The sequence below is a fragment of the Moraxella sp. TY6 genome (assembly GCF_048551375.1).
Classification (GTDB): Bacteria; Pseudomonadota; Gammaproteobacteria; order Pseudomonadales; family Moraxellaceae; genus Faucicola.
In genome coordinates, this window is record NZ_JBLYZJ010000015.1 from 1 (window position 1) to 54,174 (window position 54,174).

47 protein-coding genes and 3 pseudogenes are annotated in these 54,174 nt (G+C 41.8%); 20 read left to right on the top strand and 30 right to left on the bottom strand.

Going from position 1 to position 54,174, the window contains the following annotated elements; translation table 11 throughout:
• Positions 1-134 precede the first annotated feature (134 nt).
• A complete protein-coding gene (locus ACK1U4_RS10090; protein ID WP_419401610.1) occupies positions 135-986 on the top strand; it encodes a ParA family protein in 852 nt (283 codons plus the stop codon).
• Positions 987-1,198: 212 nt separating this feature from the next.
• Positions 1,199-1,456 (top strand): GlsB/YeaQ/YmgE family stress response membrane protein, encoded by a 258-nt coding sequence (locus tag ACK1U4_RS10095; RefSeq protein ID WP_419401613.1) that lies wholly within the window; start codon positions 1,199-1,201, stop codon positions 1,454-1,456.
• 174 nt (positions 1,457-1,630) lie between these two features.
• Here the strand turns inward: ACK1U4_RS10095 and thrC are convergent, their stop codons facing one another.
• From thrC to fmt, 4 genes are all read right to left on the bottom strand, one after another.
• The gene (thrC, locus tag ACK1U4_RS10100; protein ID WP_419401609.1) at positions 1,631-3,049 is read right to left on the bottom strand and encodes a threonine synthase; all 1,419 of its coding nucleotides are present in this window, start codon (positions 3,047-3,049) and stop codon (positions 1,631-1,633) included.
• A 52-nt stretch (positions 3,050-3,101) separates the two neighbouring features.
• Complete coding sequence (locus ACK1U4_RS10105; protein ID WP_419401608.1) at positions 3,102-3,587, bottom strand: hypothetical protein; 486 nt, start codon at positions 3,585-3,587, stop codon at positions 3,102-3,104.
• Positions 3,588-3,595: 8 nt separating this feature from the next.
• On the bottom strand, positions 3,596-4,924 hold the full coding sequence (gene rsmB / locus ACK1U4_RS10110; protein ID WP_419401607.1) for a 16S rRNA (cytosine(967)-C(5))-methyltransferase RsmB: 1,329 nt from the start codon (positions 4,922-4,924) through the stop codon (positions 3,596-3,598).
• 116 nt (positions 4,925-5,040) lie between these two features.
• On the bottom strand, positions 5,041-6,054 hold the full coding sequence (gene fmt / locus ACK1U4_RS10115) for a methionyl-tRNA formyltransferase (protein ID WP_419401606.1): 1,014 nt from the start codon (positions 6,052-6,054) through the stop codon (positions 5,041-5,043).
• Between the two features lie 309 nt (positions 6,055-6,363).
• Between fmt and ACK1U4_RS10120 the strand changes: the two genes are divergently transcribed.
• Entirely contained in the window at positions 6,364-8,976 is a 2,613-nt protein-coding gene (locus tag ACK1U4_RS10120; protein WP_419401605.1) for a response regulator, read from the top strand.
• Between the two features lie 88 nt (positions 8,977-9,064).
• On the opposite strand, the gene ACK1U4_RS10125 is transcribed toward ACK1U4_RS10120, so the two are convergent.
• The 9 genes from ACK1U4_RS10125 to rpmH form a co-directional block, all read right to left on the bottom strand.
• A complete protein-coding gene (locus ACK1U4_RS10125; protein ID WP_419401604.1) occupies positions 9,065-10,210 on the bottom strand; it encodes a CAP domain-containing protein in 1,146 nt (381 codons plus the stop codon).
• A 184-nt stretch (positions 10,211-10,394) separates the two neighbouring features.
• The gene (locus ACK1U4_RS10130; protein ID WP_419401603.1) at positions 10,395-11,084 is read right to left on the bottom strand and encodes a riboflavin synthase; all 690 of its coding nucleotides are present in this window, start codon (positions 11,082-11,084) and stop codon (positions 10,395-10,397) included.
• Between the two features lie 486 nt (positions 11,085-11,570).
• Positions 11,571-12,680, bottom strand: a complete 1,110-nt coding sequence (gene ribD / locus ACK1U4_RS10135) for a bifunctional diaminohydroxyphosphoribosylaminopyrimidine deaminase/5-amino-6-(5-phosphoribosylamino)uracil reductase RibD (protein ID WP_419401602.1) — start codon at positions 12,678-12,680, stop codon at positions 11,571-11,573.
• A 6-nt stretch (positions 12,681-12,686) separates the two neighbouring features.
• On the bottom strand, positions 12,687-13,208 hold the full coding sequence (nrdR, locus tag ACK1U4_RS10140; RefSeq protein ID WP_419401601.1) for a transcriptional regulator NrdR: 522 nt from the start codon (positions 13,206-13,208) through the stop codon (positions 12,687-12,689).
• 9 nt (positions 13,209-13,217) lie between these two features.
• Positions 13,218-14,624 (bottom strand): tRNA uridine-5-carboxymethylaminomethyl(34) synthesis GTPase MnmE, encoded by a 1,407-nt coding sequence (gene mnmE / locus ACK1U4_RS10145; RefSeq protein ID WP_419401600.1) that lies wholly within the window; start codon positions 14,622-14,624, stop codon positions 13,218-13,220.
• Between the two features lie 241 nt (positions 14,625-14,865).
• Positions 14,866-16,539, bottom strand: a complete 1,674-nt coding sequence (gene yidC / locus ACK1U4_RS10150; RefSeq protein ID WP_419401599.1) for a membrane protein insertase YidC — start codon at positions 16,537-16,539, stop codon at positions 14,866-14,868.
• Positions 16,540-16,698: 159 nt separating this feature from the next.
• Complete coding sequence (yidD, locus tag ACK1U4_RS10155) at positions 16,699-17,058, bottom strand: membrane protein insertion efficiency factor YidD (protein ID WP_419401598.1); 360 nt, start codon at positions 17,056-17,058, stop codon at positions 16,699-16,701.
• A gap of 9 nt (positions 17,059-17,067) precedes the next feature.
• Complete coding sequence (gene rnpA, locus ACK1U4_RS10160; protein WP_419401612.1) at positions 17,068-17,463, bottom strand: ribonuclease P protein component; 396 nt, start codon at positions 17,461-17,463, stop codon at positions 17,068-17,070.
• A gap of 186 nt (positions 17,464-17,649) precedes the next feature.
• Positions 17,650-17,784, bottom strand: a complete 135-nt coding sequence (gene rpmH, locus ACK1U4_RS10165; RefSeq protein WP_050326012.1) for a 50S ribosomal protein L34 — start codon at positions 17,782-17,784, stop codon at positions 17,650-17,652.
• Between the two features lie 578 nt (positions 17,785-18,362).
• On the opposite strand from rpmH, the gene dnaA reads away from it, so the two are divergent.
• The 8 genes from dnaA (at position 18,363) to ACK1U4_RS10205 (ending at position 26,704) form a co-directional block, all read left to right on the top strand.
• The gene (gene dnaA / locus ACK1U4_RS10170) at positions 18,363-19,712 is read left to right on the top strand and encodes a chromosomal replication initiator protein DnaA (RefSeq protein ID WP_419401597.1); all 1,350 of its coding nucleotides are present in this window, start codon (positions 18,363-18,365) and stop codon (positions 19,710-19,712) included.
• A gap of 56 nt (positions 19,713-19,768) precedes the next feature.
• On the top strand, positions 19,769-21,124 hold the full coding sequence (gene dnaN / locus ACK1U4_RS10175; RefSeq protein ID WP_419401596.1) for a DNA polymerase III subunit beta: 1,356 nt from the start codon (positions 19,769-19,771) through the stop codon (positions 21,122-21,124).
• A 14-nt stretch (positions 21,125-21,138) separates the two neighbouring features.
• The gene (recF, locus tag ACK1U4_RS10180) at positions 21,139-22,296 is read left to right on the top strand and encodes a DNA replication/repair protein RecF (protein WP_419401595.1); all 1,158 of its coding nucleotides are present in this window, start codon (positions 21,139-21,141) and stop codon (positions 22,294-22,296) included.
• The gene (locus ACK1U4_RS10185; protein ID WP_419401594.1) at positions 22,286-22,684 is read left to right on the top strand and encodes a hypothetical protein; all 399 of its coding nucleotides are present in this window, start codon (positions 22,286-22,288) and stop codon (positions 22,682-22,684) included. Before recF ends, ACK1U4_RS10185 begins: the two co-directional genes overlap by 11 nt.
• A 172-nt stretch (positions 22,685-22,856) precedes the next feature.
• Positions 22,857-25,346: a DNA topoisomerase (ATP-hydrolyzing) subunit B gene (gene gyrB, locus ACK1U4_RS10190; protein WP_419401593.1), complete on the top strand. Its 2,490-nt coding sequence runs from the start codon at positions 22,857-22,859 to the stop codon at positions 25,344-25,346.
• A gap of 159 nt (positions 25,347-25,505) precedes the next feature.
• Entirely contained in the window at positions 25,506-25,745 is a 240-nt protein-coding gene (locus ACK1U4_RS10195; RefSeq protein ID WP_419401592.1) for a type II toxin-antitoxin system RelB/DinJ family antitoxin, read from the top strand.
• Positions 25,735-26,061: a type II toxin-antitoxin system RelE family toxin gene (locus ACK1U4_RS10200; protein ID WP_419401591.1), complete on the top strand. Its 327-nt coding sequence runs from the start codon at positions 25,735-25,737 to the stop codon at positions 26,059-26,061. Before ACK1U4_RS10195 ends, ACK1U4_RS10200 begins: the two co-directional genes overlap by 11 nt.
• Positions 26,062-26,116: 55 nt before the next feature.
• Complete coding sequence (locus tag ACK1U4_RS10205) at positions 26,117-26,704, top strand: manganese efflux pump MntP family protein (RefSeq protein WP_419401590.1); 588 nt, start codon at positions 26,117-26,119, stop codon at positions 26,702-26,704.
• A 525-nt stretch (positions 26,705-27,229) separates the two neighbouring features.
• Here ACK1U4_RS10205 and ACK1U4_RS10210 read toward each other — a convergent pair.
• The 3 pseudogenes from ACK1U4_RS10210 to ACK1U4_RS10220 all read right to left on the bottom strand — a co-directional run.
• Positions 27,230-27,391, bottom strand: a pseudogene (locus tag ACK1U4_RS10210) (glycine zipper domain-containing protein); the annotation flags it as partial.
• A 51-nt stretch (positions 27,392-27,442) separates the two neighbouring features.
• A pseudogene (locus tag ACK1U4_RS10215) lies at positions 27,443-27,634 on the bottom strand (glycine zipper domain-containing protein); the annotation flags it as partial.
• 12 nt (positions 27,635-27,646) lie between these two features.
• Positions 27,647-28,111: pseudogene (locus ACK1U4_RS10220) on the bottom strand (hypothetical protein); the annotation flags it as partial.
• 433 nt (positions 28,112-28,544) lie between these two features.
• Between ACK1U4_RS10220 and guaA the strand changes: the two are divergent.
• Complete coding sequence (gene guaA, locus ACK1U4_RS10225; protein WP_419401589.1) at positions 28,545-30,158, top strand: glutamine-hydrolyzing GMP synthase; 1,614 nt, start codon at positions 28,545-28,547, stop codon at positions 30,156-30,158.
• Positions 30,159-30,240: 82 nt separating this feature from the next.
• Here the strand turns inward: guaA and ACK1U4_RS10230 are convergent, their stop codons facing one another.
• From ACK1U4_RS10230 to erpA, 11 genes are all read right to left on the bottom strand, one after another.
• The gene (locus ACK1U4_RS10230) at positions 30,241-30,687 is read right to left on the bottom strand and encodes a chemotaxis protein CheX (protein ID WP_419401588.1); all 447 of its coding nucleotides are present in this window, start codon (positions 30,685-30,687) and stop codon (positions 30,241-30,243) included.
• 156 nt (positions 30,688-30,843) lie between these two features.
• A complete protein-coding gene (locus ACK1U4_RS10235; RefSeq protein WP_419401587.1) occupies positions 30,844-31,299 on the bottom strand; it encodes a chemotaxis protein CheX in 456 nt (151 codons plus the stop codon).
• Complete coding sequence (locus ACK1U4_RS10240) at positions 31,296-31,661, bottom strand: response regulator (protein ID WP_419401586.1); 366 nt, start codon at positions 31,659-31,661, stop codon at positions 31,296-31,298. The genes ACK1U4_RS10235 and ACK1U4_RS10240 overlap by 4 nt, the downstream gene beginning before the upstream one ends.
• Positions 31,662-31,693: 32 nt before the next feature.
• Positions 31,694-33,928, bottom strand: a complete 2,235-nt coding sequence (locus ACK1U4_RS10245; protein WP_419401585.1) for an ATP-binding protein — start codon at positions 33,926-33,928, stop codon at positions 31,694-31,696.
• A gap of 289 nt (positions 33,929-34,217) precedes the next feature.
• Complete coding sequence (locus tag ACK1U4_RS10250; RefSeq protein ID WP_419401584.1) at positions 34,218-35,081, bottom strand: substrate-binding periplasmic protein; 864 nt, start codon at positions 35,079-35,081, stop codon at positions 34,218-34,220.
• A 384-nt stretch (positions 35,082-35,465) separates the two neighbouring features.
• Positions 35,466-36,359, bottom strand: coding sequence for a transporter substrate-binding domain-containing protein (locus ACK1U4_RS10255; protein WP_419401583.1), 894 nt, complete (start codon positions 36,357-36,359; stop codon positions 35,466-35,468).
• Positions 36,360-36,661: 302 nt separating this feature from the next.
• Positions 36,662-37,525, bottom strand: a complete 864-nt coding sequence (locus tag ACK1U4_RS10260; RefSeq protein WP_419401582.1) for a transporter substrate-binding domain-containing protein — start codon at positions 37,523-37,525, stop codon at positions 36,662-36,664.
• A gap of 378 nt (positions 37,526-37,903) precedes the next feature.
• The gene (locus ACK1U4_RS10265) at positions 37,904-38,422 is read right to left on the bottom strand and encodes a disulfide bond formation protein B (RefSeq protein ID WP_419401581.1); all 519 of its coding nucleotides are present in this window, start codon (positions 38,420-38,422) and stop codon (positions 37,904-37,906) included.
• Positions 38,423-38,492: 70 nt separating this feature from the next.
• The gene (gshA, locus tag ACK1U4_RS10270) at positions 38,493-40,076 is read right to left on the bottom strand and encodes a glutamate--cysteine ligase (RefSeq protein ID WP_419401580.1); all 1,584 of its coding nucleotides are present in this window, start codon (positions 40,074-40,076) and stop codon (positions 38,493-38,495) included.
• Between the two features lie 232 nt (positions 40,077-40,308).
• On the bottom strand, positions 40,309-40,665 hold the full coding sequence (locus tag ACK1U4_RS10275; protein WP_419401579.1) for a roadblock/LC7 domain-containing protein: 357 nt from the start codon (positions 40,663-40,665) through the stop codon (positions 40,309-40,311).
• 332 nt (positions 40,666-40,997) lie between these two features.
• Entirely contained in the window at positions 40,998-41,330 is a 333-nt protein-coding gene (gene erpA, locus ACK1U4_RS10280) for an iron-sulfur cluster insertion protein ErpA (protein WP_419401578.1), read from the bottom strand.
• Between the two features lie 205 nt (positions 41,331-41,535).
• Between erpA and ACK1U4_RS10285 the strand changes: the two genes are divergently transcribed.
• Positions 41,536-43,548, top strand: a complete 2,013-nt coding sequence (locus ACK1U4_RS10285) for an ATP-binding cassette domain-containing protein (RefSeq protein ID WP_419401577.1) — start codon at positions 41,536-41,538, stop codon at positions 43,546-43,548.
• Entirely contained in the window at positions 43,545-44,024 is a 480-nt protein-coding gene (locus tag ACK1U4_RS10290; protein ID WP_419401576.1) for a hypothetical protein, read from the top strand. Before ACK1U4_RS10285 ends, ACK1U4_RS10290 begins: the two co-directional genes overlap by 4 nt.
• Before the next feature lie 48 nt (positions 44,025-44,072).
• Here ACK1U4_RS10290 and ACK1U4_RS10295 read toward each other — a convergent pair whose 3' ends face one another.
• The gene (locus tag ACK1U4_RS10295) at positions 44,073-44,810 is read right to left on the bottom strand and encodes a glutathione peroxidase (protein WP_419401575.1); all 738 of its coding nucleotides are present in this window, start codon (positions 44,808-44,810) and stop codon (positions 44,073-44,075) included.
• Positions 44,811-45,204: 394 nt separating this feature from the next.
• On the opposite strand from ACK1U4_RS10295, the gene ACK1U4_RS10300 reads away from it, so the two are divergent.
• Entirely contained in the window at positions 45,205-45,693 is a 489-nt protein-coding gene (locus ACK1U4_RS10300) for a YajQ family cyclic di-GMP-binding protein (protein WP_419401574.1), read from the top strand.
• Positions 45,694-45,747: 54 nt separating this feature from the next.
• Here ACK1U4_RS10300 and hisB read toward each other — a convergent pair whose 3' ends face one another.
• Both hisB and def read right to left on the bottom strand, forming a co-directional pair.
• Positions 45,748-46,356, bottom strand: coding sequence for an imidazoleglycerol-phosphate dehydratase HisB (gene hisB, locus ACK1U4_RS10305; protein WP_419401573.1), 609 nt, complete (start codon positions 46,354-46,356; stop codon positions 45,748-45,750).
• A 298-nt stretch (positions 46,357-46,654) separates the two neighbouring features.
• Positions 46,655-47,185 (bottom strand): peptide deformylase, encoded by a 531-nt coding sequence (gene def, locus ACK1U4_RS10310; protein ID WP_419401572.1) that lies wholly within the window; start codon positions 47,183-47,185, stop codon positions 46,655-46,657.
• A 510-nt stretch (positions 47,186-47,695) separates the two neighbouring features.
• On the opposite strand from def, the gene ACK1U4_RS10315 reads away from it, so the two are divergent.
• The 5 genes from ACK1U4_RS10315 (at position 47,696) to dnaK (ending at position 53,832) form a co-directional block, all read left to right on the top strand.
• Positions 47,696-48,793 (top strand): LysM peptidoglycan-binding domain-containing protein, encoded by a 1,098-nt coding sequence (locus tag ACK1U4_RS10315; protein WP_419401611.1) that lies wholly within the window; start codon positions 47,696-47,698, stop codon positions 48,791-48,793.
• A 101-nt stretch (positions 48,794-48,894) separates the two neighbouring features.
• Positions 48,895-50,166: a DNA-processing protein DprA gene (dprA, locus tag ACK1U4_RS10320; protein WP_419401571.1), complete on the top strand. Its 1,272-nt coding sequence runs from the start codon at positions 48,895-48,897 to the stop codon at positions 50,164-50,166.
• Positions 50,163-50,795: an L-threonylcarbamoyladenylate synthase gene (locus ACK1U4_RS10325; protein WP_419401570.1), complete on the top strand. Its 633-nt coding sequence runs from the start codon at positions 50,163-50,165 to the stop codon at positions 50,793-50,795. The genes dprA and ACK1U4_RS10325 overlap by 4 nt, the downstream gene beginning before the upstream one ends.
• A 272-nt stretch (positions 50,796-51,067) precedes the next feature.
• Entirely contained in the window at positions 51,068-51,643 is a 576-nt protein-coding gene (grpE, locus tag ACK1U4_RS10330) for a nucleotide exchange factor GrpE (protein WP_419401569.1), read from the top strand.
• Positions 51,644-51,906: 263 nt separating this feature from the next.
• Positions 51,907-53,832, top strand: coding sequence for a molecular chaperone DnaK (gene dnaK, locus ACK1U4_RS10335; protein ID WP_419401568.1), 1,926 nt, complete (start codon positions 51,907-51,909; stop codon positions 53,830-53,832).
• Positions 53,833-54,174 lie beyond the last annotated feature (342 nt).

The following is a 54,174-nucleotide window of genomic DNA, read 5'->3' on the forward strand; positions in this document are numbered from 1 at the left end:
ATATCGGTTATTACTCTCAGCTTCTCAGTCGGCTTTTGCCGAATTAAAGCTGTTGAAGACTGCGTAACTTCAGTTATTATAAAAAATTTGCTACAGTTAGCTATGATTTACATTAAAAATAACAAAGGTAACTCATGCTAACTAGAGTAATTTTCAACCAAAAAGGCGGTGTTGGTAAATCCAGCATTGCCGTCAATCTCGCCAGTATCAGTGCCTCAAAAGGCTTTCGCACCCTACTGATTGACCTCGACCCCCAATGTAACGCCACCCAATACCTACTCGGCGAGCAAGTGGTCAATGACAGCACCCTCCAAAACCCCATCATCACCCCCAACATCGAAACCTTTTTTGCCCAAACCCTACAAACTGCCCCCTCGACCTCTGCCATGCTCTTTGCCATGCCATTTGGGGGAATCAGTGGCTCTGCCGATACCGCTTTGAGCGAGTGCATTCACGCCACACCATTTGACAATTTATCCATCATTCCTGCCAGCCCAGTGTTGGGCGAGATTTTGCACCAACTTGAAAGCAAACACAAAATCTACAAATTGCGAGAGGGGCTAAAACGCCTAAGCGAGCAGTTTGACCGTGTGTATATCGACACGCCTCCTGCATTTAATTTTTTTACCCTATCCGCTTTAATCAGTGCCAATTTTGTGGTTGTGCCGTTTGACTGCGATATTTTCTCGAAGCGAGCCTTGCAAGTGCTACTGCAAAACATCATCGAAACTCGCCAAGACCACAATAGCGAGCTGTTAATTGAAGGTATTATTGTCAATCAATACGACCCTCGTGCCAACCTGCCTAGAGAGGTGGTGCAGTCGTTGGTGGATGAGGGCTACCCTGTGCTAAACGCCAAGCTAAGTCCGTCCGTCATTATGAAAGAATCGCACCATGCCAACACGCCATTGGTATATTTTGATGCCAAACACAAGCTCACCCAACAGTTTGTGGCGGTATTTGATGAGTTGGAAGCGGACAATTAATCGCTTACCCAACTCCCCAAAAATCCTTTGCATATTGACATAGCCTTACAGCCTTTATAAAACATGGTTAAATTTACATAATAATGTTACACAATTAACAAAGTGACATTATTTTTTATGAGTAATCCGCTCTACAATGCACCCATTAACACAACAAGATGATTGCATTGAAAATTATCTCTTAACCAAAAATTTAAAGGATTGCTATTATGATGTCATTTTTATATATGTTATTTATTGGTCTAATCACAGGTGTGATTGCTCGTGCGATTAAACCAGGTGCGGATTCAATGGGCTGGATTTTGACCATTGTATTGGGTATTGTCGGTGCGATGGTTGGTGGTTTCATTGCAGGTATGCTTGGTATGAATGCCAACGGTGGTTTTACAGGTCTGATTCTATCCGTCATTGGTGCGATTATCGTACTGTTTGTTTATGAACTTGCCACAGGTAAGCGTAAAATTGGTTAAGTGAAAACTTAACATAACGCTGATAAAAACAACCCCAAATTGTAGGATTTGGGGTTGTTTTTTTGTCAAATATCCATTCAATTAACACCACACGCTTGATAAAAGGGCGTAAGCATTACGCCCCTACAACAGCTATCGTATTTCTACGATTAATGATGAAATGATGATAAGTGGTTAATTTTTTGGCGAAACATGATTTTCGATTTGCTCACGTACCAATTTAGCATCATTATCCAATACCGTGACAAACTGCGGTAATGCCTCAATACCTTGGGTACTGGCAGGGCGTGGGATGTCCACTGTACCGACCGCTTCGGTGATGGTTTCAGCGAATTTGGCAGGTAGGGCGGTTTCGGCACATACGATGGTTTCACCGTCTTTGCGTAGCGTGCGAGCGACTTTGATACCATCGGCGGTATGTGGGTCAATCAAGCCGTCACCTGCTTCATATACTGCTTTAATGGTGGCGAGACGGTCGGCATGGGTGGATTTGCCAGACACAAAGCCGTATTTGTCCTGTACATTGTCCAATAAATCCGCCAAGTCAAAGCCTTTGCCAGTATTCACATCTTGCCAAAGTTGGCTCAATTTTTGGCTGTCTTTACCGACCAATAGATATATAAAGCGTTCAAAGTTTGAGGCTTTAGAAATATCCATCGAAGGGCTAGAGGTAACGTAGGTTTTATCTGTTCCACGTGGAACATATTTCCCAATGTTAAAGAAGTCGTTCAAGACATCATTTTCGTTGGTAGCGACAATCAGGCGGTCTATCGGCAAGCCCATTTCACGTGCGATATGCCCTGCACACACGTTGCCAAAGTTACCAGACGGTACGCAAAAACTCACTTTTTCGCTATTGTCGGTGGTGCTGGCAAAGTAGCCTTTAAAATAATACACGATTTGGGCAAGAATACGTCCCCAGTTGATGGAATTGACCGTACCAAGGCTGTATTTGGCTTTAAAATCAGCGTCTTGTTGCAAGGCTTTGACGATATCTTGACAATCATCAAACATGCCTTTGATGGCGATATTATGGATGTTTTTATCGGCAAGGCTATACATTTGAGCCCGTTGGAATTCGCTCATTTTGCCGTGTGGCGACATCATAAACACTTCAATATTGTGCTTTCCACGCAACGCATATTCCGCCGCCGAGCCTGTGTCGCCACTGGTCGCACCGATGATAGTCAGGCGTTCGTTTTTATGCTCCAGCACATATTCAAAGGCATTGCCCAAAAACTGCATGGCAATATCTTTAAAGGCAAGCGTAGGGCCGTTGGATAATTCGAGGATTTTAATGCCGTCTTTGAGGGTACGCACAGGCGTGATATCGCTGTGACCGAATGCTTCTACGGTATAGGTTTTATCAACTAACGCTTTTAAGTCATCTTTTGGGATGTCGGTGGCGAATAATTGCATGATTTCAAAGGCAAGGGCTGGATAGCTTAATGCACGCCATTTGGTTAAGGTCGCATCGCCAATCTGTGGATAGGTTTCGGGTAGCATTAAGCCACCATCTGGGGCAAGTCCCATCAATAATACATCGCTAAATTGCATGGGGGCGGTGTTGCCACGAGTGCTGATATATTGCATATTTATTCCTTTACTCATCAAAATTAAAATCGTTTGGGTAACATAGCATTATTTAATCCACTTGTATATTACCATCGCCATTGATAAAAACACGCACAAGTCCAGACCAATCCACAGGTTTTGAAATGTCTTCAAAACTTATAATGGATAGACCAACTATTTGCAGAATCATGGGTGATAGTTGTCGTAATTTTTGCCAATGGTGATTGTAAAATTCGCTGATACTATAACAATCTGATTCATCCATTGCTTTTAATGTATCTATAAACTGCTGATAAATTTCTATCACACAGCCTTTTTCAACATCATATAATTCATCAAATTCTTCTATCCATACTTTTGAATAGCTGTCTAATGCTTCCTTAAACAAAAAAGCATTCGTGATATAAGGATGTGGTGAGAGTTTAGCATTTGGTAATCCACCGATAACTTCTACCTGCTGATTAATAGGAAAGGTTAAAATAGATAACAGTTCCCAAAAACTATCATACATATCATAATCTAATACCAGTGGTGGTACATGATAAACTTCTCTCAAGTTGTCACCTAAGCTTTTTTCAATAATGAATAAAAGAACCCATCGCCATCATTTTTATTTAATGGCAAACATTGATAACCAACTGGACGCTTTAATTGATTGGGTAAATCAAGGGTAAAATCTATCGTTTGAGCGTTTGAATGATTTGCCAAAAACCGCTCAATTTGCTGTTCATTTTCCGCCTTTAACAACGAACAAGTCACATACAATAAATACCCACCCTCTGCCAAATTCGCCCAACAATTTGCCAAAATCTTACCCTGTAACTCAACCGTTTGCACCACGTCATTTTCGCTACGCAATAACGCAATATCTGGGTGACGGCGAATCACGCCTGTAGCTGTACAGGGAGCATCAAGGACTATCACATCAAACGGCTTGTCGGCTTTAACGCTTGTCGCATCATCACAAATCAGCGTGACTTTATCCTGTACTTTATCACTCATCAACTGCAAGCGTTGCAAATTTTCGCTAACACGGCTCAAGCGTTTGGCATCATTATCCAAGGCGGTGACATGAGTCAGCTGTTCCACGTGAAACACTTCGAGAAAATGAGCAAGCTTTCCTCCTGGGGCAGTACAAGCATCGAGTAGATTGATGGGTTTATCGAGTGCCAAACTTGCCAAAATATGGGCGGATAGTTGGGCGTGGCGGTCTTGTACACTGACCCAACCATCAGCGAAGTGCGGTAACGCTGTGATTTTGACATTGTCAGTCAAGCGAATCGTTGCCTCATCACCCACGCCCAACGGCTCGATAGCATAGCCAACGCCTGTTTCATCCAGCAATTTGGTATACTCATTCAAGGTGCAGAACTTGGCATTCACTCGCAAAAAAATCGGTGCAGGCAGACGTAATGCTTGCCCCAATTTGGCATAGTGGTCGTTCCAGTCGGCTTTGAGTTGTTTGGCAAGCCAGTTGGGTAGGCTGTGGTTTTTTTCGATTTTTTTGATAAATTTGGCAGGGTTTTTTTGCACTTTTCGCAAGATGGCGTTTATCAAGCCTGCCCCATAGCCTTTATCCAGTTGTTTCACCGCTTCGACCGTTTCGCCAATACTGGCATAGTCTGGCGTGTCCATGTATAAGAGTTGGTAGAGTCCGATATTTAGCCCTGCCCATACGCCTTTGTCGGTGACTTCTCGCTCGATTAGGCTCTCGCCAATCCGAGATAACGCCCACCATTGACGCAATGTACCGAGTAGCAGTTCGTGGGTAAAGCCTTTGTCGGCTTCATTCACACTATTTAGCAATGGGTCAAGTAGGCTTGAGAGCGACTCACCTTGTTGGATTCGCTCAAGCGTTGAGATGATTTTGGCTCGTGTACTTAATTGGGTCATGGGTTGCCTTTTTATAAAATTGGATTTTGGGCGTTTGCAAGATATTTTTACGATGTAGGGTCTGTTCCACGCACCTTTATCAATCTTCAACTGGTGCGTAAAACGCACCCTACGCATCAATAAAAATTATCACCATCATTGAGTTTATCCCCATTGGCAATCTGTTCAGCGGTGAGTGGTTTTCCCCCTGCCCATTGCATTTTGGTGATATTGATAAGGTGTTGAATGCCCCCTTCTTTTTCATTTAAGCCATTTTTACCACAAGCAACCAAAATTGCATTTTTGCCAACACTAACGACTTTACCTGCTGGTTCGCTTGTGATTTGATCAGTTTTGATGGGTTTGGCTTCTAATACTTTAATACGTTGATTCGGGTCTTTTTGGGCGGATAAATAGGTGAAGGCATTTAATGCTCGAATTTGACGTTGAATGGTAAAGGCATCATCTTTCCAGTTGATTTCACCTTCTGCTGTGGTGATTTTTTCAGCATAGTTTGCCAATGCGTCATCTTGTTTTTCAGCTTTAGATTGATAACCTGCTAAATCAGATAAAACAGTCACTATCGCTTCACCGCCCAATATCGCCAGTTTATCATGCAAAGTTTGGGTGGTGTCGGTTTCTTCAATCGGGCAAGCGATTTTATATAGCATATCACCTGTATCTAAGCCTTGAGCCATTTGCATGATGGTGATACCTGTTTCGCTATCGCCTGCCAAAATCGCTCGCTGAATCGGAGCAGCCCCACGCCAACGAGGGAGCAGTGAGCCATGCACATTGAGGCAACCAAAAGTCGGAGCATTTAAGATACCGAGTGGTAAAATCAAACCATACGCCACAACCACCATCACATCAGGGCGATAATTAGCAAATGTTTCACGTGAAACTTTTCCATTTTCCCACTTTAAGCTAAAACTTTCTGGTTGTTCGACAGGGATATTATGGGCTAGGGCAAGTTCTTTAACAGGGCTGGCAGAGAGTTTTTGCCCTCGCCCTGCTTTGCGGTCGGGTTGGGTATAGACGGCGACAATCTCAATATTGAGTTTTTCGGTATTATCAATAAGGGCTTGTAAGGCAATCTTGGCAAATTCGGGTGTACCTGCGAAGATAAGACGTAAAGGGGTGTTTGACATGGTAATTTTCGGCATTTTTTGTAGAATTTCTGCTATTATAGTATGGTTTGTGATAATACTAAACCATACTTTATAGGTTGGTTTGGGCAATTTGTGGATCATTGCTTGATAAGGTAGTCAACCATCGTGTCTAACTCACCGCCTTCCGTTTTCAATAAACCTGCCGCTCGTCATGCCTTACTGGTTTTAGTCATTGCAATGGGGAGCTTAATATTATCGGGTTATGGATTGTTGTGGTTTCACGCTACCCAAAAACAGCATGCAGCATCAAGTTTCTTTATTGATCAGGTGCTAAATGATGTTAATTTTATGATTGAAACCAATCAAACAAGTAACTTAAAACCTCATTATGCGAAGCCATTGGCTGTCCAAAACTATCAAATCTTTATTTTTGAGCCAAATGGTCGCACGATTAATTTAAGTGATAATCCAGAAAAATCCACTAATGATTTGCCCAGTTGGTCGATTGAAAGCCGATACCAACAAACGGTGTATAGTTTTACTGGAGTGGAAGTTTGGCAATCACTAAATAATAATTACCGTATTTATATAAAACTGACTTATACCCCACTGTGGCACGGCTTTGCCAATCCGCTATATGCATTACCGATTTTGATTGCGATTTGTATTTTTTTATTAAGTATTATCCAACTACGTAAACGCTATGAAATATGGCAACAAATCATTGATTATGGACAAAATATCCAGCAAATGATGTTGGCTGGCTATCACCCCATTCATATCAACCGTGGCTCAAGCCATGCCGAAGTACAACAATTGGCTCAAATTATCAATCGTCTTAGTTTTAAGATGTACCAATATTTTCAGCAATTACATGAGCTAAATCTTCGCCAAAACACCTTAATCGACAATTCACCAACCTTGTTATTTTTGATTAATCGTAAAGGACGGTTGGTATATTTTAACGAGCAATTTGCCCATACCTTTATCACCCCCTTTAATAAAGACGTGGTGTATATGCTCACGGATTTTATAACAGGAACGGATAAAGCGACCCAACAGTTAATTACCCAAATCGCTGATACCCATGCACTATCGACTTTTGCCGTTACTAATTTACAGCGTGATATGTATTTTGATATGCGTGTTAAACCTTATTATAATCGCTTTGGGCAGTTGCAAGGGTTTAGCGGTAGTTTGGAAATTGTGACCAACTATTATGAAAGACTACAAAACGCATGGCTAGAAGACAAGCAAATTACCGAGAAACTAGAAAGTTTTAATAAGCTTTGGGCGGTATTGGGACATGAGCTACGCACGCCCTTGAGTGGCATGATTGGCATGATTGACTTATTGGTAGAAGATACCAACCAATTAGATGAAGAACAACAAGACGTTTTATCCACCTTACAGCAATCCAGTAAGACCATGCTTCAACTGCTCAATGATATGCTAGATGTGGCAAAACTGGAAGCAGGGAAACTACAAACAAACCTATCCATGACCGACCTATCCCAAAGTATTCGCCAAGTGGCAGATTTAATGGCAGGAAATGCTCGCCGTCATGGAATTAGTTTGTATGTATTTACCGCCCCCAATGTCCCTCGCACCTTTGAAACCGATGATGGGCGATTGCGTCAAATTTTGATGAATTTGGTCAATAATGCAGTGAAATTTACCAAATCAGGCTATGTGGCAATTTTATTGGATAAACTCAATGACGAACATCCCATCATCCAACAAAAAGCCACCGAAACCTCACGAGCAAATAAAAACTGGTTACGTATCACTATCAAAGATACAGGTATTGGTATCGCTGAACAGGATAAAAAACGCCTATTTTCCTACTTTAACCAAGCCAATGATTCGATTAGCCGACAATTTGGCGGTACAGGACTGGGGCTTGCCATCTCTAATAACTTCTCCCAGTTATTGGGTGGGTTTATCCATTTAGAAAGTGAAGTCGGCAAAGGGAGTGAATTTCAGGTATATTTACCGATGTTAAAATTCGGTATTCAACCGATGTACCAATTTAATCTAGAAAACATCAAAATTTTTATTGTATTTATATCACCCTATGATGTCACGGAGCGTATTGGGACAATCTTTGATGCCATTGATATCCCGCATGCGGTCATCCATGATACCGATGAAAATTTAGTCAGCCGTGTCAACACCTTGAGTTTTGGGGAACGTACCCCTGTATTTTTGGTTGATGACGTGGCGTATATTGGCAAAGAGTCACTTTACGCACAAATACCAGCCTTTAATAACCATATCAAATTTTTGATGAGCTTAGAGTCTGAACGCACCCTTGATACGAGCTTGAGCCAAAGCTTTGATGGCATTATCCAAAAACCCGTGACGGTCAGCAATATCATTGCCGAAATCATCCACCAACAACAAACTCAACCTGTCAACGAACAATATACACCCAGCTTATCCGCACAAAAAGCCTTTGAAGCCTTCCTAAAAAAACACAATGACAATCAACATCTTACCATCATATCGCCCCTAAATTATTCCGCCACAATGGTGACACAAGATGGACTTACTCACACTGATTTTGTGCCAGTAAACCCAACCACCACCTATGAACAAAAAGGCATTTTGGTCGCTGAAGACAACCCTGTGAATCAAAAGATTGCCAAAAAACACCTATTAAATTTGGGTTATGATGTCATTATTGCCAATGATGGACAAGAAGCCTTGGCATTATTAAAGCAACACCGCTCAAAAATTGGCTTGATATTGATGGATTGCCGTATGCCAATCGTTGACGGCATCGAGGCAACTCGTCAGATTCGTGCCAATAAAGATAGCATTCCGATTGTTGCCCTCACCGCCAATGACACCGATGAAGACCGCAATATCTGTATCGAAGCAGGGATGGATAACTTCTTGACCAAACCTTTAAATAAAGAAAAACTGCAAAATTTAATTCGGCATTATTTTATTTAATTGAAAAAATGATACTGCATTAAAAGCCCTTTACCTCAAAGAGATAAAGGGCTTTGCTATGCTACGAATGACTAAAGATTTGAGATTTTTAAGATGCTGTTTTGGCTTGGGTGGTAAAACTAAACTGCCCTGTTTGCTGAGTCTTATCAGCAAATGTCAACGTATAATTCACTTTATAAGCGGTGCTAGGTGCAAGTGCCACATCAGGGATAAAAATCGCTTCATAAGGTTTTAAGCGACTATCAATATTCGGATGTGGGTCATTCGCTGTCAACAACGTATGCACCTTAGTCAATGGTAAATTGCTATTGGTCGCTTGATAACTTGCCTCTGCACTGACAATGGTTTTATCAGCAGGGGCAATCACATAAGTTGGTTGACCAATAGGAAAGGCTTTTAAATCTCGATTGGGTAGTGGATTTGGCTCTTCATGGTTGATGCTGTAGGCAGTACCTGTCACCCCATCACAAGGATAAGTCAGCACTTTATCAATACTGGCTAGCTCATAACTACTGGGTGAAGCAGACATCAGCTCAATAAAACTGGTGGTGTAATACCAAGACGAACTTGTCCATTTTGCCTCTTGATAAGCACCGCCCACTTCAGTCAAATAAGGTATCACCAAACCACGCATATGATAGGGGGCTGCTAATAATTTTCTTAATTGAGCTTGAGCTTGCGTGCTGGCATTTAATTTTGTATCACTCGCTGTAATGGCTTGTGCAACCCCCATATTCTCTGACAAAATCATTTTTTGGTAATTAACTGGTTGAGCCAACTGTAACTTGACACCCGTAGTATTAATGCGATCCGTATTCAATACGCCACTAAAATAAGGATTGGTTGTGCCTGTTGCGACTAACCCTGTTTTTACCGATTCCTCATGGTTAATAAACATGGTTTTATTTTGGCGACTAACCTCTGCCATATAATTGGCATGATTCATCGCAGATTTGCCCAGTTCAGCATTCGCTTTTAAAGAGCCAAAGCCACATTGACTACGTTGTTGATTGAGTAAATCCACCATCGCATTACTAGCTGTTTGCATCTCAGCCGTGGTTTGTGTAGTGGTCGCTGGTTGAGAGGTTGGTGTTGGTGTTGGTGTTGGTGTTGGTGTCGATGATGAACCACCACCGCCACCACCGCAAGCAGTTAACGTCATGGTTAATGCAGTCATGACTGCCATTGCCAAATGAGAGCGAGGGGATAGGGTAAAGCCAATAGATGCAGTCATAAATCATTCCTTTTGTAGTCAATAAAAGAAGATAGGTTGTTGATTGTATTATAGTTAGAATACACGCTCATAATATGACAAATTGTTACTAAAAATAAACACCTTCAGATAAATGGTATGTTTTTCACGCTATCAAATCAACAAAAATCGTATTCATCTGCTTGGCTTTTTACCCGGCCTCAACTTACCGCCCAAACCCGTTTTCGACCAAAAAATCCACGCTAATACCCTGCCCAGTTTGTCCACTTACATGGCTATCACGTATATTTGCTTGCCCTTGTGAACCCAGTAATAACCGCTCTAGATAACGTGCCAATACATCCACCTCAACATTCACCAAATGCCCAATTTTCCAGTGTTTGGCGATATTGGTCACTTGGGCGGTGTGAGGAATAATATTAAGGCTAATGACATTATCCTTGACCAAATTGGTAGTCAAACTAATACCATCCACCGTGACTGAGCCTTTGGTAGCGACATATTTGGCAAAATCACTAGGCATGCTGATTTCAATATAAATCGAGCGTGAATCTTGACGTATCAAACTCACCGTGCCTGTAGTATCAACATGACCTGACACGATATGCCCCCCAAAGCGAGTAGTAGGAAGCATGGCTTTTTCGAGATTTAGTGTGTCACCCACTTGCCAATGTTGAAGGGCGGTTTTACTTAATGTTTCACGTGAAACATCCACTGCATACCAATCACTACCTTGCTCCACCACAGTAAGGCAAATGCCATTACTGGCAATAGAATCACCGAGTTTCACATCCCCAAAATCTAGCTGATTAGACTGAATAGTTAAGCGAACATCGCCTTGTTTATGTTCAATGCGTTTGAGTTGCCCTGTGGCTTCGATAATACCTGTAAACATAATTTTTTTCCTAATGATATTTGATAATGTTGGATTTCACATGCTCAATTCAACCTACATGCCATGCAAATTGCGTCAATTTTATTATTAAAAACACCTAAATAATATAAGAATTTAATAACCCCTTAATCCTATTACTGGTTAAATCATTGTGATTATCACCAGTCGTACACTTTAACGGTGGATAACTTTTATTAAGCAAGGTAAAAACCACCCATTTTAAAAAGTTATCCACATCATTAAACTACTGGTCGTTTTTTAAACAGTCTAAAGTGTTTCATGTGGAACACACTATTTTAAAGGTATTCCACGTGAAAAATTTTTAAAACCACCTAAGAATGTTTCATGTGGAACTTTTATCCACAGTACAATTTTAAAATTTCCTAACGGTCAATCTTGTTAAATCAAGGCGGTGGATAACTTAATCACAACCTTTCTACATATAGCTTAACTCGTATTATTGCGTATTTTTATTATCAATCTAGCCTAATCAAAGCAAAAACGCAATTTGAGGTCATTATCCAATGTTTCATGTGAAACAAGGGTCATGCGTAATTGTTGTGACATTTGGCTAAAATCCAAGGTCGTCATGGCTTGGGCAGTCGCCCCCAATATACAAGGAGCTTGATACACTATCCATTCATCCACCAGTCCTGCCTGCAAAAATGCCGTGCTAACGCATGCCCCCGCTTCAATCAGCACATCTTGAATGTGATGTTCGATTACAAGCGTCTGTAATAAATTTGACAAATCAATCGTTGGCTGTTGCACCAATAAGATGGGTCGAGTAGCTAGTTGGTGTTGATACCATGCTGATTGCTTGTCAATTCTGCCACGTCTGTCCAAGACCACCAATAAAGGCTGTGGTATATCGGTAATTGGCACACCCAATCGCTCACTTCTGACATTAAGGCTAGGGTTATCCGCCAACACCGTCTGACTGCCTGTGATAATCGCCCCAGACATCGCTCGTAAGGCTTGTACGTCCTCACGAGCAGATTCACCTGTAATCCACTTGGACTCACCATTTGCCATGCTAATGCGACCATCTAGGCTACAGGCGGTTTTTAGTCGAACATACGGCAGACCGCCCAACATGGTGCGAAAAAATCCACGATTTAACGCATGGGCTTCATCGTGACAGATGTCTGTTATTACGTCAATGCCTGCTTGTTTGAGCTTGGCGATACCGCCACCTGCGACTTTGGGATTGGGGTCGGTGACAGCGATGACCACACGGCTGATATTGGCTTGAATTAAGGCATCAGCGCAAGGGGGCGTGCGTCCGTGATGGCTACACGGCTCAAGGGTGACATAAGCAGTCGCCCCTGCTAAGTCATCGCCTAGGCTGGCTTTGGCTTGGCGTAGGGCAAATACTTCGGCATGGGGTTGTCCTACTTGGTAATGATAGCCTTCGCCAATCACTCGCCCATCTTTGACAATCACACAGCCAACATGGGGGTTGGGTCGTGTGGTGAACAGCCCTCGTTTGGCAAGGGCGATGGCTTGCTTCATGTAGTAGCGGTGTTGCTGGTTGTCGGCTGATGCTGGTAGGTCGGATAATGGAGGGTTTTGACAAGTATAAGGGGCAGTCATGGCAGTCTAATCGCTTTTTTTACGTTTACGGCGTTGGGTCAAGTCGTGAATTTTTTCGCTAATTTCAGCTTTATTGGGGTTATCCGATAGGCTGGATAAGGCTTGCTGAAAGGCTTCAATGTCTTGAAAATCACGGTATACACTGGCAAAACGTACATACGCCACGTCATCAAGGGCTTTAAGCTCGTTCATTACCGTTTCTCCCACCACTTTACTCCCCACCTCACGCTCGCCCATTTGACGCAGGGCTTTTTCGATACGGCTGATTAGGGCTTCAATGCGGTCACTGTCGATGGGACGTTTTTGCAGGGGTAGTTGAATGGAACGGCGTAGTTTTTGGCTATCGTAGGGTTCGATACGTCCACTGGATTTGATGATACGAGGCATGACGGCTTCGACAATTTCAAAGGTGGTAAAGCGTTCTTGGCAAACGGTGCATTGACGGCGGCGGCGGACTTGTGAGCCTTCGGCAGCGAGGCGTGAGTCCATGACTTTAGTGTCTTCAGCATTACAAAAGGGGCAGTGCATAGTGATTCCTTATTTCCCAATACAAAAACTACCAAAAATCTTACCCAATAAATCATCGGCGGTAAATTCGCCTGTAATTTCGGATAAGCTTAACTGAGCTTGGCGTAAACTCTCCGCCACCAATTCCCCTGCATGGTAAGTATGCAATTGCTCATCCGCCTCGCTCAACGCCTCAGCAGTACGGCGTAGGGCATCCAAATGCCGAGTACGGGCAATCAAGCTATTTTCTGGGGGATGGAAACCAACTTTTTCACAGACTTTCGCTGTTAATGCGTCCAACCCTTGTCCAGATTTACAGGATACATAAATCGGTTGATAGTGTGCTTGCTGATGGGTAAAACTTGTGGACAACTTATCGGTAGCTTGAGATAAATCGGTTTTATTGCCAATCATCAGCATGGCATTGGGTGAGGGTAGTTCACCAAATAACGCTTGAGCAAGGGCTAATGGCTCAGTTTCACTATTGACATCGTACACCATCAACAATAAATCCGCCTGTTCAATGGCTTGTTTAGCTCGCTCAATACCGAATTTTTCCACCACATCTTCGGTGTGGCGTAGCCCTGCGGTGTCGGTCAAGTTTAGTGTCAGACCATTTAACACAATGGTTTCATGCAACACATCTCGGGTCGTACCTGCGATATCAGTGACGATGGCTCGCTCTTGCCCAGCCAAGCGGTTGAGTAGGCTCGATTTGCCTGCGTTGGGTCGCCCTGCAATCACCACAGATACGCCATCACGCAATAATTGCCCTTGTTTGGCGGTATCGAGTACCTCAGCGACTTTGGCACGAATGGCAGTGAGTTGGTCGGCAATTTGACGGTCTGCCAAAAAGTCCACATCTTCTTCATCAGGAAAGTCAATCGCCGCCTCAACGTGCAAACGCAGATGAATCAACTGTGACAATAACTGATGAATTTTGGCAGAAAACTCACCTGTCAATGAGCGTATGGCACTTTTGGCGGCCGCCACACTGGTGGCATCAATGGCATCAGCAATTGCTTCGGCTTGCACCAAATCCAATTTATCATTGTCAAATGCCCTTGCTGAAAACTCACCTGCCACCGCTTGTTTTGCCCCCAACGCATATAATCTAGCCAACAACTGCTGTTGCAAAATCATACCGCCATGCCCTTGAATTTCAACGACATCTTCACCTGTAAACGAGTGGGGGGCAGGAAAATACAACACCAAGCCCTCGTCAATCACGCTGTTATCCGTATCATAAAAACGGGCAAAATGGGCATAGCGTGGGCGAAAATGCTCTTTATGGGTCAAGGCTTGGGCGATGGCGTAGGCTTGGCTACCTGATAGCCGAATCACGCCAACACCACCTCGACCGATGGGGGTGGCAATCGCACAAATGGTGGGTAAGCTGTTATTATCAGCTTGAATAGACGAAAAATTATTTAACATAATATCTACAACGTAATTCTATTGCCAATTATTTTAACACCGCTATGGCAATTTCAATAAAGTTATTTTTGATAAATTAAACGTCATATTTTTCAATCGTAAAGATGTTTTAACCACCCCCAATAAATATTGTATTGTAGGGGCTTACAAAATTTGCGTAAGTCCTACAGTTAAAATTTCAAGCAATAAAAAACCCTTTAAACAGTCTGCTTAAAGGGTTTTGCAACAATCAAAATGTGAATTAAACCACGTTTCTCACAGCATCTTTCATAGCTTGATCTTTTTCAACTTTTTTATTGATAAGATATTGCTGTGCCATGCTAAACAAGTTATTCACTGTCCAATATAACACCAAACCTGCTGGGAAAAATAGCATAAATACGGTGAAAATAATTGGCATAAACTTCATCATTTTGGCTTGCATCGGGTCTTGTGGTTGTGGATTTAGATGTTGTTGGAAGAACATCGCCCCACCCATCAACAATGGCAAAATAAACAACGGATCCATGGATGACAAATCTTTAATCCACAAAATCCAAGGGGCATGACGTAGTTGCACCGATTCGACCAACACCCAATACAATGCCAAGAAAATCGGCATTTGTAGAATTACTGGCAAACAACCTGCCATTGGATTGACTTTCTCTTCTTTGTACAGCTTCATCATTTCTTGGCTCATACGCATACGGTCATCGCCAAACTCGTCTTTGAGGGCTTGCAAACGAGGAGCAACGGCACGCATTTTTGCCATTGAGTAATAGCTTTTGTTGGCAATTGGCATTAACGCAATTTTGACTAACAAGGTCAAAGCGATAATTGACCAACCCCAGTTACCCAAAATTTTATGCACGCTGTCCAATACCCAAAATAGGAATTTTGAAATCGGCCATAAAATCCCATAATCCACGGTTTTATCTAGCCCTTCAGCGATGGGTTTTAGCACATCGGGTTGTTTAGGGCCAGCATATAGCGTGGTATTTAGGGTCGCTTGTTTGGCAGGGGCAATCGCCACAGGGTTACTGGTAAAGCCAATGATATGGTCTTTGCCTGATTCACGGCTATAAAAATTCGCCGTATAGTCTTTTGGTGTTAAGGCAGAAACAAAGTAATGCTGAACAATTGCCACCCAACCTTTATCACTGCTGGCTTTAATAGCATCACTGTCAAAATTACCAAATTTAAGTTTATTGTATGAACTAGCAGGTGTACCCCATGCCCCACCCAAATAGGTCGACATACTCATCGCACCCTTGTTTTCTAATCCAGGGTCTTTGCTATTGTCACGCTTAATTTGGGCATACATTTGACCTTGCCAAGGCTGATTACTGGTGTTATTGATATTATAACTGATGTTAATCGGGTATTGCCCTTTGGTAAAGGTATAGGTCTTGGTGACGGTCACACCATCTTTTTGATACACCAACGGCACACTCAAAGTCTGCTGATTGGGTTGCATCACAAAATTCGTGCTAGTGGTGGTGTAATTGGCACGCCCTTGGGCATTATCAATGCCGTTAGCACCAATCAACCCTGACTGAGCAACATACACTCGACTGCTGTCCTCTTGCAATAATACAAAAGGATCTGGGCTATTAAGACGTGCGGTATGCTCACGCAAAGCAGCATAAACCACATCCCCACCCACAGGATTAATCCGAATATCATACTTATCGGTCGTCACCTGTATAAGATTATCAGCCTTCGCCACGGTAGGGGCAGGCGTAGCATGCGTAGCCGTGGTCGGTACATCGCCCGCTTGACCTGTCATAGGCACATCTTGACTGCCTGTCGTGGTGACAGCGGTCGTCACATTAGGATTGTTCACATTGGCATAATCACGCCCCCATGCTAAGATCAACAGATATCCTGTAATCAGCATGGCAATAATGATTAACGTCCGTAAAATTTTCTGCATATAGCTATCCTAGCTGATAATCGCCATCACCATCGTGATAGCCATTATCAGTCGCTAAAAAAACAAAAATACCAACAAAATAGCCCGTATTTTACTAAAAAAACCAAAAAAAAGATATTGCCGAAATACCATCCGCCAACAAACACACCTCGCTAAAACTCATCGCACACGCCAATACCAAACCCCAAAACCATGAGGCAACATGCCCCATCCATTGGCATTATCACGCCTCATCACATAATGATACTGATAGCGATATAAGGGCAACGGCACAAAATCCACACCAGAACCACCCCACGGATGACAACGGCATACACGTTTAATCGTCAACCAACCGCCCAACCACCCACCATGTAAACGCACCGCTTCTATCCCATAACTTGAACACGTTGGATAAAATCGACAACGAGCAGGCAATAGCGGGCTGATGGCATAGCGATAGAATTGAATCACACCCAATAATAACCGTGCCAAGCCTTGATTCAGCCAATGCCCTATACCTAACTTACCATAGTTCATATAACTGGCTTACACCGCTTTGGCGGAAGCGACACCTAACTTACGCTTCATCACCCCAAATGCCAATGCCAACTGCTGATAAATTTCTGCATTGGTTAATGGCTCTGGTGATTGCTTCACCGTCAATACCATATCCACCGCCATGCCCAACTCATGCTGATGCAAGCGAAAATACTCTCGAGTTAACCGCTTAATCCGATTACGCTCATGGGCCCGTTTGACTTTTTTCTTAGTCACTGCCAACCCTAACCGAGAAACTGCTCCCTCAGTACGCACTTTGACAAAAAATAACAAATGTGACTGATGAATCTTCATACCGCCTTGATTAAACACAGGGCTAAAATCTTTGGGGGTTAATAAACGTTGTTGCTTATCAAACCCCAAACCAGTCACTTGCACCATCATATCCACACTATTTCTCTACTTATCCACAATTTACCCCTAACCAAATGACCACACAATATGGGTGGGGGAGGGCAGGAGATAAAATCAATTGGCATAAAAAAAGCGATATAATTACTTACATCGCTTTTTTATGATTAACACCCAATGGGTACTAACAAGGCGTTAAGCTGTCAAATCATCATTGAATTACACGGTCAAACGATGACGACCTTTGGCACGACGACGTGCTAATACTTGACGACCATTTTTGGTTGCCATACGAGCACGGAAACCGTGGGTGCGTTTGCGTTTGATGACGCTAGGTTGGAAAGTACGTTTCATGGGTATTCACCTTGGCTAAATGTCAGTTAATATTTAACCGATAGCGGTTAAAACTTTTAAACTTCTAAAAACAGTTAATCCAATATTATCCTTGTTTTTATCAATCACGTCAAGATTTCATTGCACTAATTTTTATATTTTAATAGCGTTTATCATTGACAATTGTTATTACGTTAACCTAATGAGATGACTCGATTTGATAGCATTCGGTTATTTTGGTTATTCACTTTCTAAAATCAATCTGGTTTTATCGCTAAGAATACAAGTTTTTTAGCATAAAACATTTGAATGGATTGAAAAAGTTATCCACAAAATGGTTTTTGCTAATAGTATATTATAATATATAGATATTATTATTATTAGTAAGCCGTTTTTTGGTGGATAAGTCAATATTTTTATTTTAATTCAATAATTTGAATTGTTGATAACCCTGTTGAAAACCTGTGTGTAATTTGTGTGTAAAGCTTTCTTTTAAGTTATCCACAATGTTATCCACAGGGTTTTCCACATAAAAATTTGCTTTGTTATTAGTCGGATTTATGCTAAAGTAACCGCACTTTTTGGAGGGTCTAAGCATTATGGCAAGCTCATTGTGGCAACGGTGTGTTGATGAACTTAAATATCACGTACCTGATAATATCTTTACCATGTGGATACGACCATTATCCGCCGTTGAACAGCAAGATATGCTGGTCATTATGGTACCCAATCAATATTTTGCCACCTATATCGAGAAAAACCATCTCGCCCAAATCCAGTCGGTGGTCAGCCAAATTGAACCCACACGTGCGATTGAGGTGCAGATTCAGATTGATAAAGCCCCAACCCTACTCAAAGATGTCGGTAGCTCAACCACGGGTTATCCAGTTGCTGGGGTAGAAGGTAGTGCGAAAGCTGATCGGGCTTCGTCATTTCAGTATCTTGACCCCAGTTTTACGTTTGACCAATTTGTCATGGGTAAATCCAATCAAATTGCGTATAGTATCTGCAAAGAAACCGCCCAAACGCTAGGTGAGTCGAAGAATAATCCCTTGTTTTTGTATGGGTCAACTGGGTTGGGTAAAACCCATTTGATGCAGGCAGTGGCACATGAAATTTTAAAACAAGGTAAGAGTTTTTATTATTTTACCTCGGATAAATTCGTCAATCAGTTGGTGTATTCGATTAAGCAAAATAAGATTGATGATTTTAAGGATAAAATCAAAAAGGCAGATTTGTTAATCATTGATGATATTCATGTGATTGCCAGTAAGCCCAAAAGCAGTGCTGAGTTTTTGGTGTTGTTTAATGATTTTATCAGTAAAAATAAGCAAGTTATTTTGGCGTCTGACCGTCATCCCAGTGCATTGACTGAGTTTGATGAGCGTACCAAATCCCGTTTTTCTTGGGGAGTGTCGGTGGCATTAGAGTCGCCAGAGTTAGATACTCGGATTCAGATTTTACAAAAAAAATCCAAGTCACAGGGCATGAGTTTGCCCAAAGATTGTGCGATTTTTATTGCCCAACATATCGTTGCCAATGTGCGAGAGCTTGAGGGGGCATTGAACAAAGTATTTGCTATGTCACGCTTACTCAATCAGCCTGTACATTTGGAGTTGGTGCAGATGGCTCTCAAAGATGTGGTGGCGATTCGTGTGCAAGCGGTGAGCATGGACAATATCCGCAAAGTGGTTGCAGAATTTTATGATGTGTCGGTGAAGGATTTGATGGGTAAAAAACGCTTACGACATATCGCACGCCCTCGCCAAGTGGCGATGATGTTGGCACGAGAATTGACCAATCACAGTTTTACTGATATTGGGCAGTCATTTGGCGGTCGTGACCATACCACGGTGATGCACGCTTGTGAAAAAGTGCAAGAATTGTGTTTGACCGATGCGATGTTTGATAAAGATTTTCGCACGCTAAAATTAATGCTTCAAACCTAATTTTTTATTTTATTGAATTTTCCTATTCGCTAAAGGAATCACGTTGAGGTAAGCTCATGCAATTAACCATTTCTCGCCGTTTGTTGTTTCCAGCCATTGAGCTGATTTTTAAGGCCGCTGATAAACGCCACAATATGGCGATTTTGGGCAATCTCAAAATTGTTGCCAGCCCCACGGCATTGGAATTGACGGCTTCAGATTTGGAAGTGGAGGTGTATGCCAAGGTAACATTACCTGAAGGCGTGTGCCAACAAGCAGGGCAAATCACTGTGCCTGCTGATCGTTTCCACGATATTATCAAATTTTTGCCATCCAAAGCGGATAAGGTAAATTTGGTGGTGGAAAATAACCAATTACATATCAGTGCAGGCACTAGCCGTTTTAAACTTAACACTTTACCTGCCGAAGATTTTCCGCATTTGGGTGCAGTGGACGCCCCTAGCCAAGTCCAAATTAGCGATAAAGATTTGATTAACCTATTGGATAAAACCGAGTTTGCCGTGGCGGTGCAAGATGTGCGGTATTATCTGACAGGGATGCTGTGTGAATTTAGTGCCGACCAATTGACCACGGTGGCGACCGATGGACACCGTTTGGCATTGGCAACCGCCCCCATTCAAAATCCCACCCAATTTGAGGGTAGTATGATTGTGCCAAGAAAAGGGGTAAAAGAATTACAGCGTTTGTTACAACGTTTGTTGGGTGAAAATGATAAATTGGCACGTAAATTCAAAAAACAAAATCCTGTGTTTGCCAATTTAGCCAGTCAATTTAACCTTAATATTGGAAAAGAATTTTTTCAAATTGTGTTACCTTTTACCCAAGTGGTACAAGATACCGCCCAACTTGCCCCACCAATTTGGGTAGCGATTACCACCAAGCTGATTGACGGAAAATTCCCCGATTATCGCCGAGTAATCCCAACCAATCAATCCAACGTTGCCACCCTTGACCATGCAGGACTGCAAGAGGTGCTACGCCGTGTGGCGATTTTGAGTGATGAAAAAACCCGTGGCATTATTTTTAATTTTGACCCCATTCAAGCTGAATTAATTGTCAAAGCCCATAATGCTGACCGTGATGAAGCTACCGAACGTTTGCCGATTCAATACGCAGGTGAAGCCCTAGAAATTTCGTTTAATGTGGCGTATTTGCTCGATGTGCTAGAAGCAATGAACCGTAAGAAATCCCAAGATAAAGACGATGAAGAAGCCTTTGAAGGTGGGGAATTACCGCCTGTGCGTGCTGATGCTGATGAGGCGTTTGACCCTAGCCAAGTTGTACCGACCTTTATCAATGCCGAAAATAGCTTTGATGTGGTGTTTAAAATGGGGCAAGCCAATGGCTCGGTATTGCTCGAAAAACCACTCGAACCACAATATCAATTTGTGGTCATGCCAATGCGAATTTAGACGCTGGCTCGTTTATGCAACTGACAGACCTACAAATTCACCATTTTCGCAATCTTACCCAATTGCAACTACCGCTTGGTGGTTGCAATGTTTTTTTGGGGCAGAACGGCAGTGGTAAAACGTCTATTTTAGAAAGCATCTATTTATTATCTCGTGGCAAAAGTTTTCGCCATCATCAGCCAAAACACTATATTCAATACGGCTTTGACCGCACCACGGTATTTGCCAAACTCACCGACCCCAATACCGATAGCCAAACCATCGCCATCGAAAAAGCCCAAGATGCCAGTACCCAACTTCGCCTGAATCAAAATAGCGTCCTTACCCAAAGTCCGCTTGCCAAGCTATTGCCCACGTTATTATTTGAGCCGATAACCCTCAATAGCCTAGAAACAGGTAGTCAAGCACGGCGTGAAATTTTGGATTGGTTATTGTTTCACGTGGAACAAAACTTTCATCCCACTTGGCTCAAGTACCAAAAAATCCTCAAGCAACGTAATAGCCTGCTCAAGCAAATACCGCATTTCGCCCAAATCAGCCAATGGCAACACCAAGAAATTCAAGCATGGGATAAAGAGTTGGGGCAGTATGCCGAACAAATCCATCAGCTACGTCAACCCACGATAGAGGCTTGGCAACGCCATTTTAGCGAGCAGTTGGCAGTATTTTTGCCCCAATATGCCGATAAATTACGCTTGCGTTATACCGTGGGGTTTGATTCTGCTGTAGGGCTAACTGCGACATTGGCAGAGCGGTTGGGGCAAGATTTGGAGTTGGGTTATACTCGCATGGGCTGTCACCGTGCTGATATTAATGTGATGCTTGATAATACGTCCATTGATGAAAATGGACATTCGCATAAACACAGCTTTCCTGCCACTGATGTGCTATCTCGAGGTGAAAAAAAGCTATTGATGTTATCACTTCGGTTATCGCAATTGCCATTATTAAATTCGGTGGGTAAAGTGCCGTTGGTATTGATTGATGATATCACGGCTGAGTTGGATGATAGGGCATTGGGGTTGTTATTGAGTGGATTAAAACAGGTGGATTCGCAGTTGTTTATTACCAGTTTATCGGCGGATATTGTGCCGAAGCTTGAGGCAATTTGGCAACAAGAAGTTAAATTGTTTCACGTGGAACAAGGCGAGGTCAAAAGTAATGATAGCTGATAATATTGAGAAACAATGGCTTATTTGGGATTATGTCAGCTTATCTTGGTCAGAAATTGGTATCGGTAAAGATGAATTTTCAAGTTATCTACAAAAAATTGAACAATACTATCCCAGTTGGCAAGACATTAAGCCAATTATCAATGATGTTTTACTGTGTTTTGCTCCACAAATACCATTAATGTTTGCCTTCTTTCCGATGATTCCAGATTGGGGTTATAACAAAGATTATTTAACTGAGAAAATACAACAATGGGAAACTAGGTCAAAAATAATGATTTGGTTAAATCCCTTACGATTAATTGGCTACCCTTTAGCTTATCTTATGGCATTAAGTTATATTTATCGCCTAAAAAAGCATTATCAAAAGAAGGTTTTAACTGTTTAATAAGTTGATGCTAAAAGCACGCAATACATGACTTTTTAGCCAAAATTTGTTAAAATAGCCCCTTTCATTTTGCCAAAAAATTCTCGCAAATTATTGCGATTTTTAGCAAGATTTTTTACATTCATTGAATAGTTTTTTGGCAAAAAACGCTTGTTAAACTCATGGAGTTGTCATGTCAGATACCCAATTAGAAAAACCTTTGGACACCACCGCCAACCCACAAGAATATGGCTCAGACAGTATTCGTGTACTCAAAGGCTTGGAAGCCGTGCGTGTGCGTCCTGGTATGTACATCGGCGACACCGATGATGGAACAGGCTTGCACCACATGGTATTTGAAGTGGTGGATAACTCGATTGACGAGGCACTGGCAGGGCATTGTGACGAAATCAACATCGTGATTCACGAAGATGAGTCGGTCAGCGTGCGTGATAATGGTCGTGGTATTCCTGTCGATATTCACCCAGAAGAAGGCGTATCGGCTGCCGAAGTCATTATGACTGTACTTCATGCAGGCGGTAAATTTGATGCCAATAGCTATAAAGTATCAGGCGGTCTGCATGGCGTGGGCGTGTCGGTGGTGAATGCCTTGTCCGAAAAATTGGTGCTAGATATTTGGCGACAAGGGTTTCATTATCAACAAACCTATGCCAATGGTGAGCCACAGACCGATGTGGTCAAACTTGAGCCAACCGACAAAACAGGCACGCAAGTTCGCTTTTATCCCAGTGTGGGCGAAGAAGGTAGTAGTGCTATTTTTAAAGGCGTGACAATTTTTGATTATGAAATTTTAGCCAAACGCTTGCGTGAATTGTCATTTTTGAACTCAGGTGTCCGCATTGTGTTGACCGATGAGCGTGAAGACAAACGCCATGAATTTGAACACGCAGGGGGCTTGTCCGAGTTTGTTAGCTATATCAATGCAGGCAAAACAGGCTTAAACGAAGTGTTCCATTTTAGCAGTGAACAGGCTGATGGCATTGGCGTGGAAGTGGCATTGCAATGGACTGACAGCTATAACGAAAAGGTATTGACCTTTACCAATAACATTCCACAACGGGATGGCGGTACGCATTTATCGGGCTTTCGCTCGGCGTTGACTCGTGCGTTAAATAGCTATATGGATAGCGAAAATATTGCCAAAAAAGAAAAAATCCAAGTATCGGGCGATGATGCTCGTGAAGGGTTGACGGCGATTGTATCGGTGAAAGTGCCAGACCCTAAATTTTCAAGCCAAACCAAAGATAAATTGGTGTCAAGTGAAGTCAAATCGGCAGTCGAATCTGCGATGCACGATAAATTTAACGATTATTTACTGGAAAACCCCAACGCAGCCAAAGCCATCGCAGGCAAAATCATTGATGCCGCTCGTGCTAGAGAGGCGGCTCGCAAAGCCCGTGAATTAACACGCCGTAAAACTTCACTCGATATCGCAGGTTTACCCGGTAAATTGGCGGATTGCCAAGAAAAAGACCCTGCTTTATCAGAGTTATACATTGTGGAAGGGGACTCAGCAGGCGGTTCTGCCAAACAAGGGCGTAGCCGTAAAACCCAAGCGATTTTACCACTCAAAGGTAAAATCTTGAATGTGGAACGTGCCAGATTTGACAAAATGTTATCGTCACAAGAGGTCGGCACGCTGATTACCGCCCTTGGTACAGGCATTGGGAAAGATGAGTATAACCCAGATAAACTCCGTTATCACAAAATCATCATTATGACCGATGCGGACGTGGATGGCTCGCATATTCGTACTTTGTTGTTGACGTTTTTCTTCCGTCAAACCCCAGAATTGTTGGAACGTGGGCATATTTATATCGCCCAGCCACCGCTGTATAAAGTCAAAAAAGGTCGTCAAGAATTGTATGTCAAAGACGATGAGGCATTAAAAGCTTATCTATTGTCTTCTACCATTGACGAAACCCAATTACACTTGTCCGAAGGCACACCAGCGGTGACAGGCAAAGCCCTAGAAACTTTGCTCAATGACTATAACCAAACCCAAGTGGTAAAAAATCGCTTGCAAATCAAGTACCCAGCCAGTGTGCTTGACGCATTGGCACGCATTGACAAACTCAGCATGGATAATCTTGGCGACCATGCCCAAATGCAAGCATGGACGGACAAGCTATCTACGCAACTGCTCGCCACTGCCAAAGCCCTTAAGCCCACCGTTGAGTTAGAAACCTTGCAACGCCAAGAGGGTGATAAGTCGGTGGATTATTATTTGCCACGAGTGACTATTCATGTACATCAGTTACCGCATTCGTATTTGCTAGATACCGCCTTTGTTAATTCTGGCGAATATGCTCGCTTGCACCGTTTGACAGGGCAGTGGAAAGATGTATTCTCTGACAGTGCTTATATTGCCAAAGGGGACAAAAAACTGCCAATTCCTGACATGGATTATTTATGGCAATTTATTATGAGTGATGCACGCCGTGGCTTGGCGATTCAGCGTTATAAAGGGTTGGGCGAGATGAATGCCGACCAATTATGGGAAACCACGATGGACCCAGAAAACCGCCATATGCTACAAGTGACCATTGAAGATGCGATTGCGGCTGACCATTTATTCACTTGTTTGATGGGGGATGACGTTGAGCCAAGACGTGCCTTTATCGAAGAAAATGCGTTAAGTGTGACGAATTTGGATATTTAAGCAGGCTATCGTCAGAAGATGATTTTATAGGGGCGTATGGCATACGTCCCTTATTTTTTAGCATTATTTTGCCTAAAAAAAACAGGCAGATATTGCGAATTGAGTGTAATGCAAAATCGCATTATAATATCATTAACTATTTGATATAAAAGGTGAGCGATGGCAACGTTAAATATCCGTATTGACGATGACATTAAACATAAAGCTTGTTTGGTGCTTGATGAAATGAATGTTAGTCAAAGTGATGCAGTTCGTGTGTTTTTTGAATATATTGCAACCTATCGCCAATTACCAATTAAAACATTGGTGGTTGATAATGATGATGATTTGATTGATATGGTTAAGCATCGTCTAAAAAATCCCGAGCCGAGCTTTGAGGTGGATTTAGATGCCTTGTGATGAATCAGTTTGTTATAAAATCCATTTTACCAAAACCTCACTCAAGGAATTTCAAAAACTTGGGGCGACCGTTAAAGAACAATTCAAAAAAAAGCTAAAATCTTTACAGGCAAATCCTCACGTTGATTCAGCACGGTTATCCGATGAGTTGGCAGGGTGCTATAAAATCAAACTGCGGGCTTCTGGCTATCGGCTGGTTTATCAAGTTAAAGATGACAGGTTAATTATCATTGTGATTGGTGTAGATAAACGTCAAAGTGTGTATGATAAAATGCTAAAACGTTTGCCAGTGGAAGTTGATGATACGCTTCAATAAAAAAATTGCTGTAGCTTCCTTATTAAAAAATTTTCTTTAAAAACGGTACTTTATAATGATATCTTTATTGCTTTTAGCATTGGCTTTATCCATGGACGCCTTTGCGGTATCCATTGGGCTAGGGGCAAAACACCGTCAATATACCTTCAAAATTGCCTTGATGGCAGGGCTATATTTTGGGGTGTTTCAAGGGGTAATGCCTCTCATCGGCTATCTTGGTGGACGCTCGGTATTGGGCTTTATTGAACACTTAGCACCTTATATTGCTTGTGTAATTTTATTGGGCTTGGGCGGTAAAATGCTGTATGAAGCCCTACAATATGATGACGAGGATGAGGGAGAAAATACGCCTCACAGCGATGCGTTAGACATTGCCAATACAGCAGAATTAACATTAACCCAAAAAACCATGACCACCCTTGCGATTGCCACCAGTATTGATGCGATGGCGGCAGGGTTTACCTTGAATTTAATTGAAGTTAATGCCTTTTTATCCTGTGCCGTGATTGCGGTGGTAACAGGGATTTTTAGCTTTGCAGGGGTATATTTGGGCAAACAATCAGGAACATGGCTTGAAAGCAAAGCCGAGATTTTTGGCGGATTGGTGCTGATGGGTATTGGGATAAAAATGGTATTGTTTTAAAACTTTACCCACAAACAAAAAAGGCTTTTCGTTACTGAAAAGCCTTTTTATTAATTGCTCAATTAGTGCTTGTTCAATGAACTAACGTTGAATACGATACCACGCATCACGAGCGGCTAGGCGAGCTTCATCCCAAGTCAAACGTGAGTTGCCTTTAAAGCGTTCCCAATCGTTGCGTAATTCAGTTTCAACACTTTCAAAGTCATTGGCAGTGGTGAAGTGGTTTTTTGCACGATAGCCATAGTCATACGCTGAGCGATAATCTGTGTCATAGTCGTAAGTTTTATTGTAGTAAGTCGTGGTAGTGTAGTTGCTACGCCAGTAGTTGTCTTCTTCAGTGTTGCCCTCAAGGGTATTAGCAATGGCATTGCCTGTAGCAGCCCCTGCAACCGCACCGATTGCACCACCGACCAATGAACCAACTGGACCACCCACTGCACCGATGGTTGCACCTGTTACTGCACCTGCTGTCATACCTGTACCACTAGCGACTGGGTTGGCTTCTTTGCGTTGTTCGCCTGCTTGAGTTGGGTTGACCGCTTCGCCGACTTCATGTCCTGCTGCACCGCCAGTAACTGCACCGATAGCACCGCCGACCAGTGTACCGACTGGACCTGCGACTGAACCAATCGCTGCACCTGCTGCTGCACCGCCTAACGCCCCTGTGCCACTAGCCACTGGGTGTGGTTTTTCATAAGCATCTTCGGATGTGGTTGGGTTCACCATTTCGCCTGCTTCATGACCTGCTTTACTACCAGCCACTGCACCGATTGCACCACCAACCAATGTACCGACTGGACCTGCGACTGAACCCACGGCTGCACCTGCTGCCGCACCACCCAAAGCCCCTGTACCTGTGGCAATTGGATGACCTTTTTCTTCGCCTTCCGCATATACACGAGTGCGAGGGGTATAGTGACGACCAGACAATTTGGCATCAGTTTTATCCCAACCATCACGAATCGCTTCTTTGGCTTCCTCCCATGCAAGGCGTGAGCCACCTTTAACTTCATTCCAACTACGCTCAAGCTCTGCTTCAACGCTGTCAAACGTTGTACCTACTGGGTATTTGGCACGATTGGCATAGCCCACTGCATACGCAGGTTGATAGTCTGTGTTATAGTCATAGCCATCTTTATAATAAGTGGTTTGAGAATAAGTATCGTGCCAGTAGGTATCTTCCACGGTTGGGTCAATTGCTTCACCTGCTGCATGACCTGCTGCACCGCCTGCAATCGCCCCAATCGCTCCACCAATCAGCATTCCTAATGGACCACCAATTGCACCAATTGCTGCCCCTGCAGCTGCACCACCCATCCCACCTAATGCTGTACCCACTGGATGTGAGCCTGGTTCACCAGTAATTGGGTCAAGATTTAGATTTTCGTTGTTAATTGAATCTACCATGATTATTTCCTCATAAATTGTTAATAAAAACTAAATTTTAACTTTATATTTGATGTTAAAATTTAGCTGGGTTTGTATAAAAATATCAAATTTAACAATAACATACGCAAACTAAAATTTTCCTTGTTATACGTTTTTGACTGTTATTGCTGAATGTTTTTCCATAATACCCAAAAAAATTTCTCAGTCTGTTAGCGATTGAGCATCGTTATGTTGTATTTAGTAAAAAAGTCATCACCAATTTGCTTGTTAAGTAACAAGCTGATGGGTTCTGTGAAAAAATTGGTACACTTTGCAACCGTGTTTTGATTTGATTGAGCATGGATTGATATGCCCTCAAAACAAAATAGGGTAATTGTCGCTAGAAATTGCTACAATAATCACCATTATTTTTTATCATTCTTTATCTAATTATCCAACGTCAGAGGGTGTTATGTCACAGCAAAACAATATATCAGAGCCAACCAGTGTGATTAAACAAGATAGGGTATTAATCTTGGATTTCGGCTCGCAATATAGCCAACTTATCGCTCGCCGTGTGCGTGAAGCAGGGGTATTCTGCGAAATGTATCCGTATGACATTGATGCCGAGCGTATCAAGGCATTTGGAGCAAAAGGCGTGATTTTGTCAGGCGGGCCAGAAAGCGTGCATGCCGAAAATAGCCCCAAAATTAACGAAGCGGTGTTTGAACTAAACGTGCCTGTATTGGGCATTTGCTATGGTATGCAGGCGATGGCAGAACGTTTTGGTGGCAAAGTCGAATCAAGCGACCATCAAGAGTTTGGTTCGGCAACAGTGAATGTAGCCGACAATGCCAGCCAATTGCTTAACAATATCGAAGATGAGCCAAGTAAACTCCACGTTTGGATGAGCCACGGTGATAAAGTCGTCAAATTACCTGAAGGCTTTATCACCACTGCCAGTACGCCAAGCTGTCCGATTGCGGGTATGGCAAATGATGATAAAAAATACTATGGCTTACAATTTCACCCAGAAGTCACTCATAGTCTACAAGGTGAAGCGATTTTGGGGCGTTTTGTCCATCAAATCTGTGGCTGTGGCAATGTGTGGACACCAGACAACATCATTGATATGCGTGTCGCTCAACTCAAAGAGCAAATCGGTGATGAGCAAGTATTGCTTGGCTTATCTGGCGGTGTGGATAGCTCAGTGGTGGCGGCGTTATTGCATAAAGCCATTGGCGACCAACTGACCTGTGTGTTTGTCGATAATGGCTTGCTCCGCTTGCATGAAGGCGACCAAGTGATGCAGATTTTTGCCGAAAATATGGGTGTCAAAGTGATTCGTGTCGATGCCGAAGACCGCTTTTTGACCGCTTTGGCAGGTGTCAGCGACCCAGAAGCCAAACGCAAAATCATTGGCAAAACCTTTATTGATGTATTTTCCGATACCGCTCGTGAACTTACCGAACAAGGTAGTGATGGCAAAGGTATTCAATTTTTGGCACAAGGTACGATTTATCCAGACGTGATTGAATCTGCCAAAAGCCACCAAGGTAAAGCCCATGTTATCAAGTCGCACCACAATGTTGGTGGGTTGCCAGATGATTTACAGTTTAAGTTGGTTGAGCCATTACGTGATTTGTTTAAAGATGAAGTGCGAAAACTTGGTACGACATTAGGTCTACCACATAAAATGATTTATCGCCATCCGTTCCCCGGTCCGGGGTTGGGCGTGCGTATCTTGGGTGAAGTCAAAAAAGAATATGCCGATATTTTGCGTCTTGCCGATGCTATCTTTATGCAAGAGTTAGAAAAATCAGGCTGGTATGACAAAACTGCCCAAGCCTTTGCGGTATTCCAACCTATCAAGTCTGTGGGTGTGGTCGGTGATGGCAGACGCTATGCGTGGGTGATTGCGTTGCGTGCGGTAGAAACCATTGACTTTATGACCGCACGTTTTGCCCATTTGCCGTATGATTTGATTGAAACCGTATCAAACCGTATTATGAACGAAATCAAAGATGTATCTCGTGTGACCTACGATGTATCGAGCAAACCACCTGCAACGATTGAGTGGGAATAAAAGTTTTACAACCCCTATCAAACAAAGCCCCTTCTTTATTAAAGAGGGGGTTGGGGGAGATTAACATTGATACAGCCAGTCATTAGCTTAAACAAATACCAATAATGGTCTTGTATTTATCCCAAGTGACAGGAATCACATACGAACGTTTATCTCTCGGCAAATAAGTCGTAGAGGGCGCACCATCGACAATGATGGGTGGCGAAATGATAAATTCCGAACCAAACTCACGGCGAGCATTACCAGCGATGGTATTGGCAATTTCACCAACCAAATCCTTTAATAAACGAATGGAGTTATCAGGCTCACCCATGGTATGCAAAATATTACGAAGCATTGGGGTTTCGGAGCTAACATATACACAGCCCTCAAGTGGGCCTGTAATACTGATAATCCCACTAAAATCATAGGCTAAGGGGCGTTCATTATCGTGGATATAAGGCGTATCCACCATGGCATCGTTGCTATTGATTTGTTTAAAAAAATTAGTCACCGAATCAATAAATACCTGTAGTCTTTCAGCTTTCATGAATATTCTCGATTTATTTAGACTTTTTAGGAAATATAAGCAAATTATATAATATTACGAAAAAAATCACATCTACACCACTGCATTTTATGAAATACGTGGTGATATTTTATATGGGTTAAGTCGTCTATGCGTATCCCATGATACGCAATATCATTAAGATTTTTGTAAATATACAACAATGGCTGCTTGCTTGCTTTTCCATTCCAGTGGAATCACAAACGCATGGCTATCACTGGGCAACATCACACTGTCTGGCTGACCCTTAAATACAAAGGGTACAGAGATATTAAACTCCTGCCCAAACTCACTACGAGCGTTACCTGCCACGGTATTAGCGACTTCACCGACCAAATCTACCAAGTTGCGTTCACTATCATCAGACTCTTGCATGGTTGTCAGCATTTGCTTAAGTAAATCGCTCGGGGCAGTGAAGTAGACCAACCCTTTATTATTACCTGTGATGCCAATTACCCCAGTATAATCACTGATTAAAGGGTCATGGGTTTCTTTTAGATAAGGTGTGGCGATGGTGATTTCTTCATCGTGAAGTTGACTAAAATATCGGGCGACACCATCAATGAATACTTGGAATTTTTTTTCGGGTATCATAAGTCACTCACCAATTCGCTCAACGCATCACCAAGTTCTTCCTCTGAGAAAGGTTTGGTCAAAAATCCACTTGCACCTAGCTCTAGGGCTTTGATACCTGTGGCTTTATCTGACAGTGCAGATACCACTAGAATCAAGACATTGGGGTCTTTCTCGACCAACTTTTCGATACATTCCAAACCATCCATCTGAGGCATGGTCAAATCCATGGTAACAACCGATGGGCGATGCAAATCAAATTTTTCGAGGGCTTCTTCGCCGTTACTGGCAGTGGCAACCAAGATAAACTGATCAGAGTTATAAATACGCTGAATGCGATTACGAATAATATTAGAGTCGTCAACAATCATTAAACGGTGCATAGATGTCATTATCCTTATAAATTAAACAGTTATTATTCGGCATTTGGATCTTTTGGGATTTTTAGGGTAAAGCGAGTGAATAACCCTTCTTTGGTATCTACGCCCAAATGTCCTTGTAGTGATTGAATATGCTCTTTAACAATATCCATTCCAACACCTCGCCCCGAGTCTTCATCTGCATGAGTTTGGGTACTAAATCCTGATTTGAATAATAAGCCAGTCAGTTTTTGTTTGCTCCAGTTAGCAACATCATTGGCATCAAAGCCCATTTCAATGGCTTTTTTCTGAATTGCCCCAAAATCTAAGCCACGCCCATCATCTTCAATGGTTAGTTTATAAGATTCACCCAATTCAATTAAGCTCAAGCCAACACGACCTTCAGCAGGTTTCCCTTGGCTGATGCGTTGTTCTGGCGTTTCGATACCATGAACCACAGCATTTCGCACTAGTTGAATGACGATTTCTTTAAGTGTGGTTTCAAGCTGGTGCGGTAATGGGATTTCATTAAAACCAGTCGCTTTTAGGCTGACTTGCTTTTGTTGGCGAGTGGCGATATTTTGGGCAAACTGCTCATAAAATTCATTGAGTCCTGTTTGTTGTGGTGTTATCAGGTTTATTGGCTGAATGGTAGCACCTGTACTGGCAGGAGCAAGCGGTGCAACACCTGCTAGACCTGCGGTATTTTGGTTGATACGGCGACCCAATGCTTCAATGGTATTAGATAGGTTTAGCAGTTCATCCAAGTGAATGGTCAGTGGTAAGAAGTCATTGCCTGATAGTTTGCCTTTACCTTGTAGCCCTTTGAGTTTTTCTTCAAAGTTTGAGGCGATTGAGGTAAAGCTATGTAAGTTCAGTGCCGATGCCTCACCTTTTAGGCTGTGCATGATGCGATACATGCGAGTCAGTTTATCTTCAAGCTCACCTTGCGAACTACCTGATGTTTTTAAAACGTCATTGATTTTAGTGATGTTTTGTTTGGTGTTAGTGATAAAGTCTTGAATGATAGCTGGGCTTACATTTAAGATAGTGGTTAACATCTCAATCTGCAAGTCATTTTGAGCCCGTTCGTGTTCAAGACGTTGTTCAAGGCGAACTTGGTGGGTGACGTCTTGTACGTTGACCAAGATTTTATCAATTTGACTATCTTGATAAACACGTGAAAACTTAAAGTCAAGGTAGCGGTTATTACTAATGCCTTGCTCTTCATCATGGAGCATAACTTTTTTCAGCGGATTTAAGTCATCCACCAATTTTTCTTTTACACGTGGGTTGTACAGCTGTTTAACAAAGCCTTCGGTGGTTTCAAGGTCTTTGTCGGATACACGGTTTTTGAGGACACGGGTCAAGTTTTGACCAGCAATTTTATTATCCCCTAAGATTTTAGCAAGCTGGGCTGAGTATTGGTTACCGATATTTAATTCTTTATCGAGAAGGAACAGACCTGTGCCAACGTTTGCCATAATATCAGCGGTTTCTTGTTGGGCGGCAATGGCTTGGGCGTCAGCATCACGTAAACGGCGTAGGAAGAAGAAGATGAAAATCGCAAAGTAGCCCAAAATCGCAGCCACCCCAATCAACTGTACCATACGGATGCTGTTGGCTTGGTTTTCGGCTTTCTCATAAACAGAGTCTGTTAATTTTGCTAGTGAATCATTCATTGCCAAACTGGAGGTTTTGGCTTGCTCCCCTGCGACTGATAGGGCAGTCGATGAGTCTGCTTCGATGTTATTAGCCACTTTTAGGTAATCTTCAACCTTGGGTTTTAGTTGAAGCCATTGGTCTTTGGTTTCTTTTAAGTGAGGTAAAATACTAGGGTCACTTACCGCCCCTGTGTAGATGGTATGCCCATCTTTATCCACAATCTTACCATCAGTTTCTAGACCTTTAATTACTTCATCAATGCTTTGGCTATTTTCTTTTAGGCGTTTAAGTACCGTTGTCATGTGGGGCGATGTAATATCTTCACCATAGCTGTTTTGCATGTCGAAGATATCTTTAATGACTAATTGAGCATCGTTTGCAACCCTATTCGATGTATTAATCAAGGCGGTATTTTGTTGCAAAATATTGGAAGCATAGAAGGTATAAGCCAACAATGCACCAATCAATGATAAGAATAATGCAATTGAAATAATCAGTGAGCGATAGCGACCACCCATATTGTTGGTTTTATCATTGGCTTTAGTCGAAGTTTTTTGGGTCGCCAATGTTGTTGTTTTGGTGTCAGTAGGCGACACGTTTTTTTTTGACAGACTAGGGAAAGCCATAATAAGCATCCTTTAATAAGATATAAAAATATAAAGATTAGTGTTTAAACAGTCAATTATCGTAGTTCAAATTAGAAATCAGACTGATTTTGTAAGGGCGTATTGTATACACTCAGAATGTCGAAAGATTATTGCTAATTTAAATGGCTATAAGTAACGAAACAAAATTATCTTACAATATTCAATCTTATAGCGTGGGTTATCGAAGCGTAACCCACGGAAAATCAGATTGTAATTTGAATTTATTCAGTTACTTATAACATGAGTTATATCAAAATTCACAGTGAAGTTATTTTTTTGGGCTGTTACCAAACCAATGACTATAGATTTTATCATAAGTGCCATCTGCCTTGATATCCGCTAGACCTTTGTTAATCTTACCACTGAGTTCACTATTGCCTTTTTTCATCGCATACCCGATGCCGTCATTACCTGTTTCAGTAGGGGTGTTATTCACAGGAAATTCAATCTCTTTAAAGGTCTTCGTAGTTTGCTTAATTATTTGCTGTAAATGGTAGTTAAGCACTAATTTATCGTCTAACACACCTATAACTTCACCTGATAATAAACCTTTAATTGCTAAGTAAGTAGATTCATATTCAATGACATCTTGAGTATTAGTTGTATGTTTCTCTAACTCAGCTTTCCATGTTGAACCTTTAATGATGCCTATTTTTTGACCCTTGATATCTGCTAAAGTTTCTATTGGGGTTTGTGTTAGGACTACTATAACCATTGAAGAAATAACAAAACTATCCGACATGGTAAATTTTTGTTTGCGTTCTTTGTTTATACCAACACCTGAGCCAACAATATCATAACTATCACTATTTAAACCATCAAAAATACCATTCCAGTCACGAGGAATGACATTAACGTCAAACCCTTGTTTTTTCCCAATAGCTTTTAATATATCAATATTAAATCCTGTGGCTTGACCTTTTTCGTCCTTGAATGCAAAGGGTGGGTAAGTAGCGTCAACTGCCATTGTATAAGTCTGTAAGGGTGCTACAGTTGTATCGGATTTGGAAGCAACTGGTGTGGTAGCTGTTACTTCAGACTGGTTGAGGGTATTTGTTTGATTTTGTCTATCACAGCCTATAATCACCATACCCAAACATAATATTGTGCCAAAAAAACTTAATTTCATCATTTTCATCTACACCTTATGATTAACTAAAACTAATAAAAATAGCCCACAAATATTTGCTTATATTTAAAATAAGACCATTAGATTATTATTTTATTCATAACCTATAACAACATTTGGTCTGCTAGTTTATATTAATCATAGTATAAATAAATACATTAAGCCAACAATTCGGTAACAATTTTATAAATAAAGACGAAAAATTGGCTAATACTTATAAGTAACTGAACAATATTAAATTATAATTTCATTAACCCCCTCTAACTCCCCTTTAACAGGGGGAGAACCGCTCCCTCCCCTGCTAAGGGGAGGGCTGGGGTGGGGTCATAAGTATTGGTATTTAATTTTGTTTCATTACTTATAAGAATAAGTTTGGTAATGAATTATCTAGTTTTTCGTGGTTGAGGCACTGCTAGACGCTGATGTACTTATCGTTTTATCACCAAACCATTTGGCATAAATTTTATCATAAGTCCCATCTTGCTTGATGTTATCTAAGCCCTGATTGACTTTATCTACCAAATCTTTCCTACCTTTTTTGATTGCAAAGCCCACCATATCTGATTCGGTAGTTGGTAGTTTCATTTGCTTGATTTTTGAGGTGTCAGTAACACTTTTCAACTGCTTACCCAAATAGTTTAATACATTGAGGTCTTCACAAACGGCATCAGCTTTACCATTGACTACGGCTTGATAGGCTAAAAAGTTACTTTTAAACTCAATAATATTTTCAGGGGCAATGCCATTTTCTTTGAGAACGTCACTGGCGTATGACCCTGTTTGTACAGCAATTTTTTTGGCTTTAAGCTGGTCAAATGAGGTGATATCAGGGTCTTTATAAGCAATAACAATGGAGGATTCAATATAGGGTTTGCTAAAATCCATGGTTGCTTGGCGTTCTGCATTGATGCTGACAGCAGAGCCAACCAAATCAAATTTACCAGCATTTAAATCATCAAAAATATTATCCCAACGATCGCCAATGATATTGATACGAAAACCTTGGTTTTCGCCAATGGCATCTAAGATATCTTTGTCAAAACCAATAATATTACCTTTTTCATCCTTAAAGGCAAAGGGTGCAAAATTAGCATCTACTGCGACAACATAGGTTTGTGCATTTGCAGGAAGTTTTGAAGCAGTAACTGTTGCATTGTTTGTTGAAGTGGTACTGGCGACCGTACTGCCCGTTGTAGTTGGGGCAGATGTTTGTGATGATTTATCACAGCCGACCATTGCTAAAGATATGCACATCATGGTGCTAAGAAGTTTTAATTCCATTGCTATTCCCTTTTAATGAATGGGGATTAAGTTATTGATATACTAAATAAAATAATTTGTTTTTGTTTGGTAAATAAGGATTATTATTTTATTTAATATTGTTGTTTAATCATAATGCAAATTGACACAATAAGCCAATCATTCAGCAACAATTTTAGCAATAAATGGATAAAATTGTCCAAAAATTGCCTAAAAGGAATATTAGACCAAACCCACTTGCGATACCCAACAATTTGGATGGTTTATATTGGGTGTCATTCTTCTACCCAACCTACCAATGATATTTTTGCGTAAGTCCTAATTTAGTTTTTTGCAGTCGAGGCACTGCTAGACGCAGATATAATCACCGCATTATTACCAAACCATTTGGCATAAATTTTATCATACATGCCATTTTGCTTGATATTATCTAAGCCTTTATTGACCTTATCTACCAAGTCTTTCCTACCTTTTTTGATGGCAAAGCCAACGAGGTCTGTTTCGGTAACGGGTGGTCGGATATGCTTGACTTGTGAGGTGTCTGCAAGGCTTTTTAATTGTTTGGTTGAATAATCAATCACGTTCACATCATCACACACGGCATCTGTCTTGCCAGTTAGCATGGCTTGATACGCCAAAAAGCCTGTTTTAAACTCAATCATGTTTTCAGGGTTGATACCATTTTTTTTGAGAATATCAATCGAGTACGCTCCTTTTTGTACAGCAATTTTTTTGGTTTTAAGCTGAACAAATGAAGTAATGGCAGGGTTTTTATAAGCGATGGCGATATAAGACTCGATATAAGGTTTGCTAAAATCCATGGTGGTTTGGCGTTCTGGGGTAATGGTCACTGCAGAGCCAACCAAGTCAAATTTGTTAACATTTAAATTGGTAAAGATATTATCCCAAATACTCCCAACCGCATTGACACGAAAGCCTTGGTTTTCACCAATGGCATCTAAAATATCTTTATCAAAACCAATCACATTGCCTTTTTCATCATTGAGAGCAAAAGGAGCATAATTGGCATCGACTCCGACAACATAGGTTTGGGCATCGGCAGGGAGTTTTGAAGGTGTGGCGGTATCTGTCGTTGGAGGGGCAGTGGCTTGGCTTTGGGGTTGTTTATCACACCCTACCAAAGCAAGGCTGGATAGTAATAAGGTGATGAATAATTTATTTTTCATGCGAATGCCCTTAGTGCTTAGTTTTTATTCTAACTATCGTTATCGTATGTGGTAACAGATATAGTGAGTTAAATCAAAAACAAGACTTTAAATTTTTAGGCGTATACACTACGTCCCTAGTATCTTATTTGTAGTTTAAACCACTATAATACGCTACATACCATGTAGTTTTTATGAAACTGTTATTATTATTTGAACATATATTATACTAAGAATTATATTAGATATCTTTTTTGAAAAATAATGTGATGAATATGTAACTTTAGATAGTGTTTGTGTTAAAAATAATTACTTGAATGATATCATCAGTTACGCTTTGTTATGTTGGGCGTATGCAATACGCCCCTACAAATCTGTTTTATTTAATTTAAGCAATTATCACTGTTTTGCTTTTAGCATTGCCATGATAATCATCGCAAACAACACGCTAAAAAATGCCAAGCTCAACTGTGGAATACTAAAACCTAAAAATGTCCAGTCAATCACCGCACATTCCCCAGAACCACGGAATACTTCGGTAAATACTTGAGCAATCGGCAAAGTATCCATCCAATAATCTAAGCCCGGCCCACAAGAGGGTACTTGGTCGGGTGGTAAATGCTGAATCCAAATATGGCGAATCGCCACCCCAATCGACCACAGCATACCGAGCATCGCACCACCCATCAAAGCAAGTCTGGCTTTGATATTTTTGGGGTTAAAAATAAACGCAATAAGGGCGAAAATTCCCATGATAATCAAGCCCACACGCTGAAAAATACATAGTGGGCAAGGGTCAAGCTTTTCTACCCCTTGTAAATAAAAATACGCAAATGCCATACCGATAATGCTACCAAGGCTTAACAGTCCTGCCAGTCCACGAAAACTGGTCAGACGTTGAAATACAGATGGATTCATAATATACCTAATTTAACAATTCATTCTTATTAGTATAATGCTATTTTTTAGACTTTTTAATCATTTTTTGTTAGCGATATTGTTGCACGAATTGATAAAAGTCCATGCTGTCTTGTTGCTCTAAGGTGGTCTGCTCCGTTATGGAATTTTCGGCAAGGGATTGATAAAACGCCTGTTTTTCTTCGCTTAATGCTTGATTGCGTAATAAATTGGCGTGTTGTTCTGCCAATGCTTTACCTAATTTCCATGCACTGCCATAACGCTCCGTATCTGCCAATACTTGAGCGGATAGGGTGAAGTTAGGGTTTTGGGCTTTACCTAGCATCAGCGTCAAAGCGGTGCGGTAATCATTGCCACCATAAACTTCATCTAACACATCTGCTAACGGACGCATTTGGCTCAAATGGGTGGTCAGCCAGTCGTTCAAGCGAACATCGCCTGAGGCGGTTTGAATTGTAATATTTGGCTCTCGACCATGATTGACGATGATTTCTTGATTGGTGGCAAGCAAGGCTTCTTCGGCTGGTAATAACTCAGGGCTATCACTTAGCAAGCAATACAATGCCACAATTTCCATAAAGCACGCACTGGATAAGCGAATGCCAATGTCGCTATATGGGTCAAGGTCAATCGCTCGAAACTCAATGTACGCAATGCCTCGATTTGCCAATGCCTCACTCGGAGCTTCATCAGGCAGGGTCACTTGTTTGGGACGAATGGGGCTATAGTATTCGTTTTCGATTTGTAAAATATGGTCATTGATTTGAATGGGATTGCCGTCTTTATCATCCACGCCTAATGCTTGAAAGCTGGCATTCGGCGTGTGAATGGCTTGACGTAAGCCTTGGATATATTCAGCCAAATCGTTATAACGAATGTCAAGGTCATCTTGGACGCTATTTTGGTAACCCAATTTCCCCATCCGCAAGGACGTGGCATAGGGTAAGTAATAGGTAGTGGGGTTGAGTGGCTGTAAATGGTGATTTCGACCACTTAAAAAACAGGCACATACCGCAGGACTTGCCCCCAATAAATATAACACCAAACTATTTAGACGCTTAAAATTACGAATTAGCCCCAAATATTTGGCATTTTTAAAGTCAGTCAGTGATTGGGTATCCCCCAGTTGTTGTTGCCAAGTGCTAAACAGCATATCGCCAAACGATAAATTATAATGTAATCCAGCAATCGTCTGCATCCGCCGACCATAACGAATGCCTAGCCCATGTCGATATAAAGTTTTTAGGCGACCTGTATTGGACGTGCCATAATCCGCCAAAACAATGGATTCCTCATCAGACGACATCATACAGGGCATTGACAATCCCCACAATAATTCATCATTTTCTAATGACTGCTGTACCACGATATGTAGCTCACGCAACATCGCAAGGGCTTGTTTGGTGGTCGGTTTCGGCTCGGTAATCAGCTCTAGCAGGCTTTCAGCATAATCTGTGGTGATATAAGGGTGGGTCAGTTTTGAGCCGAGCTTGCTAGGGTGAGGGGTATCAGCAAGAAAGCCTTTGGGATTCATGCGAAGCCCTTCTTTTTCAATCCCTCGCAACATACCGTCTAACACCTTGGCGGATAGCCATGCAGGTGGGGTAAATTGTCCAAATGTGGGCGTAGGGGTAGGTTGGGCGTGCAAGGTCATAAGTTATCCACAGTCTATTCACTTTTTATTATGATATCGCATTGGCGATACTTAGGATAAATTATGACATCAAATGGCTTTAAAAACTAATTAAAAATCGTAAAGCGTCTGATTGGGTGGTCAAAATACGGTAAAGGGTAAATTTGCTAATTTAGAGAATAAAAAAACGCCCATAGAAGGAGGTGCTATGGGCGTGGTAAAACATTTAACTAATTATTTGCATCGTGAAGAATTAAGAGAAGTCTAATTCAGTTTCAAACGATTTAAGTTCATGGCGAGCCATGGCAAGATTTGATTTTTGACGGTCAAGAACCAAGTACAAGAATAGGTTTTCGTTACGTACTAAAGGACGCAGTAAGTGGTATTGACCGCTTAAAGTAATTAGGATATCTTCGATATGGTCTTTTAAGCCCAATGCTTTAGCAGTTTTACGTTTTGCACGTACCACTTCGGTGTTACCAGCAGCAGCAACTTCAAGGTCAAGACCAGTACCGATAGCAGCTAGAGAAAGACCTGACTCACTGTCAACCAAGGCAGCAGCGATAAAACCGTCAATATTATTTAATGCGTCTAATGATAATTTAGCCATGATAAGCTCCATTTATTTAAGTTTTATTAAATAAATTACTTACTAATAATTCATTGACTAACAAACTTTTTAATAACTAAAAAAGTAATTAGTAAAGAATAAATTAATGCAATTTATTGATTTAACAAGATAATCATTTTATTTGTTTTAGATTAATCTTGTTGGTTTTATTATTAACGATTTTATGATTTTTGGCAAAGTGATTCAGATAAACGTTAGTAATTAAAGGATAAATATAATTAAGGACTGTGAGTCTAGGATAAAGGATACTTTTATCAAAAAATAATAAAAGTATTTATTCTTTCAGTCGAGCCTTTACCTAAACGGGGCGATTAAATCGAAAATGACGAGCCACAGCCACAAGTGGTGGTGGCATTGGGGTTATCCACGATAAAGCGTGAGCCTTCTAGCCCCTCGACATAATCGATGGTGGAGCCGTTAATGTATTGATAGCTTAAGCTATCCACGACCAGTGCAACATCGCCATTATTAAATTGGGCATCATCGTCATCAAGGCTTTCTGCGAAGTTGAAGTTGTATGAAAATCCCGAACAGCCACCGCCTGTGACGTACACTCGTAGCATAAGGTCGTTGTTGCCTTCGGATTCTCGCAGTTTGCGGACTTTGTTGGCGGCATTGTCGGTGAGGGTCATGGTGTCAGACATGGTTTTTCCTTGGTATGATTTTATACTTTTTGCAAAATAGTTTTGCTTTATTATGGGGTGATTGAATTATACTATCAAGATTTTTATCAATAAAAAAATGCGAGGAAATGGTGAAAATTATTTGGCACTATGTAAAAACGATGACTTTAGTAAAAAGGTGCGTAAAACGCACCCTACACCCTAATAAAAATCCAGAGAAATCAAAATGATTGAATTAAAAAACGCCAGTGTCCGCCGTGATGGGCGAGTGTTATTTGCGGACGTAAATTTACAAATCCACCCAACATGGAAAATCGGCTTAACAGGCAACAACGGTACAGGCAAATCCTCATTTTTTGCCGTCTTGCTAGGTGAACTGCACTTAGACACAGGCGAGATGAACTTGCCGTCATCGTGGCATATCGGACACATGGCTCAAGAAATCGAATCTACCGAGCAATCCGCCATTGATTTTGTGCTAAGTGGCGACAAAGTTTGGTTTGAGTTAAATCACAAAATCAACAACCACGACAACATTAGCGAAACCGAACTCGCCCATATCCACGCCCAATTTGACGATATCAACGGCTACAGCATTCCGTCCAAAGCCTCGCAAATCATGGCAGGGCTTGGCTTTAGCCGTGAGCAAGAGGACAAACCAGTCGCCAGTTTTTCGGGCGGTTGGCGGATGCGGTTAAACCTTGCCAAAACATTGATGAGCCGAGCCGATTTATTGCTACTCGATGAGCCGACCAATCACTTGGATTTGGATGCGATTTTGTGGCTTGAGGACTGGCTCAAGGCGTATGACGGCACGTTGCTGATGATTTCGCATGACCAAGCGTTTTTGGATGCGGTCGTGGGGAATATTCTGCACATCGAAAACAACCGTATGACCCTTTATACAGGCAATTACAGCACCTTTGTCCGCACTCGTAGCGAACGCCTTGCCCAACAGCAACAGCAATTTGAAAAACAACAAGCGACCAAAGCCCACCTTGAGGATTTTATCCGCCGTTTTAAAGCCAAAGCCAGTAAAGCCAAACAAGCCCAAAGCCGTGTCAAACAGCTTGAACGCATGACCGAACTTGCCCCTGTGATGGCGGATAATCCGTTCCAGTTTCGCTTTAAACCGCCTGTGCAACTCACCTCGCCCTTGATGGTGCTGGATAACGCCAGTGTCGGCTACAATGGCGTTCCGCTTATCGAAAAAATCCGCCTACAAATCACCCCAGATAGCCGAATTGGGCTACTCGGTATGAATGGGGCAGGGAAATCCACCGTAATTAAGGGCTTGGTCGGTGAATTGCCGACTTTGAGTGGCACTCGCAAAGTGGCAGATAGCCTTGTGCTGGGCTATTTTAATCAGCACCAAATGGACAGCCTTGATAGCGATGCCTCACCCATGCTGATGCTACAACGCTTGGCAGGCAAGACTTCCGATGCCGACCTGAGGGCGTTTTTGGGCAGTTTTGACTTTCGTGGTGACCGTATCGACACGCCGAGCAAGCTGTTTTCGGGCGGTGAGCGGGCAAGATTGACTCTCGCTTTGATAGTGTGGCAACGCCCCAACGTGTTGGTACTGGATGAACCGACCAACCATTTAGACCTAGAAATGAGGCAAGCGTTAAGTTTTGCCTTGCAGGAGTTTGAGGGGGCGGTGATTTTGGTGTCGCACGACCGTGAAATGATTGCCACCGTCTGCGATGAGCTGTATTTGGTGCATGATGGGCGTTGTGAATTGTTTGAGCAAGACATTGCCTATTATAGCCAATGGCTGTCAGAAACTCGCAAAAAACAGGCAAAGGCTCAAAGCGAAAGCAAGAAAAATAGCCTAGAGAAAAATAGTTTCGAAGTGTCTGCTGATGTTTCACGTGAAACAATTTTGGCAAATAGCATTTCAGAAAATAAAGCCACACCGACAACCAATCAGCCGAATACGTCCAATTTATCCAAAGAAGAACAACGCAAACGCTCTGCCGAACAACGTAAATTGACCGCTCCGATTCGTAAGCAAATTGAAAATGATGAAAAACAGCTTGAAAAATTGGGCGAAAAATTGGCGGTAATTGAGGAAAAATTGGGCGATACTGGGCTGTATGAGGATAGCCGAAAGGCGGAGTTGTTAACGTTGTTGGATGGGCAGACCAGTGTAAAAGTGGACATTGCGGTAATTGAGGAAAAATTGATGGAAAATATGATGACGTTGGAAGAAATGGAAAAGGAGTTTATGGCATGAAAAAACTACTTTTAACCGCTTTAATTGCTATCTCACCCATGACTTTTGCCAAAGATTTTAATGCGGATTTATTGATTGGGGAGTGGCAATGTAAATCAGAATCAAGTTTTGATAATAGTGCTACACACTATACTCAAACTGCCAAGCAAAGATTTTATAAAAATGGCACTTATACAAGTGAAGATTTAATTTATAATCAAAATCTTGATGAAACAATTAAGTCAAAAGGTAAGGGTAACTGGTATATCAAAGATAATATCTTAAACATGAACACTGAAGATATTTTAACATTAACAACTGATAAACCATTTTATACAAATACCAATGATTTAAAAGAAAGTTTAATGAATGACCATAAGTTTTCACAATTTATCCTTAAAGAATTTTCAAAAGATAAGTTTGTGGTTACGTTAAGTGAGCAAGCCCAACAAGATGCTCAAGGAAATACAATAGATACTTGCCAACGTATAAAATAAAAAAGACAGCCGAAACTGTCTTTTTTACTCAACCAACAATCATTTCACTTAAGCAAAATATTTTTGCAAATCATCATTGCCACCGATATATTTACCACCGATAAACACCTGTGGCACGGTTTCACGCCCTGTAATCGCACGAATTGAAGTCATCGTCACATTACCACCCAACACGATTTCTTCAAAATTAAAGCCTTTTTCTTGCAATGTCTTTTTAGCATTCGCACAATGCGGACAGCCCGTTTTGGTAAAAATCGTCACTGACGGTTTATCTTGCCAATTTGGGTCGATATGCTTAATCATGGTATCCGCATCCGACACTTCAAACGGGTCATCGCTGTCACTGTCTTGTGGTTCGTCAAAGATTTTCACGATTTTACCGTCATCCACAAGCATCGAATAACGCCATGAGCGTTTGCCAAAGCCAATCGCCGAATCATCAATCAAGCGTCCCATTGCCTCGGTAAACTCGCCATTGCCATCAGGAATCACGGTCACGTTGGCACACGCTTGGTCTTTCGCCCATGCGTTCATCACAAAAGTATCATTCACCGATACGCAGATGATGTCATCAATGCCTTGCTTTTTGAACTCGCCTGCCAACTCATTGTAGCGTGGTAAATGGAATGATGAACAAGTTGGGGTAAACGCTCCAGGTAGGGCAAATAGCACCACTTTTTTGCCTTTAAATAAGTCGTCTGTGGTAATGGCTTTCCATTCGCCATTTTTTTGGGTTTGAAAGGTTACATTCGGCACAGATTTGCCAGTCATATCGTTAAAAGCCATGTTGTTTTTCCTTTTTTAATGTGATTGTTGTGTAATTAGGTTTTATTGCTTCATCATTATACAAATAAAATCGGTAAAAGAATGTAAGTTGACTTATCAAATCGTTAATGATTAATATTTATTTTTCTCATTGATAGTATATTCTCGATTTGTTTTATAAAAAATAAGCCCATAACATTCGCACACTTTTAAAAATTTGCCAAAATCAGTTATGATAGGCGAAATTTTTACATTTTCATTTGTTAAATTCATTAAGACTAACGCCAATATATAACGTGTAGGTTGGGTGGAAGTATGACACCCAACATAAATTATTGATAATGTTGGGTTTCGCAAACTCAACCCAACCTACATTATATGCAAAGTCGTAAGTCCTATTTTATAAGGAAAAATCATGCCGTCATTTGATATTGTTTCAGAACTTCAGACTTTTGAAGTCAAACACGCTGTACAAAATACCGAAAAAGAAATCGCCACTCGCTTTGATTTTAAAGGCAGTGATATCAAGGTTGAACTCAATGAAAAAGACAAAAAAATTACCATCACCGCAGACAATGATTTGCAAATGGAAAACGTGTATGCCATGTTAGAGAAAAATTTAATCAAGCGTGGTGTGGATTTGCAGTCGCTTGACCCAAAAGAAAATCAAGGCTCAGGCAAGCAAATGAAAAAAGTCGTTGATTTAAAAGACGGCTTGGACGGTGATACTGCCAAGAAAATCAGCAAGGCGTTAAAAGAGTCGGATTTGAAGGTATCTGCTAGTATTCAAGGTGACAAAGTGCGAGTGACCGATAAGAAACGAGATACGCTTCAGCAGGCGATGGCGTTTTTGAAAGAAAAACAGTTTGGTGTGCCTTTGCAATTTAATAATTTTAAAGACTAAATTTTTCCCAATAAGAAAGGCTTTATCACATGATAAAGCCTTTTTTGTTGGATTTTATAAGCTTTCTTTTGTACTTGGCAATCTATCTAACGCCCTTTCATCATATTCCACCGCCATACGTAATGCCCTTGCAAACGCCTTAAAGGTGCTTTCAATTTGATGATGGCTGTTTTTGCCTTTCAAATTATCCAAATGCACCGTCACCATCGCATGATTGACAAAGCCATAAAAAAACTCACTAAACAAATCCACATCAAACGAACCAATCATCGCACGAGTAAACGGAATATCCATGTGCAAACCAGGGCGACCCGAAATATCCACCACCGCACGGCTCAAGCTCTCATCAAGTGGGGCATAAAAATGCCCATAACGAACAATGCCTTTTTTGTCGCTAATCGCTTGTTTAAAGGCTTGCCCTAGCGTAATACCGACATCTTCAACGCTGTGATGGTCGTCAATGTGTGTATCGCCGTGACACTTGATATCAAGGTCAATCAAGCCGTGGCGTTTGATTTGGTCGAGCATATGGTCAAGAAATGGCACACCTGTGTCAATCGTGCCAACGCCTGTCCCATCAAGGTTGATAGAAACCGTAATTTGGGTTTCGGCGGTGTTACGTTCGACTGTGGCGGTGCGTGGTGGGCGAGGGGTAAGCGTCATGGTTTGTCCTTTAACATTGGTATGTTGATAGAGGTGGGCGTAAATGGTTGTTTCAACTTAGAAATAAGACGAAGTTTGTAGGGGCGTATTGCATACGCCCAAAATGGCAAAGTATGCTTCGTATTAGGACTTACGCAATTTTAAAATATCGTTTCTTTACAAAGACGCTAGACCCCTGCATACGCAGGGGTGACGAGTAATTTAAATTTGGTCGTCATTCCTGCGAATGCAGGAATCCAGTGTCTTTTGCGTAAGTCCTACGTATTTGAATTCACTATCAATACGCCCCTACAAACAATTACATTTTGGTATGTTCTGCATCTTTTTCACGTTGTTTGATGACTTTTCGTACTTTATCTCTGGCTCGGTCTTGTTTGAGCTTGGATAAATAATCCACAAATAATTTACCATTTAAATGATCCATTTCGTGCTGAATACACACCGCCAGCATTCCTTCGGCTTCTTCTTCAAATGCCTTGCCGTCTTTATCCATCGCCTCGATTTTGACACGTTTTGGGCGGTCAACTTTGTCATAAAAATCTGGCACAGATAGACAGCCTTCTTCATAGGTGAATAAATCTTCTACTAAAGGCGTGATTTTTGGGTTGATAAATACTCGAGGTTGGTTGCCTTCTTCGGATAAATCCATGACAATCAGCTGAATATGTTCATCAATTTGGGTGGCAGCCAAGCCGATACCTTTCGAGGCATACATGGTGGCAAACATATCATCAATTAATTGGTGGAGCGATTCATCAAAGACGGTCACAGGTTTAGCAATCGTGCGAAGGCGTGGGTCAGGGTAGCTCAAAATCGTGCGTAAGGTCATAATTTCACCGTAGTTATTAACATTTTCATCAAATAGTTGCTTTAATCCCCCCTTGCGGAATATATTCCTCACCTTTTAGAAAAGGGGGACTTCTCTCCTCGTATCAAGTTTATGTTTGAGCAAGCCCCCTCTTTCATAAACAGGGGGTTGGGGGAGATTTAGACAATGGATGAATAAGGCTTACTATTCCATTATCAAAATAATATCAGTCGTAGCATAGGTTAACGTAAACCGCCCAAATTAGCTACTGTCTTACCCCTTTATGCTGGCTAAAAATGGGTTTTACAATACAAATGATGAATCAGTGGGATTGGACTTTCCAATTATCGCTAAAAATGCCAATTTTTATAAACAAATCTTGTAAAATATCGGTGATTTTATGCTATGCTAATTAAAATTTACATGGTGTAAATAATAAGTAATTTTACACAACATATTGCTACAAATGACAATATCATTTTATGGTGCTTATTTTCATTCAATAAGAGCATTTTTCCTATGAAATCAAACATTAAAACTTCATTAAAACAATTAGCGACTGCCACACTGGCATTGACCGCCTTAACTATTAGCACCGTTGCCACTGCCAATAATCCACCGCCTCGCATCAAAGCCGATGCCCCCAATCGCTATGTGGTCAAAAAAGGCGATACCCTTTGGGATATTTCTGGTAAATTTTTGGAAAGCCCTTGGCGATGGAAAGAGATTTGGGCGACCAATAAACAAATCAAAAATCCGCACCTGATTTATCCAAAAGATGTCTTGATTTTATGCGTGATTAAAGGACAAAAACTGGTCGGTGTCGATACAGGTGAGGGCTGTGCAGGGGTAGAAAAAGCCATGACAGCACCACCGCCTCCTGTGGCACAACAAACTGTCAGTATGGCAGGCAGTGTGCCACCCATTCCGCTATCAGCGATTGAAGTATGGCTTGACCGCACCATCATTGTCAATCCAACGGATTTTAACAACACACCATATGTGTTAGCCTCAAAAAATAAAAATATTGTCACAGGTGAGGGCAATAAAATTTATACCAAAGGCGTACCGCTGATTGTCGGTCAACGTTATGGCGTGTATCGTGAAGGCGAACCCTACATTGACCCAGCCACCAAGCAAGTATTGGCGTTAGAAGTCACCCAAGTGGCTTCAGGTGTGGTGACCAGTGTTGCACCCAATGGCGTATCTAGCCTTGAGCTAAAAAAATCTTACGGTCAAGAAGTGCGTGAAGGCGACCGTGTGTTTGTTGAAGTCGGTCATTATTTACCGCCTGCGTTTTATCCCAAGCCAGCCACTGTTTCTCGTGGTGGACGTGTGATTCGTTTGATGAGTTCGATTAGCAGTGTGGGACGTGATGGCGTGATTGCCATTAATCTCGGTAGTCGAGATGGGGCGAGTGCAGGTGATGTGCTAGCCGTTTATCAAAAAGGGTCATTGGTACAAGATAATTTTGCCAAAATCAAAGGCGGTGCAGTGCGTCTACCGAGCGAGCAGATTGGTCATGTGATGGTATTCAAAACCTTTGATAATATCAGCTATGCGTATGTCTTGGATGCTGAATCTCCCATTCATAGCGATGATTACTTACTGCCTGCGGTGGGTCACTAAACCCAACTTACGATTTGGTTAAATGCGTAAGTCCTAAATAACTTACTATTATCAAAAAATGGGTTGTGATTCAGCCCATTTTTTATGGATGACGAATAATAATGCCTTTAACCCACCCCCAACACGCTGTCCTTACCTTATGGTATTTGGTGAACATGTCGGTCAGTAGTTATGCCAAACTGATTGCCCAGTTTGGCAGTGCCGAACACGCCCTTGGTATGGTGGTCAGTGATTGGCAAGCGTTGTCGTTACACACCAGTCATCTGACACGCTTTGGGGCGTTTATTGAGCAAGGACGACAATCGGCTGTGGTTGATACGATGCGATACCAATTATTGCAAGGTGAGTATCAACTGGTATTTTATGATGACCCATTGTATCCCCCCAGTCTAAAAGATATTTTTGACCCACCGCCATTGCTATTTTATCAAGGCAATTTACAAGCCCTATCCATGCCCCAATTGGCGATTGTCGGTAGTCGTGATCATACCGCCCACGCCAGTAAAATCGCCTTTGATATGGCTCAGTTTTTGGCATATGAAGGCTTATGGATTACCAGTGGCATGGCAGAGGGGATTGATACTTACGCCCATCAAGGGGCATTGAGCCAAACCGACCCTAGCAAACAAGGACGCACGGTGGCGGTTTTGGGCAATGGCATTCGCCAATGTTACCCCAAACGCAATTTGACGCTCAAGCAACACATCATTGCCAATGGTGGCTGTGTGGTGACTGAGTTATTACCTGATACCCCAGCCTCCAAATATACTTTCCCCAACCGTAATCGCCTTGTCGCAGGGCTAAGTTTAGCCACCTTGGTGGTGGAAGCCAGTCTGGGCAGTGGTTCGTTGATTACCGCTCGCTTGACCAACGAACAGGGCAAACAAGTTTTTGCGATTCCCAGTCATATTGACAATGTCAATGCCAAAGGCTGTCATCAGTTGATTCGAGAAGGGGCGACCTTGATTGACCATCCGATGCAAATTTTGGAAGATTTGGCGATGTTTAAATCGCCTTTTGTCGAAACGCCTTTTATCGAAAATAGTCACAATGACCTAGCCAAAAATGCTGATAAAAAACCGCCTGTTAACCCCCAGCCTATTTTAGAAAACCCAACGCCAGTGATTGTCCCTATTGATAGCGACAGTATTAGCCCAACTAAGCCCCCTACCTTTGAGCAAAATCTGAGTGAGGATATTCCCAAGCATTTATTGATTTTGTTAAACCAACTCGATTGGGTAGGGCAAGATATGGATAGTTTGATTGCCAAAACAGGGCTAGATATCGCCACATTGTCTGGGCAATTGATTGAACTAGAAATTATGGGAATGGCGATGAGCCAAGCAGGGCTGTATTTACGGTGTCGTTTATGAAAATTTTTAATCCAACAACCTTTAATCCAACGACTTATGACCAAGCCTGTGAATGGTTAGATAATGGCAATTTATTAGCTTATCCTACCGAAGCTGTATGGGGGATTGGTTGCGACCCATTTAATGAGCAAGCGGTGTTAAAATTGCTTGAAATCAAAGATAGACCGATGGAAAAAGGCTTAATTGTCATTACCGCCAGCCCTACTTTTATCCAAGAATTTTTACAGCCGTTACCAGTGAAAAGTCAGCGACAGATTATTGAAAGTTGGCAAGGTTATCCCAATACCTCTGACCAAGCAACAACATGGCTATTTCCTATTCCAACAGATTTAACCAAATCTATTCCAAATTGGGTGACAGGCGGGCGAGATAATTTGGCAATTCGAGTGATTAATCACCCAAATATTGCTGAACTCTGCCAAGTCATTGCCAAACACAGTCCAAACAATCCCTACGGTTTTTTAGTTTCCACCAGTTGCAATCCCAGTGGCGAAGCCCCTGCCACCACATTCGCCCAAGCCCAAGCCTATTTTGGTGATACGATTGGTTATTTTGATGCCCCAACGCTCGGTTATACCCAACCCAGTCAAATTAAAGATGCTTTAACAGGGCAAATCGTCCGAGATTAACGGTGATTTTCGGCTCATAGCAAATTTAAGCACAGGAAAAGCCCCTTCACTCGCCTTTTCTTTCCCTCCCCCTTGAAATCTTTCACCGCAACCATTATCAACAAGTTATTAGCAATTTTATTATGGTTTTCTCAAAAATAAATAAGATAGTAGGGGCGTATTGAATACGCCCTTTCATCAACATCTTGTTTTAAATTGAATGAACTATAAATTGTCATTTTTATAAATTATCAACTGATGTTTTATCAAAAAGAGAATTCAAGGAGTTTGTTATGAGTCAAAACGAGCAACAACGTCAAGAACAACTGTCGCAAACCGAAGCCACTTCAACTGTATTGGGCGAAGCGATGGGTGACTTTGACCCACAAGGCGATGCGATTGTCGAAAGCCAAACTGACCTTGACCAATACCATGCGCGTATTGCCGAGCTAGAAGGGCAAGTCAAAGAGGCGAAAGAAGCCCACGCCCGTGCCAATGCCGAAGCCTACAACGCTCGCAACCGCATGGAACAAGAAACCGAAAAAACCAAAAAATTCGCCCTAGAACGCTTTGCCAAAGACTTGCTCGATGTGGTTGATAACCTCGAACGTGCGTTGCAAGCCAGTCAAGACCAAAACGACCCTGTGTTACAAGGCGTGCAGTTGACCCACAAATCACTCCTTAGCTTATTAGAAAAAAATCATATCCAAGTCGTTGACCCACAAGGCGATGATTTTAATGCCGATTTACATGAAGCCGTTGGCATTGACCCAGCCACCCCAGCAGGTAAAGTCGGACAAGTATTACAAAAAGGCTACACCTTGCACGAGCGTCTATTACGCCCTGCGATGGTGCGAGTAGGGCAGTAATTTTTTAAATTAATAAGTATTATTGCATTACAAAGACGCTAGACCCCTGCCTACGCAGGGGTGACAGATGTTAAAAAATTTGTCGTCATTCCTGCGAATGCAGGAATCCAGTGTCTTTAGTCAAGATGGAAGATTTTATTTTTAGCAAGATAAAATTTTTAAAAATTGGCTTGAAAAAAACTTATCCACAACCTATATACCTATATATTAATTAATCAAATCAGGGCATACGCCCAAACAACATTTTAAAATTGGAGTAAATTATGGCTAAAATTATCGGTATTGACTTAGGTACAACCAACTCATGTGTTGCCGTGATGGAAGGCGACAAAGTAAAAGTCATTGACAACGCAGAAGGGGCAAGAACCACCCCATCAATCGTTGCCTACAAAGACGATGGCGAAATCTTGGTCGGTCAATCTGCCAAACGCCAAGCCGTTACCAACCCAAAAAACACCCTTTTTGCTATCAAACGCTTAATCGGTCGCCGTTTTGAAGACAAAGTCGTGCAAAAAGACATTGGCATGGTACCTTACAAAATCGTCAAAGCCGACAATGGCGATGCGTGGGTTGAAGTCAACGACAAAAAAATGGCAGCCCCACAAATTTCAGCCGAAGTGTTGAAAAAAATGAAAAAAACCGCCGAAGACTATCTAGGCGAAACCGTGACCGAAGCCGTTGTCACTGTCCCAGCTTACTTTAACGACAGCCAACGCCAAGCTACCAAAGACGCAGGTAAAATCGCAGGTCTTGATGTCAAACGTATCATCAACGAACCAACTGCCGCTGCGTTAGCATATGGTATGGACAAAAAAGGCGGAAAAGACAGCAAAATCGCCGTATATGACTTGGGTGGTGGTACATTTGACGTATCAATTATTGAAATTGCAGACGTTGATGGCGAGCAACAATTTGAAGTGCTATCAACCAACGGTGACACCTTCCTCGGTGGTGAAGACTTTGACTTGGCATTGATTGATTTCTTGGTTGAAGAATTCAAAAAAGAAAACAGTGTCAACCTAAAAGGCGACCCACTGGCAATGCAACGTCTAAAAGAAGCTGCCGAAAAAGCCAAAATCGAACTTTCAAGCTCACAAAGCACCGAAATCAACCTGCCATACATCACCGCTGATGCGACAGGTCCAAAACACTTGGTGTTAAACATCACCCGTGCCAAACTTGAAAGCCTAACCGAAGAATTGGTCAAACGCACCATTGAGCCATGTAAAATCGCCCTATCAGATGCAGGTTTAAGTGCCTCTGACATTGACGAAGTGATTTTGGTCGGTGGTCAAAGCCGTATGCCATTGGTACAACAAAAAGTCCAAGAATTCTTTGGCAAAGAGCCACGCAAAGATGTCAACCCAGACGAAGCCGTTGCAATGGGTGCAGCGATTCAAGGTGCGGTATTGGCAGGCGACAAAACTGACGTATTGCTACTTGACGTAACCCCATTGACCCTAGGTATCGAAACCATGGGTGGCGTGATGACCCCAATCATCGAAAAGAACACCATGATTCCAACCAAAAAATCACAAGTGTTCTCAACTGCTGACGACAACCAACCAGCCGTTACCATCCAAGTATATCAAGGTGAACGTAAAGTCGCCTCACAAAACAAACTACTTGGACGCTTTGACTTGACTGACATTCCACCTGCACCTCGTGGTATGCCACAAATCGAAGTTACCTTTGACATCAACGCTGACGGTATCATGAACATCTCAGCCAAAGACAAAGGCACTGGTAAAGCCCAAAGTATCCAAATCAAAGCCGACTCAGGTCTATCAGACTCAGAAATCGAGCAAATGATTCGTGATGCCGAAGCCAACGCAGCCGAAGATGCCAAATTTGCCGAACTTGCCCAAGTTCGCAACGAAGCGGACGGACGTATCCATGGCGTACAAAAAGCCATGAAAGACGCTGCCGATAAAGTCAGTGATGATGACCGTAAATCAGTAGAAGAGGCTGTTAGTGCCTTAGAATTGGCGGTGAAAGAAGACGACCTAGACGATATCAAGTCAAAACTTGAAGCCCTAGACAATGCCTTCTTGCCAATCAGCCAAAAAATTTACGCTGAAGCAGGTGGACAAGCACAAGGTGATGCGCAACCACAACCAAGCCAAACTCAACAAGACGATGGCGTGGTTGATGCAGAGTTCACCGAAGTCAAAGATGATAATAAATAATCTTTGAAATCAGTGGTTTAAGACCTATAAAAAATACCGCTCTCACAAGAGTGGTATTTTTTTTATAAAAAATTAAAAAAGGTGTTGACACCCCATTCGATTGCTGTATAATACGCCCCCACAGAGCAACAAACTACTTACAAAAAGCAATAGCGAAACGTAAGAAAGATACAAAACTCTAAAAAATTTAAAATAAAGCTTGACAGATTAAAACGAAACGTTCTAAAATATCAAGCTCACCGAGTGATAGATGATATCCTAGGTTAAATTAAATAACAACAAACACAAGAACAACTTGTGTGGATTTTCACTTTAATGCGATAAATTAAGGCTTAATTAATT

Coding starts and splice junctions, on each gene's coding strand:
- ACK1U4_RS10090 (WP_419401610.1), top strand. CDS start 135: ATGCTAACTAGAGTAATTTTCAACCAAAAAGGCGGTGTTGGTAAATCC.
- ACK1U4_RS10095 (WP_419401613.1), top strand. CDS start 1,199: ATGTCATTTTTATATATGTTATTTATTGGTCTAATCACAGGTGTGATT.
- thrC (WP_419401609.1), bottom strand. CDS start 3,049: ATGCAATATATCAGCACTCGTGGCAACACCGCCCCCATGCAATTTAGC.
- rsmB (WP_419401607.1), bottom strand. CDS start 4,924: ATGACCCAATTAAGTACACGAGCCAAAATCATCTCAACGCTTGAGCGA.
- fmt (WP_419401606.1), bottom strand. CDS start 6,054: ATGTCAAACACCCCTTTACGTCTTATCTTCGCAGGTACACCCGAATTT.
- ACK1U4_RS10120 (WP_419401605.1), top strand. CDS start 6,364: ATGATTGAAACCAATCAAACAAGTAACTTAAAACCTCATTATGCGAAG.
- ACK1U4_RS10125 (WP_419401604.1), bottom strand. CDS start 10,210: ATGACTGCATCTATTGGCTTTACCCTATCCCCTCGCTCTCATTTGGCA.
- ACK1U4_RS10130 (WP_419401603.1), bottom strand. CDS start 11,084: ATGTTTACAGGTATTATCGAAGCCACAGGGCAACTCAAACGCATTGAA.
- ribD (WP_419401602.1), bottom strand. CDS start 12,680: ATGACTGCCCCTTATACTTGTCAAAACCCTCCATTATCCGACCTACCA.
- nrdR (WP_419401601.1), bottom strand. CDS start 13,208: ATGCACTGCCCCTTTTGTAATGCTGAAGACACTAAAGTCATGGACTCA.
- mnmE (WP_419401600.1), bottom strand. CDS start 14,624: ATGTTAAATAATTTTTCGTCTATTCAAGCTGATAATAACAGCTTACCC.
- yidC (WP_419401599.1), bottom strand. CDS start 16,539: ATGCAGAAAATTTTACGGACGTTAATCATTATTGCCATGCTGATTACA.
- yidD (WP_419401598.1), bottom strand. CDS start 17,058: ATGAACTATGGTAAGTTAGGTATAGGGCATTGGCTGAATCAAGGCTTG.
- rnpA (WP_419401612.1), bottom strand. CDS start 17,463: ATGATGGTGCAAGTGACTGGTTTGGGGTTTGATAAGCAACAACGTTTA.
- rpmH (WP_050326012.1), bottom strand. CDS start 17,784: ATGAAACGTACTTTCCAACCTAGCGTCATCAAACGCAAACGCACCCAC.
- dnaA (WP_419401597.1), top strand. CDS start 18,363: ATGGCAAGCTCATTGTGGCAACGGTGTGTTGATGAACTTAAATATCAC.
- dnaN (WP_419401596.1), top strand. CDS start 19,769: ATGCAATTAACCATTTCTCGCCGTTTGTTGTTTCCAGCCATTGAGCTG.
- recF (WP_419401595.1), top strand. CDS start 21,139: ATGCAACTGACAGACCTACAAATTCACCATTTTCGCAATCTTACCCAA.
- ACK1U4_RS10185 (WP_419401594.1), top strand. CDS start 22,286: ATGATAGCTGATAATATTGAGAAACAATGGCTTATTTGGGATTATGTC.
- gyrB (WP_419401593.1), top strand. CDS start 22,857: ATGTCAGATACCCAATTAGAAAAACCTTTGGACACCACCGCCAACCCA.
- ACK1U4_RS10195 (WP_419401592.1), top strand. CDS start 25,506: ATGGCAACGTTAAATATCCGTATTGACGATGACATTAAACATAAAGCT.
- ACK1U4_RS10200 (WP_419401591.1), top strand. CDS start 25,735: ATGCCTTGTGATGAATCAGTTTGTTATAAAATCCATTTTACCAAAACC.
- ACK1U4_RS10205 (WP_419401590.1), top strand. CDS start 26,117: ATGATATCTTTATTGCTTTTAGCATTGGCTTTATCCATGGACGCCTTT.
- guaA (WP_419401589.1), top strand. CDS start 28,545: ATGTCACAGCAAAACAATATATCAGAGCCAACCAGTGTGATTAAACAA.
- ACK1U4_RS10230 (WP_419401588.1), bottom strand. CDS start 30,687: ATGAAAGCTGAAAGACTACAGGTATTTATTGATTCGGTGACTAATTTT.
- ACK1U4_RS10235 (WP_419401587.1), bottom strand. CDS start 31,299: ATGATACCCGAAAAAAAATTCCAAGTATTCATTGATGGTGTCGCCCGA.
- ACK1U4_RS10240 (WP_419401586.1), bottom strand. CDS start 31,661: ATGCACCGTTTAATGATTGTTGACGACTCTAATATTATTCGTAATCGC.
- ACK1U4_RS10245 (WP_419401585.1), bottom strand. CDS start 33,928: ATGGCTTTCCCTAGTCTGTCAAAAAAAAACGTGTCGCCTACTGACACC.
- ACK1U4_RS10250 (WP_419401584.1), bottom strand. CDS start 35,081: ATGATGAAATTAAGTTTTTTTGGCACAATATTATGTTTGGGTATGGTG.
- ACK1U4_RS10255 (WP_419401583.1), bottom strand. CDS start 36,359: ATGGAATTAAAACTTCTTAGCACCATGATGTGCATATCTTTAGCAATG.
- ACK1U4_RS10260 (WP_419401582.1), bottom strand. CDS start 37,525: ATGAAAAATAAATTATTCATCACCTTATTACTATCCAGCCTTGCTTTG.
- ACK1U4_RS10265 (WP_419401581.1), bottom strand. CDS start 38,422: ATGAATCCATCTGTATTTCAACGTCTGACCAGTTTTCGTGGACTGGCA.
- gshA (WP_419401580.1), bottom strand. CDS start 40,076: ATGACCTTGCACGCCCAACCTACCCCTACGCCCACATTTGGACAATTT.
- ACK1U4_RS10275 (WP_419401579.1), bottom strand. CDS start 40,665: ATGGCTAAATTATCATTAGACGCATTAAATAATATTGACGGTTTTATC.
- erpA (WP_419401578.1), bottom strand. CDS start 41,330: ATGTCTGACACCATGACCCTCACCGACAATGCCGCCAACAAAGTCCGC.
- ACK1U4_RS10285 (WP_419401577.1), top strand. CDS start 41,536: ATGATTGAATTAAAAAACGCCAGTGTCCGCCGTGATGGGCGAGTGTTA.
- ACK1U4_RS10290 (WP_419401576.1), top strand. CDS start 43,545: ATGAAAAAACTACTTTTAACCGCTTTAATTGCTATCTCACCCATGACT.
- ACK1U4_RS10295 (WP_419401575.1), bottom strand. CDS start 44,810: ATGGCTTTTAACGATATGACTGGCAAATCTGTGCCGAATGTAACCTTT.
- ACK1U4_RS10300 (WP_419401574.1), top strand. CDS start 45,205: ATGCCGTCATTTGATATTGTTTCAGAACTTCAGACTTTTGAAGTCAAA.
- hisB (WP_419401573.1), bottom strand. CDS start 46,356: ATGACGCTTACCCCTCGCCCACCACGCACCGCCACAGTCGAACGTAAC.
- def (WP_419401572.1), bottom strand. CDS start 47,185: ATGACCTTACGCACGATTTTGAGCTACCCTGACCCACGCCTTCGCACG.
- dprA (WP_419401571.1), top strand. CDS start 48,895: ATGCCTTTAACCCACCCCCAACACGCTGTCCTTACCTTATGGTATTTG.
- ACK1U4_RS10325 (WP_419401570.1), top strand. CDS start 50,163: ATGAAAATTTTTAATCCAACAACCTTTAATCCAACGACTTATGACCAA.
- grpE (WP_419401569.1), top strand. CDS start 51,068: ATGAGTCAAAACGAGCAACAACGTCAAGAACAACTGTCGCAAACCGAA.
- dnaK (WP_419401568.1), top strand. CDS start 51,907: ATGGCTAAAATTATCGGTATTGACTTAGGTACAACCAACTCATGTGTT.